Origin of the sequence: Candidatus Nitrohelix vancouverensis, from assembly GCA_015698305.1 — a bacterium.
Lineage (GTDB): Bacteria > Nitrospinota > Nitrospinia > Nitrospinales > VA-1 > Nitrohelix > Nitrohelix vancouverensis.
In genome coordinates, this window is record CP048620.1 from 1333178 (window position 1) to 1390379 (window position 57202).

General features: G+C 51.6%; 59 protein-coding genes and 1 pseudogene (2 of these 60 cut by a window edge). 32 read left to right on the plus strand and 28 right to left on the minus strand.

Annotated elements, in window-relative coordinates; all coding sequences use genetic code 11:
• Window positions 1-861, minus strand: partial view of a glycosyltransferase family 2 protein gene (locus G3M78_06280; GenBank protein ID QPJ65016.1) — the 5' portion only. The gene continues 87 nt to the left of window position 1, outside the view; only the first 861 of its 948 coding nucleotides appear in the window; the start codon lies at window positions 859-861; its stop codon lies beyond the left edge, outside the window.
• Between the two features lie 25 nt (window positions 862-886).
• Entirely contained in the window at window positions 887-2497 is a 1611-nt protein-coding gene (locus G3M78_06285) for a hypothetical protein (GenBank protein ID QPJ65017.1), read from the minus strand.
• A 163-nt stretch (window positions 2498-2660) separates the two neighbouring features.
• Between G3M78_06285 and G3M78_06290 the strand changes: the two genes are divergently transcribed.
• Both G3M78_06290 and G3M78_06295 read left to right on the plus strand, forming a co-directional pair.
• Entirely contained in the window at window positions 2661-3422 is a 762-nt protein-coding gene (locus G3M78_06290; protein QPJ65018.1) for a glycosyltransferase family 2 protein, read from the plus strand.
• On the plus strand, window positions 3419-4294 hold the full coding sequence (locus G3M78_06295) for an NAD-dependent epimerase/dehydratase family protein (protein ID QPJ65019.1): 876 nt from the start codon (window positions 3419-3421) through the stop codon (window positions 4292-4294). The genes G3M78_06290 and G3M78_06295 overlap by 4 nt, the downstream gene beginning before the upstream one ends.
• 59 nt (window positions 4295-4353) lie before the next feature.
• On the opposite strand, the gene G3M78_06300 is transcribed toward G3M78_06295, so the two are convergent.
• The 7 genes from G3M78_06300 to G3M78_06330 form a co-directional block, all read right to left on the minus strand.
• On the minus strand, window positions 4354-5028 hold the full coding sequence (locus G3M78_06300; protein ID QPJ65020.1) for a glycosyltransferase family 4 protein: 675 nt from the start codon (window positions 5026-5028) through the stop codon (window positions 4354-4356).
• A gap of 77 nt (window positions 5029-5105) precedes the next feature.
• On the minus strand, window positions 5106-5432 hold the full coding sequence (locus G3M78_06305) for a hypothetical protein (protein ID QPJ65021.1): 327 nt from the start codon (window positions 5430-5432) through the stop codon (window positions 5106-5108).
• Window positions 5433-5479: 47 nt separating this feature from the next.
• Window positions 5480-5878 (minus strand): DUF2304 domain-containing protein, encoded by a 399-nt coding sequence (locus G3M78_06310; GenBank protein ID QPJ65022.1) that lies wholly within the window; start codon window positions 5876-5878, stop codon window positions 5480-5482.
• 6 nt (window positions 5879-5884) lie between these two features.
• Complete coding sequence (locus tag G3M78_06315; protein QPJ66785.1) at window positions 5885-6607, minus strand: glycosyltransferase family 2 protein; 723 nt, start codon at window positions 6605-6607, stop codon at window positions 5885-5887.
• 437 nt (window positions 6608-7044) lie between these two features.
• Window positions 7045-7395, minus strand: coding sequence for a cyclic nucleotide-binding domain-containing protein (locus tag G3M78_06320; GenBank protein ID QPJ65023.1), 351 nt, complete (start codon window positions 7393-7395; stop codon window positions 7045-7047).
• Window positions 7396-7698: 303 nt separating this feature from the next.
• Complete coding sequence (locus G3M78_06325; protein QPJ65024.1) at window positions 7699-8103, minus strand: cyclic nucleotide-binding domain-containing protein; 405 nt, start codon at window positions 8101-8103, stop codon at window positions 7699-7701.
• A 213-nt stretch (window positions 8104-8316) separates the two neighbouring features.
• On the minus strand, window positions 8317-9354 hold the full coding sequence (locus tag G3M78_06330) for a TIGR00730 family Rossman fold protein (GenBank protein QPJ65025.1): 1038 nt from the start codon (window positions 9352-9354) through the stop codon (window positions 8317-8319).
• Between the two features lie 81 nt (window positions 9355-9435).
• On the opposite strand from G3M78_06330, the gene G3M78_06335 reads away from it, so the two are divergent.
• Window positions 9436-9636 (plus strand): hypothetical protein, encoded by a 201-nt coding sequence (locus tag G3M78_06335; GenBank protein QPJ65026.1) that lies wholly within the window; start codon window positions 9436-9438, stop codon window positions 9634-9636.
• 6 nt (window positions 9637-9642) lie between these two features.
• Here the strand turns inward: G3M78_06335 and G3M78_06340 are convergent, their stop codons facing one another.
• The 8 genes from G3M78_06340 to mobB form a co-directional block, all read right to left on the minus strand.
• Window positions 9643-10434: a carotenoid biosynthesis protein gene (locus G3M78_06340; protein QPJ65027.1), complete on the minus strand. Its 792-nt coding sequence runs from the start codon at window positions 10432-10434 to the stop codon at window positions 9643-9645.
• A 1-nt stretch (window position 10435) separates the two neighbouring features.
• On the minus strand, window positions 10436-11428 hold the full coding sequence (locus tag G3M78_06345) for an NAD-dependent epimerase/dehydratase family protein (GenBank protein ID QPJ65028.1): 993 nt from the start codon (window positions 11426-11428) through the stop codon (window positions 10436-10438).
• A gap of 88 nt (window positions 11429-11516) precedes the next feature.
• A complete protein-coding gene (locus tag G3M78_06350) occupies window positions 11517-12557 on the minus strand; it encodes a hypothetical protein (GenBank protein QPJ65029.1) in 1041 nt (346 codons plus the stop codon).
• Between the two features lie 26 nt (window positions 12558-12583).
• Window positions 12584-13063: a hypothetical protein gene (locus G3M78_06355; GenBank protein ID QPJ65030.1), complete on the minus strand. Its 480-nt coding sequence runs from the start codon at window positions 13061-13063 to the stop codon at window positions 12584-12586.
• Window positions 13064-13241: 178 nt separating this feature from the next.
• Window positions 13242-14639, minus strand: coding sequence for an alginate export family protein (locus G3M78_06360; GenBank protein QPJ65031.1), 1398 nt, complete (start codon window positions 14637-14639; stop codon window positions 13242-13244).
• Between the two features lie 180 nt (window positions 14640-14819).
• Window positions 14820-16631 (minus strand): VCBS repeat-containing protein, encoded by a 1812-nt coding sequence (locus G3M78_06365; protein ID QPJ65032.1) that lies wholly within the window; start codon window positions 16629-16631, stop codon window positions 14820-14822.
• A 58-nt stretch (window positions 16632-16689) separates the two neighbouring features.
• A complete protein-coding gene (locus G3M78_06370; GenBank protein ID QPJ65033.1) occupies window positions 16690-17910 on the minus strand; it encodes a molybdopterin molybdotransferase MoeA in 1221 nt (406 codons plus the stop codon).
• Window positions 17907-19034, minus strand: a complete 1128-nt coding sequence (gene mobB / locus G3M78_06375) for a molybdopterin-guanine dinucleotide biosynthesis protein B (GenBank protein QPJ65034.1) — start codon at window positions 19032-19034, stop codon at window positions 17907-17909. The genes G3M78_06370 and mobB overlap by 4 nt, the downstream gene beginning before the upstream one ends.
• A 351-nt stretch (window positions 19035-19385) precedes the next feature.
• On the opposite strand from mobB, the gene nirK reads away from it, so the two are divergent.
• The gene (gene nirK / locus G3M78_06380; GenBank protein QPJ65035.1) at window positions 19386-20372 is read left to right on the plus strand and encodes a nitrite reductase, copper-containing; all 987 of its coding nucleotides are present in this window, start codon (window positions 19386-19388) and stop codon (window positions 20370-20372) included.
• Between the two features lie 70 nt (window positions 20373-20442).
• On the opposite strand, the gene G3M78_06385 is transcribed toward nirK, so the two are convergent.
• Complete coding sequence (locus G3M78_06385) at window positions 20443-21759, minus strand: PAS domain S-box protein (GenBank protein QPJ65036.1); 1317 nt, start codon at window positions 21757-21759, stop codon at window positions 20443-20445.
• 96 nt (window positions 21760-21855) lie between these two features.
• Window positions 21856-23916, minus strand: coding sequence for a DUF3488 domain-containing transglutaminase family protein (locus G3M78_06390; GenBank protein QPJ65037.1), 2061 nt, complete (start codon window positions 23914-23916; stop codon window positions 21856-21858).
• A 216-nt stretch (window positions 23917-24132) separates the two neighbouring features.
• Here G3M78_06390 and G3M78_06395 point away from each other — a divergent pair, with 216 nt between their 5' ends.
• From G3M78_06395 to G3M78_06405, 3 genes are all read left to right on the plus strand, one after another.
• Window positions 24133-24687 (plus strand): peptidylprolyl isomerase, encoded by a 555-nt coding sequence (locus G3M78_06395; protein ID QPJ65038.1) that lies wholly within the window; start codon window positions 24133-24135, stop codon window positions 24685-24687.
• Window positions 24688-24757: 70 nt separating this feature from the next.
• Complete coding sequence (locus G3M78_06400) at window positions 24758-25252, plus strand: peptidylprolyl isomerase (protein QPJ65039.1); 495 nt, start codon at window positions 24758-24760, stop codon at window positions 25250-25252.
• Window positions 25253-25299: 47 nt separating this feature from the next.
• Window positions 25300-25653 carry an STAS-like domain-containing protein gene (locus tag G3M78_06405; protein QPJ65040.1) on the plus strand — a complete coding sequence of 118 codons (354 nt, stop codon included), beginning with the start codon at window positions 25300-25302 and terminating at the stop codon, window positions 25651-25653.
• A gap of 174 nt (window positions 25654-25827) precedes the next feature.
• Here G3M78_06405 and G3M78_06410 read toward each other — a convergent pair whose 3' ends face one another.
• Both G3M78_06410 and G3M78_06415 read right to left on the minus strand, forming a co-directional pair.
• The gene (locus tag G3M78_06410) at window positions 25828-26433 is read right to left on the minus strand and encodes a hypothetical protein (GenBank protein ID QPJ65041.1); all 606 of its coding nucleotides are present in this window, start codon (window positions 26431-26433) and stop codon (window positions 25828-25830) included.
• 131 nt (window positions 26434-26564) lie between these two features.
• Window positions 26565-28445, minus strand: coding sequence for a hypothetical protein (locus G3M78_06415; GenBank protein QPJ65042.1), 1881 nt, complete (start codon window positions 28443-28445; stop codon window positions 26565-26567).
• A 757-nt stretch (window positions 28446-29202) separates the two neighbouring features.
• On the opposite strand from G3M78_06415, the gene G3M78_06420 reads away from it, so the two are divergent.
• The 8 genes and pseudogenes from G3M78_06420 to G3M78_06455 all read left to right on the plus strand — a co-directional run bounded on the left by G3M78_06420 (window position 29203) and on the right by G3M78_06455 (window position 36633).
• Window positions 29203-29631: a cytochrome c gene (locus tag G3M78_06420; protein QPJ65043.1), complete on the plus strand. Its 429-nt coding sequence runs from the start codon at window positions 29203-29205 to the stop codon at window positions 29629-29631.
• Between the two features lie 133 nt (window positions 29632-29764).
• Entirely contained in the window at window positions 29765-30670 is a 906-nt protein-coding gene (locus G3M78_06425) for a phosphate/phosphite/phosphonate ABC transporter substrate-binding protein (GenBank protein ID QPJ65044.1), read from the plus strand.
• Window positions 30671-30672: 2 nt separating this feature from the next.
• The gene (phnC, locus tag G3M78_06430) at window positions 30673-31389 is read left to right on the plus strand and encodes a phosphonate ABC transporter ATP-binding protein (protein ID QPJ66786.1); all 717 of its coding nucleotides are present in this window, start codon (window positions 30673-30675) and stop codon (window positions 31387-31389) included.
• Window positions 31390-31496: 107 nt separating this feature from the next.
• Window positions 31497-31874 (plus strand): STAS domain-containing protein, encoded by a 378-nt coding sequence (locus G3M78_06435; protein ID QPJ65045.1) that lies wholly within the window; start codon window positions 31497-31499, stop codon window positions 31872-31874.
• 221 nt (window positions 31875-32095) lie between these two features.
• Window positions 32096-32473: pseudogene (locus G3M78_06440) on the plus strand (hypothetical protein).
• Complete coding sequence (locus G3M78_06445) at window positions 32463-33977, plus strand: c-type cytochrome (GenBank protein ID QPJ65046.1); 1515 nt, start codon at window positions 32463-32465, stop codon at window positions 33975-33977. Before G3M78_06440 ends, G3M78_06445 begins: the two are co-directional and overlap by 11 nt.
• 64 nt (window positions 33978-34041) lie before the next feature.
• Entirely contained in the window at window positions 34042-35664 is a 1623-nt protein-coding gene (locus G3M78_06450) for a hypothetical protein (protein QPJ65047.1), read from the plus strand.
• 135 nt (window positions 35665-35799) lie between these two features.
• Window positions 35800-36633 (plus strand): response regulator, encoded by an 834-nt coding sequence (locus G3M78_06455; protein QPJ65048.1) that lies wholly within the window; start codon window positions 35800-35802, stop codon window positions 36631-36633.
• 26 nt (window positions 36634-36659) lie between these two features.
• Here the strand turns inward: G3M78_06455 and G3M78_06460 are convergent, their stop codons facing one another.
• The 4 genes from G3M78_06460 to G3M78_06475 all read right to left on the minus strand — a co-directional run bounded on the left by G3M78_06460 (window position 36660) and on the right by G3M78_06475 (window position 42272).
• The gene (locus G3M78_06460) at window positions 36660-38045 is read right to left on the minus strand and encodes a hypothetical protein (protein QPJ65049.1); all 1386 of its coding nucleotides are present in this window, start codon (window positions 38043-38045) and stop codon (window positions 36660-36662) included.
• A 15-nt stretch (window positions 38046-38060) separates the two neighbouring features.
• Window positions 38061-39170 (minus strand): tetratricopeptide repeat protein, encoded by a 1110-nt coding sequence (locus G3M78_06465; GenBank protein QPJ65050.1) that lies wholly within the window; start codon window positions 39168-39170, stop codon window positions 38061-38063.
• Window positions 39171-39285: 115 nt separating this feature from the next.
• Complete coding sequence (locus G3M78_06470) at window positions 39286-41097, minus strand: radical SAM protein (GenBank protein QPJ65051.1); 1812 nt, start codon at window positions 41095-41097, stop codon at window positions 39286-39288.
• A gap of 161 nt (window positions 41098-41258) precedes the next feature.
• On the minus strand, window positions 41259-42272 hold the full coding sequence (locus G3M78_06475; GenBank protein ID QPJ65052.1) for a hypothetical protein: 1014 nt from the start codon (window positions 42270-42272) through the stop codon (window positions 41259-41261).
• Window positions 42273-43349: 1077 nt separating this feature from the next.
• On the opposite strand from G3M78_06475, the gene G3M78_06480 reads away from it, so the two are divergent.
• Entirely contained in the window at window positions 43350-44060 is a 711-nt protein-coding gene (locus tag G3M78_06480) for a hypothetical protein (protein QPJ65053.1), read from the plus strand.
• Window positions 44061-44608: 548 nt separating this feature from the next.
• Here the strand turns inward: G3M78_06480 and G3M78_06485 are convergent.
• Together G3M78_06485 and G3M78_06490 are read right to left on the minus strand one after the other, a co-directional pair.
• Window positions 44609-44908: a HigA family addiction module antidote protein gene (locus G3M78_06485; GenBank protein QPJ65054.1), complete on the minus strand. Its 300-nt coding sequence runs from the start codon at window positions 44906-44908 to the stop codon at window positions 44609-44611.
• Window positions 44909-44919: 11 nt separating this feature from the next.
• Window positions 44920-45198 carry a plasmid maintenance system killer protein gene (locus G3M78_06490; GenBank protein ID QPJ65055.1) on the minus strand — a complete coding sequence of 93 codons (279 nt, stop codon included), beginning with the start codon at window positions 45196-45198 and terminating at the stop codon, window positions 44920-44922.
• A gap of 407 nt (window positions 45199-45605) precedes the next feature.
• On the opposite strand from G3M78_06490, the gene G3M78_06495 reads away from it, so the two are divergent.
• The 16 genes from G3M78_06495 to G3M78_06570 all read left to right on the plus strand — a co-directional run bounded on the left by G3M78_06495 (window position 45606) and on the right by G3M78_06570 (window position 56310).
• Window positions 45606-46223, plus strand: coding sequence for a hypothetical protein (locus tag G3M78_06495; protein QPJ65056.1), 618 nt, complete (start codon window positions 45606-45608; stop codon window positions 46221-46223).
• 143 nt (window positions 46224-46366) lie between these two features.
• Window positions 46367-47377 (plus strand): hypothetical protein, encoded by a 1011-nt coding sequence (locus G3M78_06500; GenBank protein QPJ65057.1) that lies wholly within the window; start codon window positions 46367-46369, stop codon window positions 47375-47377.
• A 6-nt stretch (window positions 47378-47383) separates the two neighbouring features.
• Complete coding sequence (locus G3M78_06505) at window positions 47384-48025, plus strand: DUF1566 domain-containing protein (GenBank protein QPJ65058.1); 642 nt, start codon at window positions 47384-47386, stop codon at window positions 48023-48025.
• Window positions 48022-48861, plus strand: a complete 840-nt coding sequence (locus tag G3M78_06510; GenBank protein QPJ65059.1) for a hypothetical protein — start codon at window positions 48022-48024, stop codon at window positions 48859-48861. Before G3M78_06505 ends, G3M78_06510 begins: the two co-directional genes overlap by 4 nt.
• Window positions 48862-48885: 24 nt before the next feature.
• A complete protein-coding gene (locus tag G3M78_06515) occupies window positions 48886-49281 on the plus strand; it encodes a hypothetical protein (protein ID QPJ65060.1) in 396 nt (131 codons plus the stop codon).
• Window positions 49282-49590: 309 nt separating this feature from the next.
• The gene (locus G3M78_06520) at window positions 49591-50079 is read left to right on the plus strand and encodes a hypothetical protein (protein QPJ65061.1); all 489 of its coding nucleotides are present in this window, start codon (window positions 49591-49593) and stop codon (window positions 50077-50079) included.
• Between the two features lie 172 nt (window positions 50080-50251).
• Entirely contained in the window at window positions 50252-50746 is a 495-nt protein-coding gene (locus tag G3M78_06525; GenBank protein QPJ65062.1) for a DUF1566 domain-containing protein, read from the plus strand.
• A gap of 368 nt (window positions 50747-51114) precedes the next feature.
• A complete protein-coding gene (locus tag G3M78_06530; protein ID QPJ65063.1) occupies window positions 51115-51552 on the plus strand; it encodes a DUF1566 domain-containing protein in 438 nt (145 codons plus the stop codon).
• 65 nt (window positions 51553-51617) lie between these two features.
• Complete coding sequence (locus G3M78_06535; GenBank protein ID QPJ65064.1) at window positions 51618-52253, plus strand: DUF1566 domain-containing protein; 636 nt, start codon at window positions 51618-51620, stop codon at window positions 52251-52253.
• 53 nt (window positions 52254-52306) lie between these two features.
• The gene (locus G3M78_06540; GenBank protein ID QPJ66787.1) at window positions 52307-52513 is read left to right on the plus strand and encodes a hypothetical protein; all 207 of its coding nucleotides are present in this window, start codon (window positions 52307-52309) and stop codon (window positions 52511-52513) included.
• A gap of 27 nt (window positions 52514-52540) precedes the next feature.
• Entirely contained in the window at window positions 52541-53053 is a 513-nt protein-coding gene (locus G3M78_06545) for a DUF1566 domain-containing protein (GenBank protein QPJ65065.1), read from the plus strand.
• Window positions 53054-53074: 21 nt separating this feature from the next.
• On the plus strand, window positions 53075-53959 hold the full coding sequence (locus tag G3M78_06550; GenBank protein QPJ65066.1) for a DUF1566 domain-containing protein: 885 nt from the start codon (window positions 53075-53077) through the stop codon (window positions 53957-53959).
• 21 nt (window positions 53960-53980) lie between these two features.
• Window positions 53981-54421: a DUF1566 domain-containing protein gene (locus G3M78_06555; GenBank protein QPJ65067.1), complete on the plus strand. Its 441-nt coding sequence runs from the start codon at window positions 53981-53983 to the stop codon at window positions 54419-54421.
• Between the two features lie 87 nt (window positions 54422-54508).
• Window positions 54509-54871, plus strand: coding sequence for a DUF1566 domain-containing protein (locus G3M78_06560; protein ID QPJ66788.1), 363 nt, complete (start codon window positions 54509-54511; stop codon window positions 54869-54871).
• An 88-nt stretch (window positions 54872-54959) separates the two neighbouring features.
• A complete protein-coding gene (locus G3M78_06565; protein ID QPJ65068.1) occupies window positions 54960-55703 on the plus strand; it encodes a hypothetical protein in 744 nt (247 codons plus the stop codon).
• 37 nt (window positions 55704-55740) lie between these two features.
• Complete coding sequence (locus G3M78_06570; GenBank protein ID QPJ66789.1) at window positions 55741-56310, plus strand: peptidylprolyl isomerase; 570 nt, start codon at window positions 55741-55743, stop codon at window positions 56308-56310.
• Window positions 56311-56406: 96 nt separating this feature from the next.
• On the opposite strand, the gene G3M78_06575 is transcribed toward G3M78_06570, so the two are convergent.
• Window positions 56407-57202, minus strand: the 3' portion of a protein-coding gene (locus tag G3M78_06575) for a phosphoglycerate dehydrogenase (protein QPJ65069.1). 785 nt of this gene lie beyond the right edge of the window; the window shows 796 of its 1581 coding nt (coding positions 786-1581); the start codon falls outside the window, past its right edge — the gene reads right to left on this strand; its stop codon occupies window positions 56407-56409.

The window sequence follows — 57202 nt, forward strand, 5'->3', positions numbered from 1 at the left end:
GATGCCCATCATGAGAATCTGGAAACCAACGATCAGAAGGATGGCGGATAGAATGAGCGATTGCACATGGCCTTCCGTCATGCCCTGGAAGAAAAAGAAAAGGTAGCGACAGCCGATGGCGAAGCCCAGAAAAAACACGATGCCGCCTGCGATGGTGAAGACCTTGAGCGGACGGTACATGGAATAAATTTTAATGACCGTGACCATCGTTTGCTTCAAATAAGAAGCGATGCTGGGAAAGAGTCGCGATTCACGCAGTTTTTCGTTCGTGCGGATGTCGACGTATTCCAGCGCGAGGTTGTTGTTGCCGGCGCTGATGAGGGTTTCGACCGTGTAAGTGAAATCGGACACGACGTTGATCTGCATCGCGCCTTCGCGGCTGTAGGCGCGAAAGCCGCAGGTAGCATCGGGCGCCTGCGTTCCTGAAATCTGCCGGACGAACCAACTGCCCAGTTTCTGCAGGAAAATTTTCCAGGGAGAAAAATGCCGGATGGTTTCGACGCGGCGATTGCCGACCACCATGTCGGCGCGGCCTTTCAAAATCGGTTCGATCAGTTTGGCGATGTCCGCGCCGACGTACTGGTTGTCGGCGTCGGTGTTGACGATGATGTCGGCGCCGAGTTCCAGCGATTTGTGAATCCCAAACAGGAAGGCTTTCGCCAGCCCCTTGTTCGAACCGAGGCGCAGGACATGGTCGACGCCGCAGTCTTTGGCGATCTGCGCGGTGCCGTCGCTACTGCCGTCGTCGATGACCAGCGTTTCGATGCAATCGACGCCGTCAATTTGACGCGGCAGGTCTTTCAGCGTCAAGGGGAGCGTGGTCGCTTCATTGAGACAGGGAATCTGGATGATGAGTTTCATGGTCTGCGCCAGGGCGATGACGGGTTCATGGGATGCGTTGGTAGATGCGTATCTTGTCGGCTCCGGTTGGCGAGAGCGTGCGTCGGAGTTGAATATCGTAAGAGTTGTTGATGCGTTTGACAGGCGCGTTCAAAACATATTTCCGATAGGAGCCTGATTGAATGATTCGTTCGGGCAAATGTATGTTGCGGTCGGATTCGCGGTCGGCGTTTTCAGGGAACCAATGGTCGCCGCGTAACACGATCCAGTCGGGTCGCGAATCGGGAGTCAGATCTTCGGGGCCGATCAGGTTCAATTCCGTGTGAAAGGCCAGCGACTCGGATTCGTTGTCAATATAACATGTTTCGCCGGGTTTTCCATGCAGGCGAAAAAAATCAATGACCTCGTCGAGCGGTCCCCGGTAAGGGTGCGCCAGTTCCTGCCAGTGGTGGTAATAGGCGGACCTCAATTGCGTTTCCCTCAAAAACGTATTGTAGGACGAGCGCTTGCGCAGTGTGTCGAATCGACTCTCAAGCGATTGCACGACAGGGCGCAGAGGCAGGAGCGGCGCGACGTGGAGCGCGTTGCTGGAGATCAGTATGAGAACGAGTCCCGATTGCAGGAGCGCCTTGTTGGGGAAGGCGTGGACGCAGACCAGAGCCAGGGCGATGCACAGGAAGGGCGTTCCGGCGGCGATGTACTGATAGAGCGGAATCGAATGCAACAGGCTGACGCCGATCAGACCCGCCATGCAAACTCCCAGGGTTTGAAGCAGGGGACGATGCGGGCGCAGTCCCTGCATCCACAAGCAGGGCAGTAGGAGCAAAGGAAAAATGGTATTATTGATCTGAAACAGATAGCCTGCGAACCGCATGGGTATCGCTCTGGGCGACGGGTCTACCAGAGCGCTGGCGTTTTGGTAAAATTGTGAAATATTGGAGAACACGGGAAGGATGACAATCAGCCAGGGGAGGGTGAGCAGGGCGATGATTCCTCCGGAGATCATGGCGCGTCGAAAATTTCCGGGTTGTAATTCGTTGCGGTGCAGGAACAGATGAAGCAACATTCCCGCGAGCAGTCCGGCGAACTCAACATACATGGTCTGAAAAAAAACGAAACAAACGATAATGAACGGAAGCGGACGCCAGCTTTTGTTTTCAAAAATTTTGAGATAAAAATACAGCATCAGAATGGATAGCAGGATCGGTAGCCCGACGTATCGCGCGGCGCGGAAGTACATGAGCGCAGGCGGCGATGAAGCGAGTAGCAGACCGGCAATCAACGCGGTGAGCCGGGAGCGAGTGTGTCGATAGGTCAGGGCGTAGAGCGCGAGGATCGATAAGAGACCGCAAAGCGCAAAGGGCAGTCGGGCCGCCAACTCGTTTTTTCCAAATAGCCAGAGCGACGCGGCTTGCAGGTAGTAGGGAAACCAGGTGCGATAGACGAACAGACCGTCGTACACATTGGCGTAGGGCATGGAGGTGAGGGAACCGTCCGAGTGAACCGGGACGCCATGTTCCAGAATCGTCGCGCTGACGAAAGTGTCGCCGCCCTCGTCGACCTGAAGCGCCGAATCGGATAGCCCCGGGAAAATCAGGAGCGAGGCGTAGAGTAGTAAAAGCAGTCGAGGAAAATGAAATTTGAGGGCAGATTTCAAAATGATTGAAATTCAGGGCTTTGTGAATAACAGGGAAAGTTTTTCCTCCCCGATGTCGTTAGGGAATAGTGAGCGCTGAATCTACGGGCGCAGGCGCGAATCCCATCGCGACTCATAATGGCATATCGGTAGAGTTGGCCGCAACATTAACCGATGGATCGGAATGAACGGTAAACAACCCAGATTATCGGTGGTGGTTCTCGCCTATCGCTCGGCAGATTCGATAGCGGCGTTTGTCGATGAACTGATCCCTGCGATTGAATCGGCGGAGCCTGACTGGGAAATGATCCTCGTCGGCAACTACCTCAAAGACAGCGCAGACCGAACGCCTGAGGTGGTGAGATGCATCGCGGAAAGCAACCCGCGCATTCGCTTTCTGGCCAAGGTCAAGCAAGGCATGATGGGCTGGGACATGCGGAGCGGGCTGGAAACGGCTTTGGGCGAGACCCTGGCGGTGATCGACGGCGATGGTCAGAACCCTGCGGAAGACATTGCGCGGGCCTATCGTATGCTGAAAGAAAGTTCGCTGGACATGGCGAAAACCTATCGGGTTCAACGCGACGACGGTTGGTATCGCCTCGTCATGTCGCGCGTTTACAATCTTGTATTCAGCGCCTTGTTTCCCGGAATGAATTGCCGGGATATCAATTCCAAACCCAAGCTGATGACGCGCGAGGCCTACGCCGCCCTGGATTTGCATTCGGACGGCTGGTTCGTCGATGCGGAGATCATGATTCAGGCGCGCCGACTGGGCATGTCGATTGGCGAATTGCCGACCGAGTTCAAGAGTCTGGAGTCGCGTCCTTCATTTGTAAAACCGATGACGACGCTCGCCTTCATCGCAAATTTGATCGGCTATCGATTGCTGGAATTTCGTTATTGCTTCAACAAGCCGGAAGCCTTTCGCTCAAAGCGCAAGCCATGAAGATTCTTTTGACCGGCGCCTCTGGCGGACTCGGCTCCGCCTTGTTGAGCCGCTTGCTGGAGGTCCCTGACCTGAAAGTGCGGGCCTTGATTCACAAGACTCCGGTCAACGATACGAGGGTAGAGACGGCGCATGGAGATATGGAGGACGAAGCCTCCTTGCGAGAGGCGACGCAGGGCATTGACACGGTCGTTCATCTCGCGGCGCTCACGCATTCGCCGAATCGCAGCGCTTATTTCAAAATCAACGAATACGGGACGGAACGCTTGATAGAAGCCTGCCGCGCATCCGGCGTGAGGCGTTTTATTTATATTAGCAGTCGGGCCGTCAATCCGAACGGCGGCGCGTATTCCGAAAGCAAGAGCAAGGCCGAGGCCTTGACGATGCGTTCCGGTCTGCGCTGGTTGATCCTGCGTCCGGGCGAAGTGTTTGGCGAAGGCGATGATCCGGTGCGCAAGCTGGCTCTGTGGGTCAAGCGGAGCTGTTGCGTTCCTGTGATCCGGCGCCCCTCGCCTCGATTGTCGCCGGTCTATATCGACGATGTGGTCGACGCGATGTTTGAGGCTGTCCTGCGCGACGATGTGGAGAATCTTTGTCTGACGCTGGCGGGTCGGGAAGCGATGGATTGGGAAAGCCTTGTGGATCGCTTGAGCGCGTTTTTCGGAAAGCGACCCGTCAAGGTTCCGGTCACGAAGACGATGTTGCGTTTCGCCGCCAGCCTGTTCACTCTGGCCGGTCGCCCCGGTCTGGTCCCGGATCAAATCCCCCGATTGTTCAGCGAGAAGGAAGAAGACGTTGCTCTCGCGCAGGAACATCTGAATTATAAGCCGCGTTCTCTGGAAGAAGGACTCCGCATCCTATTCCCCGCCTGAAGCCGTTCAGAGCCGCCCTGATTCGCGCGGGCATTTCCTTTTTCAATTCAAAATTTAATTCATAACGATTGGTAGAGCGTTCGGTATTGCTGGAGAATCGTTTCCCATGAGAAACCTGCGCGCACCGCGTCTTGAGCGGCGGCGCCCATTTCCTGTCGCGCCTTGCGGTCTGCGAGAGTTTCGATGCCGCGTTGCAAGGACTCCGGTTCGCCTTCGCAAAGAATCGCGCCGCTTTGTTCGGCGATGTCCGGGGCGATGCCGACGCGGGTGGCGACCAGCGGCAGTCCCGCGGCGGCGGCTTCGAGCAGGGGTTGAGAAAAATTTTCATAGAGGGAAGGGTAGAGGAACAGGTCGGCTGTCTTGTAATACTCTTTGAGTTCGGCTTTCGATTTGGGGCCGATGAAATGGACCTGATTCTCGATGCCCAGCGTGCGCGCCAGGCGTTTCAGTTCCTGAACATAGCCGCCCCGGGTGACGCTGGAGGTTTGCGCCTCTCCGCCGACGAGGGTCAATTCCCAGGGAATTGTGAGTTTGTGAACGGCGAGTAGAGCCAGTTCGAGTCTGCGCACGAGGGCGATGCGTCCGGCGAATAACAGTTTCAGGTGCGGCGATTCGGGGCGATGCGCCGTCGCGTCTGCGGCAACATCGATACCCATCGGGATGATGTGAATGTTTTGTTTTTCGATGCCAAACTCGACGGCGTCGTCGTATTCAAAGCGAGACGAAACGATCACGGCGTTTGCCTTGAGTGCGGCCCGTCTGGACGTGATGCGGTCGTAGAGTTGATAGGGGAATTGCTGAGCCGGAGAGCTCAGGTATTTCTTGTAGCCGAGCAGGGAGCCATGCGCGCTGAGGACGAAGGGGCGCTTATGTTTGCGGGCAAAAAAAAACCGGCGTCGGTCAGGAAGTTTCGGTAGTTGTGCGCGTGAAGAATATCAAAATCTTTCATGTCCCTAATGACGCCCGGGGCGAAGCTGTAGCGCATGAGCGGTAACAGGATGCGATGGCGCGAGACCTGAACGCGTTCCAGCGTTTCCGTCGAGGGCAGACGCGAGTCGACGTCGGCGTAGGTTGTGGATACGGGCGAGTGAACGCCTATGGCTTCAAGGCGGTTGGATATTTCAAATGCCTGATTCACGGGGCCGCAAACGAAAGGTAAAAAAGATTCGATCGTTCTTAAAATAGTCAAAGCGGTTCGATCCGGGGAGGCGGCGACTGGGCATTTTCTGCAGTCACTTGTTTTTCCAGATTTTCCTTTTCGTGGTACAGGATTCCAATGTGTTGGCTGAGGGTGCGCACCTGATTGGTCAGAACGGAGATGCGGATCGAAAAATGCAGACAGATGATGACAAGAAAGGTCAGCCCAAAGAAAAACAGCGTCGAGGTGAACAGCGTCGAGCCGACGGTTTTGGAAACCCACATCAGCAAGTCTTCGGAGACGGACAGCAGGAGCATCAGAGAACCGGTGACCAGCCAACCGATGGAATATTCTTCGTTCAGACGTTTTCTGCGCACCAGCTCAAAAACATAAGCGACGATGAAGATGCAGATCAGTATGGAAATGATTCGTATTCGAGGAGGCATGGGATTCTAGACCGATGGTTTCTGGCGCAATACCGTGACAAAAATCGATAAAAACATTTTCAAGACGTAGTACAGAGGCTTGTGTCCGTGGTGCATGGATTTGTTATTCGGCATCGGGTTCATACGAACCGGAATTTCTTTCATCTTGATTCCAGAACGATGGATCAGGATCAGAAAATCCGCGTCCGGGTAATCCGGCGGATAATAGCCGCTGGCCACCAGTCGGATGGCTTTTCCCTTCAAGGCCTGAAAACCGGAGGTCGGGTCGGTGACCTTTTGTCCGCAGAACAGGGACGCCAGCATCCTGAAAATCGTGATGCCAATTTTTCTGAAAAAAGGACTTTGATAGGTTCCGCCGTTTAAAAAACGCGAACCGATAATGACCTCTGCGTCTCCGGTTTGTAATTCATTATAGAGTTTCATGATCTCAGCCGGGTCGTGTTGACCGTCCGCGTCGATCTGGATGATCTGCGTGTAACCGTTTTGCAGGGCATAGATGAAACCGGTTTGCAGGGCGACGCCGTAGCCAAGATTGTAAGGCAGACTGACGACGAGAACTCCAAGTTCTTTTGCCACTTTATCCGTTCCATCGGAGGAACCGTCGTTGACGACTAGAATGGAAAACTGTGGCGCGTGTTGGCGAATGCCCTGGATGACTGGACCGATGTTATCTTTCTCGTTGAAGGCGGGAATGATTACGATTGTTTTCGGCTCGTCCGTCTTGGGCATGAATGGTTTGTCGTTGAAAGCGCAGGGTTCGGTAGAGGTTTCGACCGATTTTAAAGGGAGACCTTGCCGTTTCTTCTTTGGTTCCTGTTCTATCACGACAGGTGATTCCATAGCGGAATGATCTTTAAAGTGAAATAAAAGGAAACTATCGGCAGTTTTTTTTAGCTTCAAAAAAACACGCCGGATTCAATATGGAAGAATGTAAACTCTGCCATAGTTAAATTTACGGAAAGGCGAGCAATAAACTTAATTGCTAAATTTTATTCTACGTCAACGGAGCGGCGTTGTACATAGGAAGAAGGAGAATTGAGGATTGAAAATTCGGCTTTTCCAAAGAAAACAGGGCTTGAATAAAAACGAAAATATTTTGGAGGGTAGGCGTGGATGGAAGTCGTTTTGTTTAAAAACAAGGGGGCGAAGCGCCCCCTTTTTATATTTTATGCGGCGACCGTTTTCTGAATCGTATTCCGCAAACGGGTCGTAAGCACTTTAAGGAGAGGGATCAACGCTTGAGGATTGCGTTCGGCCAGTCCCTCAAAACTTTCCCGGCTCAGAACGCTGATGGCCCCGTCTTCCAATGCTTTGACGGTTGCAGACCGCGCTCCGCCATCAATCAGTCCCATTTCTCCAAAAATATCCCCGGTTTTCAAGACGCCGAGCACGGAGCTTGTACCATCCGGGTTCTTGCGCGAGACCTCAAAGCGTCCCCTTTCAATAATGAATGCGCAATCGCTGTAGGTTCCCTCATTAAAAATGATATCGTCTTTTTTTACCCTAAGGATAGACATTGCATTCTCCTACGGTTTTAGATGAATCTTGGATCGCGCCCCTTACTACTATAATTATATAAGCAAAAATGGTGCCAAAATTTAATATTGAGGGGTCGGGCTTACATTCCCTTGAAAAATAAGGGGAGGAGGAGTGCATATTGGGAGCTGGATTCCGGGGATCGGATAAAAATGGATAAATGTTTATCCTTTTTTGTCCGTCGGGCGCTCCAAAGAGCCGTTTTGAGATAAGAAAAGAATAATTAATTCAATTGGCTAGCCCTGGAGTTCCAACTTTGCGGCTTTTTTATACGAATTATGTCTTCAATTGAGTTGAACCTCTACTTTTCTGCGATCATTGCCCGGTAATTTGTATCCCGACTTTAACAAAGCCAGTGTTTCTCTGAGGCGATTGGACAATATTTTGATAATAGGTATCAGCGCTTCCGGGTTGATAGTTTTCAATTCATCGAAGGATTCCCTTGAAATCATGAAGATTTCGCTGTCCTCGATGGCGACGGCGGTGGCGGCTCGGGGCATGCTGTCAATGAGACCCATTTCCCCAAAAATGTCATTTTCTTCAAGAACTCCAAGGCTGACCTTGCAGTCTTCTGACACCTGCTCGAGAATTTCCACGCGACCGGAATGGATGATATAAGCGCAATCTGCATAGTTCCCTTGATTGAAAATGACAGCCCCCTTTTTGACAGCAATTTTTTTACTGGTCATAGCATTTTGCCTCCACAAGGATGAACTTCGATACATCGAACTATGCAATTCGAAGACCAAAAATAAGCGGTTTTTAGAGGGAGGCTGAAAACTCGCTAAAATTCAGGGCTATTGAAAGTATAAAAAATTTCAGGCTTTAGCAATCTTAGGATAATCAGGAAAGGAGCGTGTAGGAAATATCAAAATATCAGACGGGGTGTGAAATATAATGGGTCATTTCATTTTCGCGTTGATGTCCCATATCATCTCTACCAGACGCCCAAAACTTATTTTGTCGAAATGAAAAACAAGACGAAACAGCTCCGTGTCCTCGTCATTTTCGATTTCTTCAGGGAAGGGGTCGGCGGATGCAATGGAGCCTGAAGACAGCAAATCCGAATAAGTGTCGTTCAAATACTGGATCAGGTTCTGCGGCAGGGGGGCGGTGAATTTCAGCAGGGTCTGCTTATGAAGATAGCGCAGAGAATGATAGACATGGTAGAAATCGCAAATCATTTGCGCCGCTTCGTCGGCGGAATGGGTCACGCGGATCAATTTTGAATCGTTCGTGGAGATGAATCCCGTTGCGCTCAGGCTAAGTTCAATCGCGTTCAGCCAGTGGCTCCAGTAACTTCCGCCCTCGGGCTCGACGAGGATGATGGGGCGGGGCAGACATTTCCCCGTTTGCAGAAGAGTCAGGCTTTCGAAACCTTCGTCGAGAGTGCCGAAGCCTCCGGGAAAGACGACGGTTGCGCTGGACTCTTTGATGAAAAAAAGTTTTCGGGTGAAAAAATATTTGAAGTGGATGGATTTAACGTCGTCGCAAATGAATCGGTTGGCGCTTTGTTCAAATGGAAGTTTGATATTGATGCCGAAACTGCGCTCCCGGCCCGCGCCTTCATTGGCGGCGGCCATGATGCCAGGGCCTCCGCCGGAAACGACCATGTAGCCCTGGCTTGTGATTTTTTGCGCAAACGCTTTGGCGAGATGGTAAGCCGGATCGGTTTCTGGCGTTCGGCTGGAGCCGAAGACGGAGACTTTTCGCGTCTCGCGATAGGGAATGAAGATGCGGAAGGCGCGGCGCAGTTCTTTGACCGTCGTGTTCATTAATTTATAGTCGCCGCGATCATCATGCTCCGCTCCCATTTTGACCACGGTAGATATAATTTGTCGTAGCCATTCCTTGCATCGATGGTTGCCGACCAGCGCAACGAGTTCATCAATCAGTTGATTGGCTTTTTCCGGGTCGAATTTATCGTTAATTGGAGGCATGGAGTCGTTAAAATTATGTTTTCTGCATCAAACTATTGGTACAATCCCTGAATATTTTATCCCTCTCACTCAGATGATTGTATGAATGAAAAAATAATGATCTTTTCCATACTGGCCATTTTGGTAGTAGGTTTTGTTGGCGTCTTGTTCATGGCGATTCCGTGGTTGAACTATTACGATGGGGCAAGCTGGGATGTGATTCTCATCGATAATTTTCTGGTTCTTCTGGGCGCCTCCGTTATCGGTTTTGGGCTGTACATCTTCGTCAATCATCTGCAGTGATCCTTCTCAGGCAGGGCGCTTTGTTTTGTTTATTTTATAAAACAGGGTTCCCAGGATCGCCGCAGTCCAGCCCAGACCGCACAGACCCATGACCATTTCGCCGATATAAAACGTGACGGCCAGATTGAAGGCGAGAACGCAAAGATAAAGAGCCGGCCCCCACAGCGCCTGAAACGGGTATTCTTTGTCGGGAAGCGGCCAGCGTTCACTCAGGCGCCGATTGACTCGCGTGAAGCAAAACAGGATGGCGCTGCCGACGATGAACCAGCCGGCAAAATTGGTCAATGGAATATTGAAATACTCCCCCTCCTCCTGATAGGTATAGATCTTCCCGAGAAACCAGCGGTCTCCCTGAAACGCGACGGGGTCGATCACGACGTCCATCAGCATGAAAAACAGCGCGCCGAGAAAAACGGTGGGTAGGGAATTTTCAATGACCGGATCGCGCTTGATGCGCAGGTCCCATCCCTCGCCCTTCAGTTGTGATCGCATGAATAAAGCCATGCTGTAACCAATGAAAGCCAGGAACGAGTAGGATAGCGAGTCCATGAAGGGCACATTGGAAATCCATAATTCCTGATCGCGCGTCGTGTCGATATAGCTGTAAAAGCCATAGGGAAAGCCGTTGCGCGTGGAGGAATACTCAGATAAAAACGCGATGCAATATGCCATCACGGTGAACAGGAGCGAACGCCTCCAACCCATATGACAAACGGCGATGATCAGGTAGGTGGCGAGAAAGGCGAAGACATAGGGGCGTAGCAATACGGTGCCCCAGAGCAGGGAGAGGATTTCCATTTCAGTTTTTGCTGTAGTTGTTTTGGCGAAACCATTCGATGGCGCGCATCAGGGCCTGTTCCACCGGTTGTTGAGGCAAGCCGAGTTCGCGCACGGCTTTGGACGGATCAAAATACATATGGTATTTGGCCATTTTGACGCCCGCCAGCGGAACGGCTGGAGGCGCGTGTGTGAGGTAATTCGAAATCCATTCGCAGGCCATTCCCGTCGCATGAGCGACCCAGTAGGGCATTTTAACCGATGGCGCGGACAGTCCGGTCAGCGCTTCAAGAGCGAGCAGGATCTCCCGCAGGCTCATGTTGCGGTTGCCGAGGATATAACGTTCCCCTGGGGTTCCGCGCGTTTCTGCGAGGAGGTGGCCGCGCGCGCAATCGTCCACGTCGATCAGGTTCAGTCCTGTGTCGACATAAGCGGGCATTTTTCGATTGAGGAAATCCAGAATGATTTTACCCGTAGGGGTCGGTTTGAGATCGCGAGGGCCGACAGGGGCGCTGGGATTGACGATCACCACGGGTAGCGAGTCCGAATTGAACTCCAGAGCGATTTGCTCGGCCTGGTATTTTGAAATTTTATAATCGTTGCTCAGCGTCGCCGGATCAAAGGGAGCGTCTTCGTTCGCCGGGGTTTTGTCAGCATGCAGACCGATGCAACCCACCGTGCTGGTGTAGACCACTTTGCCGACTCCCGCCTGTCGCGCGGCTTCCAAAATATTGCGCGTTCCCTGAACGTTGATTTCGTAAATCAGGTCTTTGTTCTTGTCCCACAAGCTGTAATAAGCGGCGACATGATACAGCGTTTCGCATCCCGCAAGCGCGGACCGCAAGGATGCAGGGTCGCGCAAATCGCCCTCCACACGTTCCACTTCCAGACCCTGCAGATTGGCAAGGTCGGCGTCGCGGCGCGCCAACACGCGCACGTCCCGGCCCTCCTGCAACAAGGCGCGAGCAACGGCAGAACCGAGAAAGCCTGTGGCTCCGGTCACCAGCGTTTTCATGTGAGAGGAGCCGTCAATAGCTTGGGGAGTTGTGATGAATCAGTCGCATCAATCCAGATCAGGGGATGTTTCGAAGGCATTCAATCGTTTAAAGAAAGATTTTGATATCGGCGGACTTCCTCCACTCCGCGAGGTTGTCTTCGATCTGCTTCTGGGTTTCCATCTTGAGCAGGTGGTTGAGAATCGTGGACTCGACTTCCTTGAAAGGCACAGGGCGACTGGGGATTTTCTCGGTCAATTTGAAAATATGATAGCCGGATGGGGACAGTACCGGCGAGCTGACTTCATTCGGCTTCAACTTGGAGATCGCCATGGCGATCTCAGGCTGGACCTGATCGAGCGGCAGATTTCCCAAATCGCCTCCCTTGGAGCGACTGGCCTCGTCTTCTGAATAGGTCTTGGCCAGCTCTTCAAAATTCCCGCCGGCTTTCAGTTTTTTTTGAACGGTCTCAATGGTTTTCTTCGCTTCTGAGTTGACGCGGGCAATCATTCTCTTCGCTTTGCCCGCATCTTCAGGGCTATCGTATGCGTCCTTGGGCGCCTCGACGGTCGCGGTGAAAATATGGCTGACGCGATATTGCTCCGGTTCCATAAACGAGGCGGTGTTCTCGTTATAAAATTTCAAAGGCGCCGCATCGTCGAGCTTGACCTTGGGGACGATCACTTCGCGGATGTATTCCTCATTCGTCAATTGCCGGTCAATTTTCTGTTCCAGAGTATCCAGAGTGAGGCGCTGGACTCCGAGAGCGTGCATGAACAATTCTTCGCTGGGGAACTGGCTTTTAATATGCTCGATTTCCGTCTGAATTTTTTCCCTGGAAATCGAGATATTCATTTCTTTGCCTTTTTGGCGAAGCAATTCCTGATCAATGGCCTTCATTAAAACGCCGCGCAGAATCTCTTCCTCATCCGCATCGGGAATGTTGTGGCCCTGCTGAGAGGCAATCAGTTTGAATGCGGTCATTTCCCGTTCCAGCAACTGGGCGGAAAGGGGAGCGCCGTTCACGGAAGCGACAATGTCAGGAAGCGGTTTGCCTTTGATCAAATATGGCTCCGCGCCAAAGGCCTGGGCAGTGAATGAGAAGAGACAAAATATTGAAATTATAAACTTGCTCGATACGTTCATCATTTTCTTTCAGTCTGGAAAGCCCGCAGTCAGTTGGCGCTTTGTTCCCATGCAAGGGAAGCTACATTACGGGCAAATTGTGGAAAGGGTTGGTAATAGGCGCGAAAGGCCCCGGATTTTTCAGTTGCCGGGCGCTCGCTCCAGGTATTAGCAGTGAAAGATTCGAGGTCCTGAATTGAAACCAATCGATCGTCTTTCTTTACGATCACAAGGAGGCCTCTGTCCTTGGCGAAATTCCGGTCTCCATAAAGGGTGACCGTAGCGCCCTCAGGGCCGGTCAAGTCTGCTGTGTAATAGCCATCTAGAAAGTAATGTGAGAATTCGGTGAAATCAGGCGTGTCGAATGCGGGGCTGAACGTGATGAATTCAGAGCAATGCCCGCAAGAGCCGTAGTAGTGTTCGCTTTTTTTCCAGAGTTTCAGTTGGGCTTCTGGAGCGGCCCAGGCGGATCCATTAAAAAGGACCATGAGAGAGATCAAAAATCCCAAGCTTCTAATTGTAATATTCATCGGGGAAGCCTCCAAAGAGGTAAGCTGGACGACAATTATGCGGCAACATTGCCTGAGTTATTTTTTTATTATACTTAGTTTGAGAGAGGCAAACAAATTTTTGAAGGGGATTTGCGGGAGGGGAAGGCAAAAAAAAACCCGGCGGTTGCCCGCCGGGTTTTCGTAAAACTTAAGGCAATTAGAACTTTACATCCATCATTACGTAAGCCCAGCTGGCTTCGTCACGATCTTTGAAGTTCGCAGCCGTACCGCCGCCGAGGAGCTCGCCGCCGAGGTCATCTGCCCAGAAGTGGGAGTAACCGAGGGTGAATCGAGTGCTGGAGCTGTACTGATGAGCTACCGTGATATCAAGCTCTTCACCGATGTGGGATTCGCCGTTGTTAGCCGCTACAGCAGTTCCGCGGGTTGCATATGCATCTTCTGCCGTCCAGAACATATGGAGGTCAGCGTTAACAGTGAGGTCTTTCATCGGGCTAGCCGCCGCTTTAATTGCGAAGTCTTGCAGACCCAAGCCTTTAACAGCGTCCGCTTGAACAGAAGTTGCGCCGTTTCGAGACGTGGTACCAATGTTCAAGAAGCGATCCATGAAACCGTAGAACTTATGGCCGGTGTCAAACAGCGTGTCGAAAGAAGCAACGGTGTCTTCAGCAACGTCGGTTGCATCCGTACCAGAGAGGTAGTCATACCACAAGGTTACTTTTACCGGACCGAGGTCTCGGCCAACTCGCAGACCGAACATATAAGCCTGACGCTCAGCATCTCCGCCCATCAGGGTGCGGTTACCAGCGTTGGTGCCGTCGCCGAACTGATAGTAGAACTCACCGCGGTAGTCAAAGCCTGCGATGTTGCCAGCTTGACGCGCGCCGATCGTTTGCATGTAGCCGCCATCGTTTTGAACTGCGGTTGCAGAACCTTCGGTGATTACATAGTACAGGGAAAGAGCGCCGCCGCCGATGCCGCGGAAGTTACCCCACAAAATGTGAGCCGCTTGATCGTTGGCGTCGTTGTTTGCTTCCGTACCATCATCCTGAACTTGGCTGTAGATATAAGCCAGGGTGTGGTCGCCATGGGTGTGGGTCAGGCGAACTGCGTCATGCGATTGCGCGCCTGCGGTCCAACCCGTGTTGCCGAGCAGTCGATGACCGTCGAGAACAACTTCCTGACGACCGACTTGTACGTCAACCGGCATGTCGTAGAAATTTTTCAGCGTGAAATAAGCCTGATGCACACCAACATCCGAGAGGGTGTCGTTAGCAACGTTGGCATTACGAGAGCCGCCGTTAGCGTTGTCCTGTGCGCCAGCAGTTGCCGCCGCCGCCGTGTCGCCAAATCGACCGACGCTTTGGAGCTGGATGAATGCGCTGGTTTTGTCGTCAATGTTTGCTTTTGCATTCAAGCGAATTCGAGTGTTGATGCTCGAGTCAGCTTTGGTTGCATCATTGAAGTCTCGATCTTGATACTCATATCGAGGACGCAGTTGACCGCTAAACTCAACCCCTGCCGCCGCCGCGATTTCAGCGCCAACAAAGGTTCCGGCCAACATCATAGCCCCAACCATTAAAAAAGATTTTTTCATGCTTGTCTCCTCCAAGAAGATGTGTCTGCAAAGTTACTGCTGTTTATATTTAATGCCTTGATTTGTTTGGGCAAAAATAAACTCAATTTGGTTGAAAATTATACCGTTAGATGCAAGCAAAAGCAATATTTTTTTTGCATGCAATGGCATATTTTTGCCCTGCCGGTAGGATTGAGCTTTTCAATCATTCCAGCGGTACTTAAATAACGTACTGCGTTTTGTTTCTCCGGGAGCGGTTCCTGTTACAGTGGCCACTACCAAATGCTTCCCTGACTCGCCGTTATCAATCACTTGATAGCCAGCCAGGTACCCTTTTTGCTTTTTGGTTTCGTAAACTTTTTCGAAACCTTCTCTGGTGGCCTGTAACAGTACCAGACTGCTGTTATTGATAATCACCATGCGGGACAGCAACGCGCCTCCCAAACGGTGATTCTTCGGTAACAGCAGATACCGAGACCCTTTATGCCGGATCAACTCCAGCCTGCTACGGTATTGAACCGGCTCGCCTTCGCGGACTATGCCAGAAACATCTTCTCTGACGCCAACGCTGATCTGCCGTGGATCATGACCATAGTATTCGTCTGATTTTACAATTAATCTTCCGTCGGAGGAATATACCCTCAGGTGGAAATCATTGTCAAGAAATAATGTGTCCTTTTCCTTTTTGTTGGTCAGGTGCCCTTGCGTCAATCCATAGAGAATGAATTCGAATCCGTACTTTTCAGGTAGGCGCAACGCTCCTGCGGGAGCATAGCCGCTCCCGTTGAATTCTAAAATTTCTACGGGTCCGTTGAAGGGGTCGTGAAACCCTGAAGTCTGCGATACCAGTTGCGTGGGAGCGTCGAGGGGGCGGAGGACGCGATAATAGCGCTTCTCATCCTGCGCCAGCGCGCGGAAGCGGTTGCCGTCCACTTCGAGAATGAAGGAAGCGAGTTTGTTGTCGGCTTCGGCGCTGACAAAGATTTCGTCGCGTCCGTTCTTGTTGAAATCACCCACGTCCACGCTGATGAAATTCAGCGATGCGTCCGGGGCGTTGAACATCGCCAGCTTTTTAAACTTGTCTCCTGACGGGTCGAGAATGATCACGCGCTTGTCGGTGATGACAACGAGATCTTTTTTTCCGTCTCCATTCACGTCGCCGACATCCAAGTCGAGGATTTCAAGATTGAAGGATTGGCGCGTTTCGTATTCCAGCATTTCTTTGGGCGCGATTTGGCGCTGGGCGGCGACAGGCGGGGCCTGAACGCGTGGTCTATCGCCTTGCTCGGGCAGTTCGCGCGCAAGGATGCGGGCCTGTTTTTTCACGCTTCCGTCTCTGGCGGAATGCAACTGGTAGTTGAGCACGGTTTGTTCTTTAACCTGATTCACCTCGGGGACGAGGATGAAGTCGACATCCACTGAAGCTCTCAGCTTTTCCAGATTCCCGGCTTCCAGCAGACGGGGCAGATCGAGATTGTTTTCCAGCATCCAGAGACCCAGCTCGAAGGTGGAGGTCTCAAAGCGCGGACGTTGCGCAAGGCTTTGTTGCAGGTTGACTTGCAATTGTTGACTGTCGATTTTTTTCGAACTTCGGTTGCTCGGCGGGGCGATCAGCAGTTTGATTTGCTGGAAGGGCAGTCGGACGCCGTCGCCCGCCAGCGCCTTCGTCGCCGGGTCCAGCGTGTGGGCCGTGCTGAAGTCGGCGCGCACGTCGAGCAGAACCACTTCTCCGAGATCGGTTTCCTTGCGTCCAATTTTCTTTTTGGTGACGGGGTGGATGATGTCGTCGCCGTAGCGTATCAACTTCAATCGATCGCCGGGTTTGATGTCCTGCCCGAGTTTGAGATCGAGGATGAGTTGGTCGCCTTCGACGGAGACGACGTAGCCTTCGCGTTCCGGGAACAGGGCTTCGATCTGCGTCGCCAGTTTGTCCACCGCCGCCCGGTCCTGGGCATGGCTCAGCGCGGGCAACAAGATCGAGATGAGAATGAAGCAACGCGTTAAAATTTTCATGATCGCGGAGGGCGTCATCATCGTTCTGATAAATGGGGTCGGATTCATACGGCGTCGTTCAGGATTGTTCCAGCAGTTGAACGGACACGGTTTCTCCTGCTTCGATGCGGGTCGATTCCAATGGGAAGATCATCAGGCTGTTGGCTTGCGAGGCGGACTTCAGAATCCCCGATCCCTGCTCGCCCGCAGGCGTCACGGTGTAGCCGTCTTTTTCCCAAGTGGTGATCGAACTGAGAAAATGCTGGCGTCCGGCTTTTTTGCTGACGGCCTGGCTGAGGCGCGCTTGCACGACGGTTGCCTTCAGATTGGGGTTGCCTGCCATTTTCTTGATCGAGGGGCGCACGAATTGTTCGAAAGAAACAAATGAAGAGACCGGGTTGCCGGGCAGGCCGAAGACCGGGGTTTCTCCAATGCGTCCGAAGGCCAGCGGTTTGCCGGGCTTCATGGCGACTTTCCAGAACAACATTTCCTGCCCCATTTTTTTGAGACTGGCTTTCACGAGGTCGTAGTCGCCCACCGACACGCCGCCGGATGAAACGACGAGGTCGCATTGCAGAGCGGTTTGGAATTTTTCCATCAGATCGGCTTCGGTATCGCGGGCAATGCCGAGGTAATGCGGTACGCCGCCTGCGGATCGAATCTGCGCGGACAGCATGTAGCCGTTGCTGTTGTAGATGCAGGGGCCTTCGGGCTGATCGTCGAGGTCGAGAATTTCGTCTCCGGTGGATAGAATGGCGACGGTGGGTTTTCTGCCGACATAGATTTGCGAGCGTCCGACCGTCGCCATCATGCCGATGTGCGCGGGTTGGATGCGCGCGCCTTTGGGGATCACCACCTCTCCGGCCTTGACGTCTTCTCCTGCGTCGCGAATATTTTCATGAAGATCGGCGCGATCCTTCACCAGCAATTGATCTCCGTTGCGATCGGTGTCTTCCTGCATGATTACGGCGTCGGCCCCGGCGGGAATGGGCGCGCCGGTCATGATGCGCATGGCCTGCCCCGATTTTATGGCGTCGCCCTGCGCGGTGTAGCCGGCGGCGACTTCTCCAACGACAGTCAAGGGGACCGGGGCCTCCGGCGTCGCCGACTCGATATCGGCGGCGATGAGAGCGTATCCGTCCATCGCCGAATTGTCCATCGGCGGGTTGTCGCGTCGCGCAACGATATCTTCCATCAGCGTTCTGCCCAGCGCTTCGGTGATGGATATTTTTTCCAGGCCTTTGAATTCGATTCTTGAAAGGATGATTTCAAGCGCCTCTTCTACTTTGATCGTGCTCATTCTTTGGGGTTCTCCTGTTCCCGCCGGACGCGGGCGAATTCATACTCTTCGGGAGTATTGGCGTTCATGAACTGAGGCCGGGACTCCGGCGCGATTTTGACTTCTTTAAACGGAAACTGGTGAATGATGCGTTTGAGCGACAACTCGCGCCGCGACATGGCTCCATATAAAGGAGAAATGAATTTGGGTTCGTAGATGGCGCACATCGGTTCGTAACTCAGGTTGCCTTTCTGCACGAAGCAGGTGCCGTAGCGCAGGGGGTCGCGCGCGTTGACGATGCTGACGAAATTGTCTTCGGTCAGGAAAGGCATGTCGCAGGCCACCACCATCCAGGCTTTGCCGGGGTGACGTCCCATCAGGGTCGCCAGGCCGCCGACGGGGCCGAGGTCGATATGCTCGTCGTCGATACGCTCGATGTGATTGAGGTGCGAGAGCGTTTCGGTTTCCTGCGAGGCGCGCGATGAGAAATAAACTTTTTCGCAATGACGCGACAAGATGTCCGCCATGCGCTCCGCTTCTGATTTTCCATTATAAGTGAGAGAAAATTTGGGCCGTCCCATGCGCTTGCTCTGTCCGCCGATGAAGACGGCGCCATAAAGCGGCGCGGAGCGCGCTCTGAAATGATCGCGCACAAACTGGTAGATGCCGTCGATGTCGTCGCGGTGAAAATGCGGTCGGTTCGCCGCGTCTTTTTCGGGAGCGGTTCCCTGGTGGATCAACGCCTTGATGTTCGGGCTGTCGCTGGGGATCGGCATCTTGCCGTCGGCGTCGACAAAAACGATTTTATCGTAGGGCGATTTTTTATAGCCTTCGATCAGGATGCAGTCGCATTGCTCCAGCGCGTGCGTGACCGTTTGCTGTTTGAATTCGTCGTGCGCGACGACGGCGAAGTGGCGCGGATCGTTGATGGCGATGATCCCGGCGCCTGCGTGAAAGCAACGATGGGTGTCTTTGCCTTCCTTGTCCATGCTGAAGCGATGGGCGTCGTGCTTGTAATAGCCGACCCGCGTTTGATCCGCGTGGAAACGCTGAATCAGTTTTTCAAGCAGGGTGGTTTTTCCCACTCCTGAAAAACCGGCAAAGCAAAGAAAGGGAGTTTTGAATTGAACCCAGTAATGATCCATTAACAGACTCAGAAAGACGCGCCAAGAGGGGTCTTGTTAACTTCTTAAAAAATAAATGATTAGCTTATTATTTACGAAGCGGGGGCGCCTGTCAACCATTGGTTTCATTTTTAGGCGTTGAGCGGATTTTGGGTCTGGAGGAAAGGGGGTCGGGTGTTGCCCTGTTGTCTGAAACTGTTACATTGCTCCAGCTTGCAACGTTTATTTGATTCGGAGTTATTCTGATGTTCTGCGTTTGAGCCTTTAAGCTGGCGGGTTTTATGGCATTGGAGCGAATTGGTATGGCTTTTGCTTTATGTGAGGGCAGGCATCGTTTTTTTTGAATCATCTATTTTTATCTGGAGGTAAGTAATGAGAGGTTTGTTTAATAAAGTGACTTTGACCTTAGGCGCGTTTGCGGTTGCTTTTTCAGCTCCGGCTTTGACGCATGCTGGCGACGTGGCGAAATTGACTCATGCTCCGAATGTTCCGGCGCCGATCACGCGATCGGCTCCGACGACGGTGATCGCGCATCTGGAAGCGAAGGAAGTTGTGGGCGATTTGTCGGACAAGGTCAAATACAGCTTCTGGACTTTTGGCGGCACGGTTCCCGGCCCCATGTTACGCGCTCGAGTGGGTGACACGATTGAGTTTCACCTGCATAATCATAAAGACAACAGTCAGGATCATAATATCGACATTCATGCGGTCAACGGTCCGGGCGGCGGCGCGGCGGTGAATACCGTGAAGCCGGGCGGAGAGAGCGTGTTCACGTTCAAGGCCAAGGCGGCGGGTCTGTTCATCTATCATTGCGCGGCGGGTCAGATCGTCGATCATATCTCCAACGGCATGTACGGTCTGGTGCTGATCGAGCCGGAGGGCGGTCTGCCTCCTGCGGATAAAGAATATTATGTGTTTGAGAGCGAGTTCTACACGAACGGCGCGGAAGGCGTGCAAGGCTTCGATATCAACAAGGGTCTGGCCGAGCATCCTGATTTCGTGGTGTTCAACGGACGAGTGGGCGGTTTGATGGGCGACAATGTCCTGACCGCCAAGGTTGGCGAAAAGGTTCGATTGTATTTCGGAAACATTGGTCCGAACGGGATTTCTTCCTTCCACATCATCGGCGAGATTTTCGACACGGTTTATGTCGAAGGCGCGTTGGGCGGATTGAAGAATCACGGCGTTCAGACTACGCTCATTCCTTCCGCAGGGGCGACGATCGTCGAGTTTGTGGTGGATGCGCCGGGCGATTACACGCTGGTGGATCACAGCATTTTCCGCGTCGCTAAAGGAGCGATTGGAGTTCTGGAAGTGGAAGGCGAAGAAAATCCGGAAGTATTCCGAGCCGGTAAGTAAACGCCGTTGTCTGGTATTGAAGCGCGGGGGCCTTTGGCTCCCGCGTTTTTTTTTTGCGCGATGCGCGACGTCAGCAGAGGTCCATGCTTTTCATTTTTCGCCAGAGGGTGACGCGGTGCAATCCCAGTTCCTGCGCGGCGCGGGTCTGATTGTTGCGGTGTTTTTCCAGGGTCTGGCGGATCAGTTCGCCGGTCAGTTTGGGGCGCGCTGTGGCTTGCCGCGGATATTTCTCGGCGGCGGCGGGCAGGTGAAAATCCTCCGGTCCGAGGCGTTTGGCCTCGCTGACCACGCAGGCGCGTTCGACGGCGTTTTCCAGTTCGCGCACGTTGCCCGGCCAGTCGTGTTCCATGAGCCGTCGCAGGGCGGCGCTGGTGACGCCTTTGACGCTCTTCTGGCTGGAGCCTTTCCAGTGGCTGATAAAATGCTGAACGAGGTAGGGGATGTCTTCCTTGCGCGTTCGCAAAGGCGGTAGCTGGATCGGGATGACGTTGAGTCGGTAGAACAGGTCTTCCCGAAAACGTCCGTTGCGCACTTCTTCCATCAAATCCTTGTTGGTCGCGGCGATGATGCGAATGTCCACCTTGCGCGTGCGGTTGTCGCCGACGCGCTCGACCTCCCGTTCCTGCAAGACGCGAAGCAGGCTGACCTGCACCTGCGGACTCATGTCGCCGATCTCATCGAGAAATATGGTGCCGCCGTCGCCTTCCTCGAAGCGTCCCACGCGGTCGCGCAGGGCGCCGGTGAAAGCGCCTTTGACATGCCCGAACAATTCGCTCTCCAGCAGGTTTTCAGAGAAGGCGGAGCAGTTGACTTTGATGATGCGGTTCGCCGCTCGCGGGCTTTCAAAATGGATGGCGTTGGCGACCAGTTCTTTGCCGGTCCCGCTTTCCCCCTGCAGCAGAACGGTGGAATCGTAGGCGGCGATATTTTTAATGGCCTTGAACAATTCGACCATCATCGGGCTTTTGCCGATGATGCTTCGGAAGGAATGCGATTCCTTGAGATCTTCGCGCAATTGATTGACTTCGGTGGCGTCGGTCATGGCCACCAGCACTTCGCGCTGGTTCTTCGGGCCTTTGTTGATCAGTCCGACATGGAACTCGCCGTCTCTGGTGACGCCGTCCTTGCGCGTGAAGGGCGAGGAGAACTGGATGGTCTCTGCGGTGTCTCCCGTCTTGGCGGTCATGCAAAGGGCGCAATTGTTCTGGCAGATGCTGTCGCGAAACAGCGTGATGCATTTCTTGCCGAGCACGTCGTCGCGCTTGAACTGGGTGATCTCTTCTGCGCGTTTGTTGAAATAACGTATGGTCATGTCCTGATCGTAGACAAAAACGGCTTCGTTCAGAACTTCAAAAATATTATTGATGTAACGGTCTTGTTGGGCCATTTGATGCGATTCGGTCTGAAAGTGAGTGTTGCAATGACTGTTGCATTTAGTGTTGCGCTTAGTATTGCATCAATCCTTGCGATTGTTAAGACTTTTTTATATTTTTTTCAGCAGTTCGATCATTTCCCTTTTTTCTCGGGGGTTGGGAGTGAAGGGGCTGAAGCGGGCGCGTTCATAGAAAAGCGTGATCTGTTGAATGATGTCGAAAGTTTCTTGCGGCATGGCGCTCAAACGCAATCTCAATTCTCTCGCCGTTTCGCCGGGCCGCTTCTGGATGTTTTGCTGGCGCAATTTTTCAAGTAAATCCAGATAAATCTGCGTGGCGAATTCGGGGCTTTTCAAATGCGTCGAGCGAAGCATGCGTTTGCAGGCCCACACAAGGGCAACCAGCAGGAGGATCAGGGCGATTCCGTAGCTCCGCATCGCTGTGGCGGCTTTGGATAAAAATTCTTCGGTCCCTAGTTGTTTGAACTGGCTGGACAGGCTTTGCCCGCTGGTCTGAAAAAAGTTGAGAATCCGAATCTGGTCGCGGAAGGAATATTTGACGACATAGCGTTGCCAGTACAGGCGCATCAAATCCAGCGCGCGAAATGAAAACTCGGCGCCGGTCTGGTTGGCGAGAGCGGGATCGGGCGGCGTGGGATCGTAGAGAACCCAGCCTTCTCCGGGGATAAATGCCTCGACCCAGGAATGAGCGTGTTTTTCTTGCAGGATCAGATAGCCTCCCATGTCGTTCCACTCGCCGACGGCGAAGCCGTTGACGAGTCGGGCGGCGACTCCGGCCTGCCTCAATAGAAGCGTCATGGCGGAAGCGAAATATTCGCAATGGCCCTGCTTCCATTTGAAGAGAAATTCATCAATGGGCGAGACGCCGGACGCCGGTTCGTTCATGTTCAGGGTGTAGCCGAATCCGTCTCCCAGATGCGCGAGGATGGCCTTGGCTTTTGCAGACGGGTTCTGGAGTGTGTCGGTCAATTCATGGGACAGTCGTTTGAACGCGGGGCTGACCGGCGGCAATTGAAAATAACTGGAGAAACGTTTGATGGCGTCGGCGTTGGGCGCCTGCAATTGATAAGCGATGCCGGGGTAGCCGATCTCGGAATGCAGGGTGAAACGACGCGGCCCGCCGTGGGCTTCGGTTTTGAGAACGAAGTTGGAGTCCATGCGCAGTCGTCTGAAATTTCCGTTGATGCTTTTGGGGATGCCCTGCGTGAAGACGATATCCGTATCGAAGGATTCGCGGTAAATTTCCTGACGGACCAGTTCCTTTTGCGGTTCGACGCGGAACAGGCTGACGTCGCTTTCGCGCGGTCTGCCGATCTCCCATTCGTCGGGCAGGGTGGATATCCAGTTGCGACCGTCGTAATGATCGAGCACGATGCCGCGCCAGTAGACGGGTTGTTGCGGTCGGTAGCGCGCGTCGCCCTTGAAATACTCGACGCGCATGACGACCGACTCGTTGAGCTTGATCTTGCCGACGTCGCCGAGGGACACTTTGTCTGAAAACCCGCTGATCGGCGCGGCCTTGACGTTGAGCGACATGAAGCCCAGCCCAAAGCGCGGGAAGCTGACAAATATCAGCGCGGTGAGAGCCAGACTCATCACGGAGAAAAGGGCGGAACTTTTGAACAGGGCGGCGCGTATGATTTCACGTTCGCCGGCGTATTTAAAAATATGCGGCGGACTTCTGCTCCCGGATTTCTCGACGGTCAAATTGTAAAAGATAAGGCACCAGCTCAGCGTCAGATAGAAAGCCAGAAAAGCGACGCCGAAGCTCAGGTCCTGGGCGTACAGGGCGCCGACGAGCAGACAGACGATGGCGAGGAGGTAGCCGAACAGATAGTCGTTCAACTCCGATTTGAGCAGGAAGCGGGTGAACATGAGATAGGCGATGAACCAGACGACCAGATCGAGCAAAGGCAGATCAAAACTGAAATATAAAACCGGCAGGGCGAGCAGGTTCCATTTCGAGATCAGGTGCAGGGTCGGCGGCGCGATGGGGATGGCGTTTTTAATCTCCAGCCAGTACATCAGGGTGAGCAGGGTGAGCAGGGCGACTCCGGCGTTGAGGGATACCACCTGACTCAGGATCAGACAAAACAGTCCCAATCCGGATAGCAAATAGCTGAAGAAGACCAGTCCGCTACGCAAAGTCATGAGCTGTGTTCCCGGTTTGACATTCGATACGCCATCTCCTAAAATCCAATCCAAATGAAAAGCTACGCTTTATTGTATTATAAAGTGATGCGATTCATCCGGGACTGTTTTATTCTAAAGCTGACAGGTTTCCGGAATCAGAAGTTTTGAACCCGGTTTCAAAATTTATTTTACCAATCAAGCGGGTCTGTGAACGAGAAAGGCTCTGGAGGAACGATGAAACGATTGTTATATGTAGGGATTTCTTTTTTTCTCTTTGTGGCGGCGTCGGCAAATTCAGCGTTTGCGGCGGAGACGGCCGTGATCGAAACGACGATGGGAACGATTGAACTGGAATTTTTCCCGGACAAGGCGCCGGGGCATGTGAAGAATTTCAAGGATCTGGCGGCAAAAGGTTTTTATGATGGAACCACGTTCCACCGCGTTATTCCCGGATTCATGATCCAGGGCGGCGACCCGAATACGAAAGACGCCGATCGACGCAACGACGGCATGGGCGGCCCGGGTTATTCAATCAAGGCAGAGTTCAATTCCACGCCGCACGACCGGGGTATTCTTTCGATGGCGCGTTCCGCCAGCCCGGACAGCGGCGGATCGCAGTTTTTTATCGTCGTCAAGGACGCGCATTTTCTCGACGGCAAGTACACGGTCTTTGGAAAAGTCACCCAGGGCATGGACGTGGCGGACGCTATTGTCGCGACCCAGCGGGATGCGAACGATAATCCCCTGACGCCGGTCATTATGAAAAAGGTACGAGTCGTAGAAAAATAAATCAAAACGCTTCATCTTTAACTTTTAACTTACAACAAGAGCGACCGAAGGGTCGATCTGGGAGTCGCATATGTCTAACGATACAGCAATCATTGAAACCACACTCGGCTCCATCGAACTGGAATTTTTTTCAGACGAAGCGCCGGGTCATGTTGAAAATTTTACGAAACTGGCGCGCGACGGTTTTTATGATGGGACCGCGTTCCATCGCGTCATTCCGGGATTCATGATCCAGGGCGGCGACCCGAATTCCAAGAGCGACGACCGTTCCCGGCACGGGACTGGCGGGCCGGGTTATTCGATCAAAGCGGAATTCAACGACATTCCGCATGAGCGCGGCATTCTTTCAATGGCGCGCTCGCAGGATCCGGACAGCGCAGGTTCGCAATTTTTTATCGTGGTGAAGGATTCCAATTTTCTCGACGGCCAGTACACGGCTTTCGGTCGCGTGACCAAGGGCATGGACGTTGCGGATAAAATAGTGAACTCGCCTCGCGACAGTCGCGACAATCCAAATGAGCGGATTGAAATGAAAAGCGTTCGCATCGTGTCGAGCGAGGGATAACATCAGGCGCGCGTGCGCGACTGCAACCTCATTATTGAGTAGAGCTTATGGAAAGTGAATTCAAGATAGACATCTATAAAATCATGAACACCTCAACCCCGTCGGGTAGAATGTCGGAGGATGGAGAACCGGCTGGCGATACGATTCGTAATTTGATCTCTGAAAATTGGGACAAATACGAAAAGATCATCGTTTATTTCGAGGGCATTCTGCAAATGACGCGTCCTTTCGTGGATGAAGGGTTCGCCAAGTTGCTTGAAACGCATACGCTGGATGAATTCAATCAGAAGCTGTTTTTCCCGGATGCAAATGACCGTATCGTTAAGGAATTGAATTCGGCGCTCAAACTGCGTATGAAGATCATCAAGGCGGCGGAAGAAAGAGCGGCGGAGGGGCGGTAACTTTTTTTATTGCGGGGTAACGACTGCGTGAGCGGTCGTTACCCCTTTTTTTTTATTTGATCGGGTTTTTCAATACTCTCGATACCGTTTTTTATTTGATCGGGTTTTTCAAACAGCTATCGAATCAATTCAAGTATTTGATCGGGTTTTCAAACAGCTATCGAATCTGTTTTGCTATTTGAGCGGAGTTTTGAGAACTTCTTCTTCCACTGCGTCGACCAGCTCCCCTGCCTGCTCGGCGTTGGCGGCGGTGATGATGCGGTCGCTGTGTACGAAGGGGGAATCCGAAATATGAGCCTTGGTTCTTTCGATTTCTTTGCGGGTTTTTGGGGCGTCCTCGACGGCGAGTTCCACGTTGTCCGCGAGACCGGCATTACTGATTACCGGCACGGCGGAACCGATGGCTCCCAAAACAAATCCGGATCGATATCGGTCGTTGATGAGCAGGCGCAGGATATCGTCTTTCCATAAATAATTGCGCGCGCCGCTTCCGCCGATCAGAACCACTCCGTGAAAGATGCCTTTGATCTGGCGCACGCCGCGTCCCCCGGCGACGTAGCTGTCTCCGGTGATTCCTTCCATCGCGTCGACAATCAACACATCCGGCATCTGCCGCCCGGTTTTCATGCCAACGGCTTCCTTCCATTTTGACGATGCGATCACACAGTTGGCGCCGCGTTCCTTGAGAGGCAAGTAAGTGTTTTCAAACTGGGCTTCGTCGTAATAGTCTTTGGGGATAACGAAGAGGATATTCTTTTTTTCTTCGGCTAATCGGGACATGTCAAACTTCTCCTTGAAACAAAAATCACAAAGACTGTTCTGCGTTTCTGAAATCAGCGTTTACGCGTCGCCAAATGCCGGGCTTGTGTCGTTATCGCCGCGTCCAAGGCTTCGCCTTTTTCAGAAAAAAATCAGTTTAGCATAAAGCGATAGAGGTGGAATCGGTTTTTTTCCAACAGGGGAAGCGCTCTGGTCTTGAGAAAACGCTGGAAATTGATTTGCTCGTGTTCGGACAAGGCGGCTCCGGCGCCAAAGATATAACGCGAGTCAAACAGAATACCGTCGAGGTTCCTGCGTCGCATTTCTTGAGAGATCTCTTCGACGCTGGAATGGGTTTTGAGAATTTTTTGAAGGGTATAGGCTTCGAAAAAGCTGTCGCTCGTAAAAGGGATTTCCAGCAGGTAGCCGAGGTTGCGCATATAGGCCAGCATGATTTTATCCTCGGGGCCAAAGTTTGCGTTGGCGCTCTGGTAGGCGGGCCATTGCGGGATGTGACGGTTTAGAAACGCGCTCCGTTTTTCCTGTCCGGTCAGATAGGCGATGGTCTGCGTGTCCCTCCAGTTCTGGACATCGAGGCTCAGGTTATACAGCAGGCCGAGTGCGAGCGTCGTCGGGAGGAGAAGTCTCAGCGTTTTTTTCAATCCAGGGCGAAGGGATTCAATCGATTGGCTGATCGTTTGCAAGCCAAGGGCGGAAGCGACGGCGAAGAGCGCCAGCGCTGGCGCGAGAAAGCGCAGGAACTGGAAATTGTAAAACCAGAACAAGACCAGAACGCAGACGACGAAAATGAGCGGACGCTGTTTGCGAGGCAGGGCGAATAGCGCCGGTAACAGGAGCAGTATAAGAATGCCTGCGGAGCCGTCAAATTGTACGCTTGACGACTTGGCGTGGACGCTCAGGTTGTAGGGGAGCAGGAGCAGGTCGAGAATTCCGGTTCCCATGCCCATCATTGCGTAATACTCGCTTTTTAACATCGAGCGCGCGACATCCCAGTTCAAACCCGGCTCGCCGCCCAGCCATTCCATGAGAAAGGGAGCGAAGGGGTTGCCGGAGTAATAAAAATTTTTGGCCCACCAGGGACTCATGATGAACAGAACGGATAAAACGAGAAGCCCGATTCTCTGAAAAATTTTTCCGATGCTTTCCTTGTGCGCGGCGCTGTAAAGGAGGATTCCCAGAAAGGCCAGCGGAAGCGCCATGCCTGCAGTGAGCTTTGTCGCCGTGGCGGTGGACGCGAACAGGCAGAGAAGAAGCGCCCAGCCGTTTTGCCTGCGTTCTCTCCACAGCTCCCAGGCAAAGAAAGCGGCGAGGGCGTAAAGAGCGGAAGGCAAGTCCACATAGGTTGCGGAACTGTATTGGAAAAAGGTCGGCGTCGACAGGAATCCCGCCGCGGCGAACCCGGCCCAGGCTCCCGCGCCTTTGGCGCGGCAATAGACGTAAATCAAACAAACGAGTTGCAGGCTGGTTGCCCATGCGACCAGTTGCGCCAGAACCTCTCCGCCAAGCCCATAGGCGAGCAGGTAGAGCATTTCAAAATGCAGAGGGAAAAACGAGTAAACGTTATCCGGAAGATTCACAAAGCGCCCGGCTTCGAGATAGGTTTTGGGAATCGCCAGATGGTAGACGAGCGCGTCGGTATGAAAGGCCGGACCCAGAGCTTGGATCAGGGAAAGCAGAGCCAGTAGAGACAGGCAGGCGATGGATATTTTTTCCAGCGGCGATTTGAGGCGAAACGAGTTGGATTCGGTTGATGGCGGGCTGGCGATGCTTTTGTGGAGTCGGGGCAATCCCGTCGACAGCGCCAGAATCAGTAGCGTAGAAAAAGCGATGGGATGAAACAAACCGAGAAAGCCGAGCAGGCAGGTCGCCTGGCTCAACAAAAGCATGCCCAGAGGCGGGCAAAAGGCCAGCGATTCGCTACGGGATTCGAATCGGATGCCGACTCTGGACGCCGCAAAACGGCCGACAAGGTAAAAACTCAGGAAAAGAATGGGGAAGAGGATGGCGTTCATTCCCGGCAGGCGTCATTTAATGGAGGTTTCTTCATTCGCAATGGGGTTGCCGGGAGGGGGCCGGCATGTTTGTATTTGTTGGCTACCCGTTCACTTCTGATTTTCCGCAGTTGCGCCACATCTCAGGTCGAACTCTGCTGACGAGACCGGAGCATTGAAAGTCTGTCCAAATATATCAAATGCTTGCTCAATTGGAAGTGGATAAGGATTCCTGCCAGCGGTGGGGCGAAATGCGACGATATAATAAGGAAGGATTTCTCATAAAAGACATAAAATTGAAAAGCCCTGAGCGAGAGGGGCCAGCCCCAATTCGAGCGATTATCAGCGTTAGCTTTACTGCAATATTTCGTGGCAGGTCCTTTCTACTTTGCTGAAAGCTTGACGCAAGCCAGAGCTGATTAAATTATTGAAATTAAAGGGTGTTTTTGTGTTTCTCCTGCGCCGGTTGCATCAGCGCGCGCATTAATTTTTGGCTAAAATGGTCATTAGAAGTGAATATATTGGGCGCTTCCACCCCCCCGGTGTCAGTTTTAATTTTTTATTGACAGCAGGGCTTGATTGATTATAATGCGTTTTTCTTTTTTGCCGGATTATATAAATAGTCGATTCTGCAATACCTTTTGAGCGTCGAACGACTTACGGGGATGCATTTTTGAATTTATTGAGGCTGATGTGATTTCGGCTTCTCTACTCGGGAATTTAGTATTTTTTAGGTGAGAGGGTTTTACAACCATTTTCAATTAAGGAGAAACAACTGATGAAAAAAGTTCTGGTTGTGGTAATGATTACTTTGTTTACTTGGGTTATGGCCGGTAGCGCGTATGCGGCTACTAAATGCCCCCAACCGCGTAAGACGAAATCTGCGCCGGGCGGTGATGCTGGTAAAGATATGACGGCTAAAGCGAATAAGGCTAACGGCGAAAAGCTGTATCAGAAATCTGCTAAGCCGATGGCTTGTATGCAATGTCATGGTAAAAATGGCGACGGTAATGGCAAATTGGGCGCAGGCTTGAAGCCGAAACCTCGTAACTTTACCTGTGCGGAAACGATGAAAGATATTTCCCCTGGCCAAATGTACTGGATCATCAAAAACGGTTCTCCTGGAACCCCGATGATCAAGCAGATGCTGAAAGATAACGAAATCTGGGATGTTATTAAATACATTCAAGAAGATTTCATGAAATAAGAGTAGTAAGTTTTTTAAAAGGCGGGGCGCCGTAAGGCGTTCCGCCTTTTTTTTATGCTTTTTTCAGGTCGCAACGCTACAATGAACGGATTGTATACAAACAGCCTTTAAATACCTTTCCCCTGATTGTGTCATGAAGATTCGTCAGCAAATTTTGATGATCGCCCTGCTCGTCTGGACGGCAATTGCAGGCTGGGCGGATGGCCTTGGCGCCAAAGAAAGTCGCGGTTCGGCGGACAATCCCGTGCGCATGATGTTTGTGCCTTCCGGCGACAGTCAGGTGATTTTGAAAGGCGGCGAAGAAATAGCGCGTCTGCTTCATGCTTCGACGGGGCTTCATTTTAAAACCTCCGTCGCGACCAGTTACGCTGCGGTGGTGGAGGCGATGGGGGCGGGTCAGGTGGACATCGGCTGGCTGGCCAGCTTCAGTTATGTCATGGCCAGGGAAAAATTCGACGTGGACTTACTGCTCATTGTGATGCGCTTTGGCAGCCCCTTCTATCGCGGTCAGATCATGGTGCGTAGCGACCGGGGCATCCGCCAGCTATCCGACCTGAAAGGCAAGACCTTTGCCTATGGAGACCCAGCCTCGACCTCGGGGCATTTGTACCCCAAGGCTCTGCTCCGGTCAAAAGGTCTGGACCCGGACACCTTGTTTGGCAAAACCCTGTTTGCCGGATCGCACAACGCGGTGATCCTGTCTCTGCTCAAAGGTCAGGTCGATGCCGGGGCGGCTTACGATGATGCGCGCGCGGCGGTGGCAAAAAATTTCCCGGAAGTTTTCAAAGATATTCAAATATTAGCTTATACGAGCGATATTCCCAACGACACGGTTTCTGCGCGTAAAGGATTGGACCCCAAAATCAAGCAAAGCATCAAGGATGGCCTGATGCAATTATCGAAAACGCCTGAAGGCGGAAAAGTTTTGAAGCAGATCTATGGCATCAGTGGTCTGGCCGATCTGGATGCCTTGTTTGATCCGGTGCGCGACGCCAGAAAGTATATGGGCCTGGAGTTCGACGCGGCGGGGAATCCCTGAGAATCATGACGCTTCAAATCGAACATCTTTGCAAAACCTACCCCGGCGGCTCCACCGCTTTGAACGATGTTTCGTTAACTATTGAAAAAGGCCAGTTTGTCGTTATTCTGGGGAAAAGCGGAGCGGGAAAATCCACCTTGCTGAGATGCATCAATCGTCTGGTGGAGCCAAGTTCAGGAGAGGTGGTCCTGGGCGGCGAATCCATTACCTCGGCGCGACCGAAACAATTGCGTCGCTTGCGTCGCAAAATCGCGATGGTGTTTCAGAATTACAATCTCGTCAAGACCCGGTCGGTATTGGTCAACGCCCTTTCGGGCTGTTTGGGCGCGGCGCCCTGGCTCGCCAGCCTGTTCGGACGATTCCCTCAAGAGCGGGTGGACGAAGCGGTTGCCTTGTTGAACGATCTGGGGCTGGGCGACAAACTGGATCAGGCGGCGGGGACCTTGAGCGGCGGACAACAACAGCGCGTTGGCATTGCGCGCTCGCTCATGCAGAAGCCGGATATCATTTTGGCGGATGAACCGGTCGCCAGTCTGGACCCGGAGACTGCGCATTCGATCATGCGGCTTTTGAGCGAGATCAATCAGAAATATCAGGTGACGGTTTTATGTAATTTGCATCAGCCGGAACTGGCCCGATCTTATGGTCATCGAGCCTTGGCCCTGGCGAATGGAAGTCTTGTTTACGATGGTTTGCCAGCGGGTACGACCGGTCTGTGATATTGCATGGCTTCCGGTTCTGTGCGGCGATCAATCGCGCGGGAAATTTGCTATAATAAATAATGGAAACAACTCGCTTTATTCACCCATAATCTGACGTTAAAATCATGGAAAAAATCCACAAGGAAATTTTGGGCCTGATGGGCAAGATAGATATCAATTGCCGCGACGAGGGAGACGTCATCGTCATTGAATTGAGCGGGCAGTTGGATATCTATAATTCCGGTGATCTGAACCGTTTGATAGACGCTTACATACAACGCGGTTTTCAAAAATTTGTCGTCAATTTGGAAAAAGTATCTTATTGGGACAGTTCCACTTTAAGCGTTTTCATCAACTGCATGCGCAGTCTGGAAGAGTTGAACGGAAAATTCCTGCTGGCCGGTCTGCAAGGCTCGCCAAGAGAGGTTTTTGAAATGGCAAAACTCGATCAGGTATTTTCCGTGTTCCCGAATGTAGGGCAGGCTCTGGAAGCGGCTGGATGAGCCGGGCTGAAAAGTTTTTTTTGCGTTGGGTGCGTTATCATCTAAAATATATTGAAAAATCCTTAACAATCTCAGAGCGAGGTAAGGATATGATGAAGATGGGACGATATCTGGGTTTCTTCTTTCTGGCGCTGACATGGTCGGCGTTCAACGCGGTTCCCGCTTCGTCAGATGATATGAGCGGCGCCTCTCCCCAAACGCCGAACAGCGTTCTGGAAGCGATCCCCAAGGAACCGGGGTGGAAAGCGCCGTCCTATCGCGGCTGGGAACTGCTAAGCGTCCCCGGCCTCATCTCCACCTATTACGATCTGGATCAGGATGGAACGCTTGACTATATGGTGATACGAAAGATCATGCGCAAGGTTTTTACCAGCGACACCACGATGGAGGAAGCGATCGAGATGGCCCGGTATGATAAAATGGCTGTTTATTTTTCAAATCCCGCAATCTATTTCACCAATAAACATCCCTTGTTTTACTGTAAGGGCGTTGATTTTAGAAAGAACTGTCGCGATATCTGGGTTGATATTGCAGAGGATGGTTTGAACGGCAACGAAGAACTCTATACCCTGTCCACTCCCCGCGCCCATGTTCGTTAAAAAATTCATTACCTTTATGATGGCGGTCGGCATTGTCGCGGCCGCTGGTTCCTTTGAGGGCAAGGCCCAGGCGGAGACGTCCGTGAAAGAAAACGCTCTGGGGGCGACTGTCTACAAGCATATGTGCATTTATTGTCATGGCGAAGACGGCAACGGCGGCGGTAAGGTAACGTCCTACCTTTACCCCTGGCCGAGAGATTTTCGAAACGGCGTGTTCAAGCGTCGTTCCACGCCTTCCGGCTCGCTTCCTCTCGATGAGGATATTTACAAAACCATCGTTCGCGGTATCCCCGGCACGGGCATGCCGGCCTGGAAAGATTCTCTTTCCGAAGCCGAAGTCTGGGGGGTGATTGAATACATCAAGGGATTTTCAGACCGCTTCAAAACGGAAGAGATGAAAGAGCCGATTCCAGTCGGCAAGGCTCCCGCCCCAACGCCTGAGTCGCTTGCAACGGGCGCCGAATTATATAAAGAATTGCGTTGCGCGCGGTGTCATGGTTCGGACCTGAAAGGCTCCGGCGAATTGTCCTCGAATCTGTTCGATATCTGGGATCACCGGGTATTTATCTATGATTTAACGAATCCGAACACTTATAAATTTGGCTTCCAACCTGAAGATATTTACCTGACATTGACCGCGGGACTGGACGGCACGCCGATGAAGGCCTATTCGGATCTTAGCGATGAAGAGCGTTGGAGCCTGACTCATTTTGTCGACTCAAAAATCAATGGCGAACGCTATGAGCCAGCGGGATTTGAGGTCGATCTGGAAGTGAGCCTGACCGATCAGGAGATCGATCTGGACCCGAACCACGAACGATGGAATACAGTTCCCATTCAGGCCGTTCATATGTTACCGTTAAGCGCACGAAACAACCCAGTGAACCGGATCAAGGTGCAGACCCTGAAAAACGACGAAGCCATCGCGTTTCGTTTGCAGTGGGAAGACCCCAAGCCGGATAAGTCCTCGTCGCGGCATCAGGATTTTAAAGACGCCGTGGCTCTGGAATTTGCATTGGGAGATGCGGTCCTGCACAAACACGGGCACAATGAGCCGTTTTTCGGGATGGGCAATCGCGGCAAAGTCGTCAACATCTGGCAGTGGCGCGCCGATTGGCAAACGGAGATCGAAACTAAGAAAAAACTGGAGTACGCGACGGACGGTATCGACCTGGACGTGATGGTGTTTGGCGGGGAAGTGAATCCTGTGGATTCATTAAATCCCTTCCGCGATGTTCCCGTCGAAGAACTGAACGCCGAGGGCTTTGGGACCTTGACGCCTCAACCGCAGACCAAGCAGAATATTCTGGGGCAGGGCGAGTGGAAGGATGGGGTCTGGAGCGTGGTATTCTATCGCACTTTGGAAACCCTGAATAAATGGGATATATTTTTTCAGAATGAAAAACCGGTTCTCATGTCGTTCGCCATTTGGGACGGCGCGAACCACGACCGCAACGGTCGTAAGGTGATTTCAATGTGGCAAAAGTTGAATTTGCCAAAATAAGCAAGCTACATCTTGGGGACAGATAAGGATCAAGTAATCGTATCTTAATTCATATGGGGGAAACATGTCGGAAGATGAAGTAAAGGACGGCGAAGCTGAAAATGAGAATGAAGACAAGGATTTTTTACCGTCTCAGAAAATTGACGATCTGGACGAAGTCCTTGAAGAAGACGAACTGGATGAAATCGACGAAGTCGACGAGCAGGCCAAACCTGAACGAGGCGCCTACATGGTCCTTGGGCAGGGCGACTTTTCCGTCACCCAGGCCAATCGCGGCGCCGACGATCCAGGGGATAATACGCTTTGCGAACCCCAATACATTACCAAGTATGGCGAAATGCTCTTTGCATCGGATCGCGGCAACCATCGCGTCTTGATTTGGGATCAGTTCCCTGAGGAAGATGGCGAGCCTGCCAGCGTTGTTCTGGGGCAGGAAGATTTCGCCGACTGTCTGGAAAATCGAGGTATGACAACCACTCTGGATGAAATGACTTCGGGCCTCGGCGACGAAAGCCTCGACGGTTTCACCATCAGCAAGTGTGAAGAAGACACCTTGTCGCAACCCGCCGATCTGGCTGTTATCGACGGCAAGTTGTATGTGGTGGATAGCGGCAACCACCGCGTTCTCAGGTGGTCGGGTCTGCCCAGCGACGACGGCGAGCCGCCAAGCATGGTGCTGGGGCAGGACAATATGGATTGTAACGAAGCCAACCGCCGTAGCGTCATTGGTTCTGGATCGTTATTTTTTCCAATGGGCATCTGCTCTGGCGACGACCAGCATGTTTTCGTTGCGGATAAAGACAACCATCGCGTTTTGATGTGGAAGAAAATCCCTTTTGGCGACGGCTGGAACGCCGACATCTGTCTGGGGCAACTCGGCATGGACGAACGCGAACCCAACCGCGGCGATTTCGACAACGTCGAATCGGATACGATGAGCTTCCCGACAGGCGTTCATTATGACGCTGAAGAGGACAAGCTGTTCGTTGTCGATCAGGGCAACAACCGCGTTTTGATCTGGAACAAGTTGCCGCGTGAAAACGGTCAGCCTGCAGATCTGGTGCTGGGTCAGAAAGATTTTCAGAGCCGCGACGTGAATATGGGCGCCGGTTCCAACCGCGCTAACGCGGGCGGAATGTACTTCCCGACCGATGTCGTTTATGGACGCAACGGATTGTTCGTTTCCGATACCAGCAACAACCGGGTGCTTTACTGGAAAGAGTTGCCGACGGAAAATGGTCAGCCTGCGGACCGCGTGTTCGGGCAGACCAATTTTTACGATAACAAACCCAACCGTTTTGGCGAAGCCTCGTCTTCGACTCTGAACGACCCTTACGGCCTGCATCTCGAGGAAGGATTGAGTCGGGAAGAAGCCGGTCTGGCCGACCTGGATGATGAGCCGATTGCGGAGCTGGAAGGTTCGGATGATTTTGACGATGACGAAGTTCGATTGGAACGTCGGGATGACGACGAGGACGATGAGGATAATTGTTTTCGTCTGTATATCAGCGACCGGGGAAATTGCCGGATCGTCGTTTGGCGAGAACTTCCGCTCACTGGGCTGGAAGTGAAGGAGGAGGAAGCGGAAATGGTGATCGACGCTCCCGACACCCTCATTGGCGAAGACGACGAGGACGACGATTATTTTTCTGAAGAGTCGGAAGAAGAGGAAGTGCCGGCTGTTTAGTCCTGTGCTCGATTAATAATGAACCGGCGGACGCATTGCGTTCCGCCGGTTTTTTTCCCCGAAAGGCGGATGCGGTTATAATTATTTTGCTTTTCCAGATAGCGCCAGCTGACGCGATCAAAACTTGAGACATTTATGGATACCGCAGAAAAAGAATTTAAGGGCATGAGAATTGTGCTGGTGGATGACATGCCCCAGAACCTTGACGTGTTGATTGGGACCCTCAAGGAATTGGGTTGCAATCTCTTCGTCGCAAAATCCGGCGAGCAAGCGCTTGAGCTTTTGACGCGAGAAGTTCCAGATCTCATCCTCATGGATATCAAGATGCCGGGAATGAGCGGTCTGGAAGTGTGTAAAAAGATCAAAGCCGATCCAGAGCTTCAACAGGTTCCTGTTATTTTCATCACTGCCGTGTCCGGCGTTGAAGATACATTGGAAGCGTTTCGGATCGGCGGCGCGGATTATGTGACCAAGCCTTTCAACCGCGAGGAAGTGGTGGCGCGTGTCAGTAATTTGTTGCGTCTTCAAAAAGCTTTGGCCGAGAAAGAAGCGCTTCTTGAAAAATTTGCAGGAACGGCCAATCTCTACAAGACGATCGTAGAGAAGGCATCCGAGTTGATATTTGAACTGAACCCGGAGAGGCAGTTTATCTTTGCGAATTCATCGTTCAAGTTTTTGGGTTACGATCCGGTGGAACTGGTGGGGCGGTCGGTGAATATGTTGTTTCCAAAACCGCCCAGCGAGGATGAAATGGAACGGCTGGCGACAAAAGGAGTCGGGCCGTTGACTACGGTTGGTTTGGAGTTGACGGTGAAGGTTAACGAAGACTCGACTATCTCGGGGGAACTGAAAGAGATGCGGTTTTCTTTCGATACTTATGGTTTGTGGAGCGTTCCCGACGAGCTGGTTTTTAAAGATGACGTGAAGAAAAAGTTTTTAGGCACCTTGTGCATTGGCCGTCAAATCTGACGCCATCTCCGGCGAGGGCCAACGTTTCAGCAGAAGTTGGCGCGGATGAATGCGATCGGTAGCGGCGCCTGGGTGAATGCGCGATCCAGGTCTTTTTCCCGGTATCCCAGTTTACGTAATCGAGCAAACGCGCCCTGCGTTTCCTCCAGAGTGATGTATGCGACGGTGTCGGGCACGCCCCTAACGCTCAACGCCGCCGCCAGTTTGGCGATCAGTTTCTTCTGTTTTTTCGGCGTGCCGGGCATCGGCGGGTAACTCATTTTGTTTTTGTAGGGACTTTTGTAAGCGTGGTTGAGCGCATGCAAGGTTTCCAGCATGAGCAGGTCCCGATCCCAGGCTTCCATTTCCATGGCGCGCGGATGTTCCTGAACCAGATCGACAACGCTGATCAAGGCGTCGCCGACATTCCGAGCCACCCAGTCTTTTTGCAATTCTGTTCCGACCCTTGCAAACCCGACGGCCTTGCCCACCTCGGCGAGCAATTCAAAATTGACCATATTGGTGTACTGCCCGCCATAGAGATTGAAGTAGGGGCGACCTTCCAGATTGACTTCCTTCATGGACAACATGCCGTAATCCATGCCGGTATAGCCTTGCCCGTCGGGTTTGAGTGTGGCGCGCGCTTTTTCCAGCGCGGCGTAGGCTCCGATGTTGACGGGAACGGGGATCTCGTCGACGACCTTTTCAAAATGCGCTTCGATGATTTCTGCATAGGGCCAGTCTGAAATATCGACTCTCTGAAAACTGCGTTCCCAGTGAATCGCAGGCAATACCTCAGGTTGTTGCGCGAGGGACGCAAGATCCTTGTCGTTGAACTGGCGGCGGAGCGCTTCCCAGTCGTCTTGAGATCGGTTGGGGATCATCAGGGGCTGAAGGTATTCTTCGTAAAAGACGCCTTGATGTTTCAGAAGAACCTTGGCCGCGAGGTCGTCCCAGATTTCGTTTGAGATGATTTTGTCCGCGGATGCGGGTTTGAAATTGTCCGATTTTCCGGCGTCGATCTGGATCGTTGTGAAACGGTCTTTGTGTTCGAGCAGGAGGGGATGAGCGCGCGCGCCTTTGAGAATTTCCTCAGAGTAATCGCAGAGCAGATAATGCGTGCGCGCATAGACCTGCCCTTCGGCGTCCTGTTCTTTCAAGCGGGAGAGAAAACAGGCGGCGAGGTTGCCGTTGCCCACGCCCCATTCGTGTACATACCAGGGGGATTCCTGATCCGCTCGCGTCAGCGCCTTGGCGAGAAAATCGTCCGCCAAAGCATGCGCCAGTCGGTAGTCCCGACTGACGAAAGTTTGGAAGTGATCGTGGATCGCCGGACCCTGAATGCCGTAGAAGATCGCGTTGACATGCGTTTGCCAGTAGTCCGCGGGCTGAAAATCGCCCAAAGGTTCCAGCGGGTTTGAAGATTCCGTCATGTAATGGAAACCGGTCTAGTTCTCTGGCATGGCGCCTTCGGTGCCAGGCTGGGCCTGATCCAAAGTGCCGCCGCCGGCCAGTTGTCCGGTTTGCGAAACGCCGCCGGGGATGTTGTTGTGGTCCACCGTTCCGGCGTCTTCCGTGCTCTTTTTCATGATCTCTTCATAACGTCGATAGGCGTCGTTGGCGTCTTCGGCGCGGCCCACTTCCTTGTAGCAGTTGTAGAGGTTGAACCAGGCCAGACTGTCGTACTGGTTGAGCGACGCCGCCTGCTTGAATTCCTTGATCGCCGCTTCAACGCGCCCGATGGTCGCGTAGAGACTGCCCAGATTGGTGTGCGGCAGAGAATAATCCGGCGAAATGGCGATAGCTTTTTTGAAGGCGTCGACCGCTTCGTCGGTCATGTCCATGCTGGAGTAACAGCTTCCCAGGTTACAAAAGGCCTGCGGGTCCTTGTCGTCGAGTTCAATAACGCAGAGCGCGCTGTTGAGCGCCTCTTCATAGTTGCCGGTGTGGTAATAGGCCGTGGACAACGCCGATCGCAGTTCCTTGTCTTCGGGATTGAACATCAGCACTTTTTTGAGGACCTGAATTTCTTCGTCGTACATGCCCTGCATGTCGTAGGCCGCGGCGAGATTGGCGTAGCCCATCGCGTCCATGGGATCGAGTTCGACCACGCGTTTGAACGATTGCGTCGCATTTTGAAAATAATCCTTCAACATGTAAACGCCGCCGAGATTGAAATGGGTTTCCGGATCGTCCGGCGCCAGCTCCGTCGCCTTGTTCAAAGTGATGATGGCTTCGTCCTCATGCTGGTGCAGAGCGTAGGCGGTGCCCAGCAGTTTGTAGGCGTTGGCGTGTTTTTTATCCCGGCTGACGACGGTTTTGAGTTCCTTGATGGCGTCTTCGTAGTTGCCGCCGTCGATATAAAGGGAACCCAGCTCGGTGAGCAAATCCAGATCGTCGGGAGTCTTGTTGAGTTCTTTTTTTACCTGACGGAATCGCTTGGAAATGGCCATCTCCCGTTTGGTTTCTTCAGGATCTTTAACGCCGAGTTCTTCGAAGATCTCGGGGTGAATTTTCATTGTGACCCAGTCGGTGGGTTTGGTTGGCTTGTCCGACATATGGCGTAAAACTCCTTATCAGGTGATTTGAGAATGCTTGGGTTAAAAAAATTTTAGGTGATCGGGAGCATCCTGTCAAGATGGCGAACGCGCTTGCGTTCGCGTCTGTTCCCGGCTAATTCACCGTTTGTTGTTCGGCGGCTCCGTCCATCGCCATTTTTTGAATGCCTTCTTTTCCGTACCTGTCCAGGTAGAGAAGAAAATGTTCTCTCGATAAAAATTTCCAGACCCGGCGCGATTCGAAATTTTCTTCGATGGTTGCATCGAAGGATTCGTAAACGTCCATGACTTCGTCGCGGGCCATGCCTTCGTTGATCTCATAATCAAATATGATGGCGAGATCGCGATTGGGATCGTGAATGATGCGGTCGATCTTGAACTTGGCCGGGTTGTGATAAATGGCGGAATCTTTCTCCAGCGTGAAGATGGACTGCCCGACGGAATGAATGGTGCCCGCTCCCGACTCGCTGTTCTGCACAGTGAACTGGATGGTGTCCTCGGCTTCCTCCCGCGTTTCCGTCGGGAAGCCAAAGAACAGATACAGATGGTTCCAGATGCCCGCGTCGGAACTGTGTTTCAAGACCCGCTTTTCCGTCGCCTGATCGCAACCCTTGTCGATGATCGACAGGATGCGGTCGTTGGCGCTCTCCAGGCCGAAGAAGAGCATGATGAAACCGGCGTCGAACATCTCTTTGAACAGGCCCGGCGTTTCCACCTCTCCCGATTCGAACTTCAACATGCCGAGGGCGCGCATCGGCGTTTTCTGCGCCAAGAGGGCCTTGGACATGCGGCTGAAAGCGTTGGGAGAAATCGCCTCGTCCGAGAAAGTGAAGAAGCGCGTGTTGTATCGCTTGCCGAGATAGTCGATATCCTCTGCCACCTGCGTTTCGTTTTCCTTGCGGTAATGCGAATCGTAAATGAAGCTATGCGTGCAGAAAGTGCATTTCCCCCAGTAACAGCCCCGGCTCGCCATGTAGGGAAGCACCGGATACGGCATCAGGTATTTGTCGAGGGGAAGCGCGTCGAAGGTCGGGCGGGCCAGTCGCTCGTAGGGCAAAGCCTTCTCGCGGCTATTGTGCACCACCTTGTCGTCTTTCAGGTGAATCAGATTGGGCACCGTGTCGACGCTCTCTCCCGCTTCGAGACGTCGAATGAGGGTTTCCAGCGGCAGTTCGCCTTCGAACAGCACGACGCTGTCGAAAAATTCCTTGAACAGGACTTGCTTGTCCCCCAGCAAATCCTGATGCCGGGCGAACACGCTACCGCCGATCACGATATGCAGGTCCGGGCGCAGTCGCTTGAGCTGACGCGCCAGCGTGAGGCCGGGGATGACCTGTCCGGCGTGAATGATGGAAATGCCCGCAAGCCCGTAGTCGTCCCAGGAAACCTGCTTGAGCAGACGCTCTTCGTATAGTTTGATAAAAGGATTGCGCAGTCTGTCCTGCGTCGCCGTCATGATCCCGCTGAGATTCTCTTCCGGGTTGCCCTGCATGAAAAAGGAATCGAGATCGATACGGCTCGGATGATGCGCGAAGGAGATGAGCTTCATCGCGATCTTCAGCGTCGTGTAGGCGTCCTTGTATAAAGGAAACTGAAAGAACAAATCCTCCGAGCGCAAGACCTTCTTGGCGTCCTCCACTTCAGAGAACACCGACTCCAGATAAGCCTCGTCGCCCAGAATCTGCCGATACACCGGACGCACTTCCCGGTCTTCCTCAGACATCGCCGGGGCGGATAGCCGGGCGCGAATCTGCTCGACGCATTCCTCCAGATAAGGCCGACTCAGGAGGATGTCGTAGCTTTCAATATTGAAGTCAAATTGATCCGCTTCGAAGCCCTGCTTCTGCAAATACGCGGTCAGCGTCGGCAGAGACAGGTAAGGCTGGCTCGGGTACCATTGCGGCGGAAATATCAGGGCTGTTTTCATAAGACGCCTGCGCACATGAAACATTCTCCAGTCTCCATTGAGGAGACAAAAACTTCAATCGCTTGCAGATCTTGAATCTGGATCCATATCTATTCAGATGCGTTCAGAATATACTCTGCTCCGGCCACTGTCAACGCGGCAATCCACTTGAATTTACCGCGTTAAAGTTTGACGACGAAGGCGGCGCGGTCGTATCCAAAGAGAACCGCTTCCGGCTTGTCGCGAAAAAAGGCGTCCACCGCCACCCGCTCGCCATAAGCCGCGCCATAAGCGTAATTCTGAAACATCATGATCCCGCCGGACGCCATCAAAGGATAGAGCGATTCGCAGAGAAAACGCGTTGTCGCGTACTGGTCGCAGTCGATATGAGCCAGCGACAAACGCTTCAATCCCGCGCCCGCGAAAGTCTCGAAAATATCTCCCGGAACGATGTTGACGCCATCGAACTCGCTCATCAAAGCGCGCACCCCCTCCGACCCGCCGGATGCGAAGGAATTCGGCGTCGCCTGATCCAGCGGCGACTGCTCCTGAATCCCCGAAAAACTGTCGAACAAATGCAAACGCTTGTTCATCCCCAATTCCTTCATCACCGTCGCCATGAAATAGGCGCTGCCGCCCTGATAGACGCCAAACTCCGCCACGTCGCCCTCCAGCGAGGCCGTCTGTTGAAGGTACTGGTAACAACAACGCCAGTTCTCCGGCGAGGTGTACCAGAGAACGCCCTTGCGCGTCAGCGTTTGATGGCAAGCGTCCGACAAGCGCGCGAATTCCGTTTCTGTCACAGGGTCGGCGTCGCGATGCACGCACAAGATCGCCTTGCCGCTCAATTTCGATTCCGCGATCTGCTCCAGTATGGAATAAATGGATGCCGAATCGACCATGATAGCGATCAGGTCGATGGAATCGCTCAAATCCAGCGCCTGCTCGAAAGACACAATGGGCGCATCCGCAACCGGAGCCGAACCGCATTTGAAATTGTCGATGACGCAGACCGGCTTAAATTTGTCGCCCAGAATCTGATGAAACTCGACCAGCGTTTTGCAAGCCGGATACGTTTTGCCCCAGAAGGCGACGCGTGTCTCCGGCTTCATTTGCAGATGATCGAACAAACGACGAACCAACTCGTCCAGGCCGCCCACGCAATCTTTTAAAATGAGAGAGCCTTCTGAAATCATATCCGCCCGATACCTTTGTGCAATTAGGAACAACTCGATTTGCCGAAGGGGATTATAACCCGATCCGCGCCACAGCGCGCCGCTAATAATGTTCCACTGGCCGTGGAGGCCTAATGCCGGAATGTTTTGGTTGAGTTTTAGCAGTACAAGTCGAGTCTTGTGGGTCCAGCGTCACGCTGGGCGGGCAACGCCCGCAGGATAAGCACCGTAACGCTTCGATTGCGTTTGAACAGTTTGAATAGCAGTACAGGCTGAACTTTGAGAGTCGAGCGTCACGCTAGAATGGAGAAACATCCCCCAAAATACGTCTTTGCGAGGAGCGTTAGCGACGAAGCAATCCAGAGTCTTTTATGAAACGCTTAAAGGCTCTGGATCGCCGCGCTCCCTGACAGTCGCTCGCGATGACGTTTCTTCGGGACATCACTCGTCGTTGTGAGGAGCGTCAGCGACGAAGCAATCCAGGAAAATCCAAAACACTAAAGCCACCCTCACCTGTATCCTCTCCCTGAGGGAGAGGACGGGCTTTGCCCGCTGGGTAAGTCCATAAGGTTTCAGTTGCGTTCAGAGATATTGCTAGCAATACGAGTTGAGCGTTAGAAAACCCTCTCCCCTCGGGGAGAGGGCTGGGTGAGGGGGTGGACATCTTCCGCATCATCGATCCATGAAAATATCGTCACGCTTCAGAACTATTACTTCCCTGGGAGTTGGAACAGGAACTCTCACGGTTCGTGGATTATTACAACAACGACCGATACCACGAATCTTTAAACAACGTGACTCAAGTTGATGTTTACTTTGGTCGTCACCGAGAAATCCTAACAAAAAGGGATCAGATAAAAAGAAAAACCCTGGCACTGAGGAGAAAACAAAATCTCAAAACCAGGGTCGCTTAATTTGAACTTGATAAATATTTTTCGAAGGACTATAAACCAAATGCGCCTCTAGTTAAATACTACTCTTGGTACACATTCGTTTGAAGACCTACAGCAATATAAAAAGATGTGTCTCACTAGAGAGATTTAAAAAATAGTACTACTACGATTAATCCAAGCAATTTAATTCCCTGGAATGTGGTAAATGGCAAGTGAAATAGAAAACCTAGATTTAATTCGAAACTCAATGTTTGATTCAGGCAAAGAGGTAATTAAAAATAACCCCTCTATAGATAATAGGCGAGATATAAGAGTATTGACATTTTTTAAGATGAGCGAGGTAGTAACAACAGCTAGGTTAGGCTTAGTCTTCATTCAGACCTTCAAGAAAAACCCAGAACTTTTGAAAGACAACCCCGCCTTGCAAAATAGTTTTGACCAACACCCTATGCGATTTGAGGAGTTTGAACGTTTTATTAAAGCCACTTACATTCAGAATATATTTATTATCCTAGAAGCATCATTAAGAAACTTTTTAAGAGAATTGTCCCCCCATTCTTGTAGCAAAGGAACATCTTCATTCAAAAATATTTACGAAAAGCTTTTTAAAGAGCTCCAACTCAACAATCCTTTAAGGGAAAAGTTTTTTACCGTTCTGGATTTTTGGCGGGAAATAAGAAATTCAGTTCATAATAATTTTGTATATTTTTCGTCGAAAGAAGAAAGTATAACCATTTCTTACAAGGGGTTACCTTTTTTATTCGAAAATGGCAAACCAGTTTCCTTTTTAAAATGGGAACTTCTTTATTTGTTAACATGTGACCTAGAAGAAATTTTCATTGAAATTATAAATCAAGAAGCCATCAAGAAAATTCATCTGATGATTGATCCGGCCAACATCTACACGGCAAGTTAAGACATTATTTATTTAGTTCTCCTTCTTTTCCTCCCAAATTCTATTCATAAATATTACTTTTGCATGCATAAGAAAATATCAGCAAATAAAGGGGCAAATCTTGATTTAACATTTATGTGATAATTTCATGCCATGTCGTGACCTTTAAGAATAGAGTGTGCAGTGATAGCATTTGGCGAACAGTGCTCCCAGTTGGGTGTTTTTTAGAAAAACGCATCTGCTTTCGTTAGCCTGCAAATCTCCCCTCCCCTCCACCCCCTTTCGCAACAAGTCGGATTCTGTTCTCATCAGAATAATCTCCACACCTCTTACATCCCGACCGGGCTGTGCAACACCCGCAGGATAAGGCCCGTAAGTTTCGATTGCGTTTGAACAGTTCGATTAGCATTACAGGCGGGGCCTTGCGGGGCCTTGCGGGGCCAGCGTCACGCTGGCTCTCTCTGGGGAAGGGGAAGGGCTTTTTTCCGCTGGGTAAGCTCTGTGATGAAAAATAATTTCGCAAACTCAAAGATTCTGACGCGGACAGTTATTTGCGTATTTATTCGGCGTTATGCATTGGAAGGCGTCGCTTCTGGGAAACGCTTCACCTTGATGCTCGCAATCTTGTCCTGCATTTGCGACATATCATAGGCCATTTGCATTCGAAGCCAATGCTCCGGCGTACTCCCAAAAGCCTTGGATACGCGAATCGCCATCTCAGGCGACAGGGAAGTTTTGGCGTTTATCACCCGAGACAAGGTTTGCCGGGTCACTCCAAGTCCTTCCGCCGCTTCCGTGACGTTCAAGCCGGAAGATTCTACGCAATGTTTTATTAATTTCCCCGGATGATCCGGGTGTTTCATCGTCATGTTGCCACCTCTTAATGGTAATCCACCAGATCAATATCAAAAGCCTTTCCATCTTCAAATCTGAAGATGATTCTATGATTCCGCGAAACGGAGACGCTGTGAAAATCGCGCATATTGCCTTTGAGGGGATGAAAACCGAAGCCCGAAATTTTCAGTTCATCCAGCGTTTCTGCGGTGTCCAGAACCGATAGAAAAAGCTCTGCCTTTTCCGCCATATCCGACCGTAACTTGGATTTATCGCCCTTTTCATAAAGTCTTTTCAAGCCGCGGTGGCGGAAACTTTCAATCATAGCCCAGTGTAATGCGCAACATGACGCGCGTCAATATCTCAGGGCGAAGGCAGATCGTTAAACTCAGGCAAGTTCCATGTTATGTGGAGCGAGCTACTACATCCCGGGGGAGCCGCTTCCCCATCGAAGACCCGCTGGGCCTGGCGGGAGGACAAAAAATACTTATGATTCCCTTAGACTTTATGCCCTAAATGGCAGGTCATAGTGTCGAATGGTTTTAATTGCAGCTAATATGAAAAGATTAGATTCTGGAGGGAGTGGTAAGGGTGGAATAGGGGCTGGGGCATATTCCTTGACAGTCCGTTTGAAATTACCTTATACTCTGTTCTTTCCACGAGAATCGGTAAAAATATTGATTTGGCGTTAAAAATTTTTGTGCTAATTCAGTCTGGAGAGGAGAGTTCCCTTTGAGCGATCAGGAAACAGAACAAGAAAAGGATGGACAGGCGACGCCTGAAGAAGGTGCGGACGCGGCTAAAGAAGCGGATGTAGATTCCCTTTCGGATCTGGCGGAACTTGAGAAAATCAAGGCCGAGCTGCAAAAAGAAAAAGAAAAGGCCGCCAAGGAGTTGGAGGAAGGCGAAGAGGATGAGGAAGATTTACGCGAGGTCGATTATCTTCAAAAGCTCCTCGGTTTGTCTATCAAGTTTGAACACCATGTGGGCATGTGGTTGATGACGGCATATATTGACTGTGGAATCAAATACGACCATCGTTTGGCTGAAAGCTATATGACACAGTTGTCGACGATCCAGTCTTTTTTGAGACTGCTTGAAAAGGTCGACGGCGTGACGCGCGAACTGGTCACTAAAGACTGTGTGTTGAAGCTCCGCAACGTGGTTCAGATGATCTACAAAAACCAAGTGAAGCCGTTGTACAAAGAAGTGTCTTTAATGAAGAAAAAACCGAAGTCCGAGAGTCTGGAGCATTTCAAGGAGAATTGGAACGAACGCCTGGAAGACTTGCAGAAGGCTTGTGATTTTGAGTATCAGGTTTTGGACGTTAAAGGCTTCATCTTAAAATAGAATTGTTTGCGATTGAATGAGCAGGGCCTCCCTTTGGGGAGGCCGCGCCTATGCGGCGTCTGCCGGGTTTCATTTTTTCGCAAGTGATTGCGAAAAATTACAGGCCCCTCATTTGGGGCCTTTTTATTTTAGATTGGGGGATCATGTCGGATAAGGATGAAGAACTAGAGGCTACGGAAGTTGAGCCGGGCGCCGCGCTGGAAACGGCTTCCGGGGAGACTTTGCCGGAAGCGGCTCCTGAAGAGATCAAGGTCGACCACTCCAAACTTTACGTCTGGGTGACGGATACGGGCAACGACCGTATTCAGAAATTCGACGGCAACGGAAAATTCCTGATGCAGTTCGGTCGCTCCGGCGGCACGCGCGCTCCTTATAATGAGGGCGAATTCAAAACGCCTTCGGCGATCACGGTCGACTCGGAGGGCAATATCTGGGTTGCGGATACGGGCTGTCATCGTATTCAGAAATTCGATCCAGACGGCGATTTCATTCTTGAGTTTGGTTCCGAGGGCTGGGGGCAGGAAAAATTTTATTGGCCGGAGGGCATCATTGCCGAGGCGATGGGCACCATTCTGGTGGTAGACACGAACAATCATGTCATCAAACGATACGACGACGAGGGCGAGTTCCTGCTCGGTTTCGGTTGTGCCGGGAATTTCGACGGATTCATGAAGATGCCATATGGCGTCGCTCTCGACAAGGAAGGCAATATCTACGTTGCGGATCGGGAAAATCAGCGCATTCAGATTTTCAACGAGGATGGGCAGTTCCTGAGCAAGTTTGGCGAGTACGGTTTCGAGCCGGGACGTTTGAATTTTCCGACGGGCATTGCGGTGCGCAAGGACGGTTCCATTCTGGTATCCGAAAAGAGCCAGAATCGGCTACAATTGTTTGATCGCGACGGAAATTCTTTACTCACCGTGGGCGAGGCGGGAAAACGCGACGGTCAGTTCAATTGTCCGATGGGCATTGCCGAAGACCCTTATGGTTTTGTCTTCGTCATGGACACTTTGAACAACCGTGTGCAAAAATTTGATCCCGATCTGAATTTTGTTTCCAAATGGGGCGTGGTGGGCAAGGAGCCTGGCCAGTTCAAAAACGCCGCCGGCTTGTGCCTCTCCTGGGAGCCGGACTGGGCGCCACAGGACGATTAAGGACTTATGCAACTTGTGATAAAACCATCCAATACGATGCGGCGCTTCATTCTGATATCGGCGCTGATAGTCTGCGTCAGTCAGGCCGGGCAAGGATTTGCCGAGGAGCCGAAGAAGGGCGGAGATCCTTTGTTCGAAGGGCAGATACTTTCCCTGACCAAGCCGGTGCAAGAGCTTGCGCCATCCGGCGACACGCGTTTCACCGACAACAAGGACGGGACGGTGACGGACCAGAAAACCGGTTTGATCTGGAAGCAGACAGATTCGTATCAGGAGCACAAGAAGTGGATCAATTGGGAAATGGCTCAAGACTTTGTTAAGGACCTCAACGACGCCCGCTTTGCGGGACATAGCGATTGGCGTTTGCCGGATCGCAGTGAGTTGGAGTCCTTGTACGAGAAGGATAAGAATATTGCCTGGAATTATTATTGGACTGAGAACCAGATCCACATGGACCCTGTTTTCGGCAACACCAGTTGTTGTTTCTGGTCCAGTGAAACGCAGAAAGAAGACTATGCCTGGGGCTTCAACTACATTCGCGGCAAAGCCTATTTGAGTATGAAAAGCGGACCGGGGCTTTCCCTGTCGGTGATTCGTCCGGTACGCGGCGAAAAGGCGGTCAATTCCATGGCGGAGGCGAAAAAATGAGCGAAAAGGATAAAGAAGAATCCGAGGAGAGCGAACTTCACCCCGAGCCGGGAGACGAGTCTTCAGAATCAGAAGAGGAAACGTCTCTGGACGCGACCGAATCGGAGGAAGAGGAGGGAGACGGCGATGACGGCGATGAGGATGATGACGGCGAAGAAGGGGAAGAGGAAGATTTCGACCTGGAAGCGCAGATCATGGTCTTCCGTCATCAGATCGAAGAAGAGCCGGAAAACTGCGTTCACTACTACAACCTTGGCGAAGCCCTCATGGAGCTGGGCGACGCAGAAGGGGCGCAACAGGAATTCGAGCTGGCTCTGCAATTCGACGTCAATGATGAATTCGGTTCCATTATCCATTATGCTCTTGGTGAATTGTATTACAGCCAACTCATGTCCGGCATTCAGTCCAAGGTGGTCATCAGTTCCGTAGGTCTGCATTCCGCGCACAAGGCCGGAGCGACCATCACCGACGTCAACGACGCCGACTACGGCGGGCCGATATCCGAGTTTGAGAAAGCCGTCGAATTGCTCGATAAATTAAAGGCGGACGATGAAATTGTCGAATACGTATCTAAAAACGCTCCGGAAAAAATCGCCGATCTCTACTACAAGTGGGCGTCTGACCTGATCGATAAATCGCGCCAGATCGAACTGTATGGCGGCGAGGTCAAAGACGTGAAGCACGCGCTCAAGTTGTTAAAGAAAACGGTGGTGATCAGCCCCAACCATTCGCAGGCGCAATTGATGATAAAGTATGGTAAAAAAATGTTGCAGGAAGGTTGGCAGGCCTACGACGAATATGGTTTCCTGGCAAAAGAGATTCCCGGGAACGGATAACAGCCTTCAAACAAGAGATTATTCATGTCCAGAATTGACGAATTATTACGAGACCGTTTGAGCAAGGACGGCCAGGTGTTGAACCTCAAGGCCCAGTACATACGCGAAGTCGGCGCGCGTGAGTTGTCGCAGAGGGAAGAGTTGACCAAGCTCCGCGCCCTGGATTTGTCGCAGAACGATATTGGCGACGACGGTTTGAAAGCCATTGTCGACTCGCCGATCTTTTCCAACCTGCGGACCTTGAATCTGGCCGCCAACAAGATTGGCGATACAGGGGCGCGTTATCTGGCCGAATCGACGGAGCTGAAAAATTTGCGTAGTGTGCAGTTGGTCATCAACGAAATCTCCGAAGAAGGAGAAAAATTGTTGCGAAACTCGATGAATCTGATTAATTTGACCTCATTGAAATTTCGCGTGTAGTGGTTCCATCCGTGTCTTTGAATGTGCTTTTCGAGGCGCGGCGTGTTGATTGTGCCTTTGTAGAATAAGGCCTTGACGGCGCTTAGGGTACGCCGGATTTAGACCTTGACTTCTGTTGATAGATTTGATATTTTCAACGAAATTCCAGATAGCCCGTGCTGGGTCCGTTAAATTCTGGCTACAAAGCGAGTTCAACAGTTAGATTCAGTTCTAATTTTGATTTAGTAACCATCAGGAATTGAAGAGTACGATTGATTTGAACCTCTTATAGTTCCAAATTTTAACTTTCCGTCAAAGGGGGAGCAACACATGAAAAAGATGGTAAGCATTTTCACTGTATTTGCTGTGCTGGCGCTTGTTGCAGTTGCTAACGCAAACGTCAATGTTATTCAGCCTGGCGGCCAATCAGTATGCGAAAACGCATCCTGGAAGGTCGATAACCTGAGCGAAACTGAAGAAACCGTTATTACTTTTAACATTGGTCCGTATGGTTACGGCTGGGGTAAAGACGAAGAGCGCACTTTGGCTCCTGGTGATTTCCTGACGAACGCAATGGCTAAAGCGTCTGTTATCACGAACAAAGGTCCCGGTCCGGTTGCTGTGAACTGTCAACGACAACGTTTCGATCGCCATGACTGGAAGATCGATGCGGGTTCCTCCAAGACTTATCAGAGCGACTATCACATGGATCACGTAAAACCGCAATTGTACATTGAGCCTGGCATGGGTCAGCCTGAAGGTACGGAGCGTGGTTTGTTCTCGCAGGTGGCTGGTAGCGAGCGAGAAGCGAATCGTTAAGAATTGAATGTTTGAAAACCGGAAGGCCTTTTGGGCCTTCCGGTTTTTTTTTGCCCATTTTTTTTCCGACGGATTTATGGGATAATGGTCTATCAATCGGCGTCCCGGTTTTTTTGCGGAGGCCTTTTTTTAATTATGGATTCCTTGTGATCTGAACGTTATGGAGGTTTGAATGGCCGAGGAAAGATTCATTGATAATGGCGACGGAACCATAACGGATACGTTGACGACTCTGATGTGGATGAAGGAAGACTCCTTTCAGATGCTTAAGAAGTTTTCGAGCTATTATCATTGTGAAAAAGTACTGGCAAAACTCAATGGAGAGGCATTTGCCGGATATTCAGACTGGAGGTTTCCAGACAAACACGAAGCCTTTAGTTTGTTTGAAGAAGCCAAGGTAGTGAAAGACAAATACGATATGGATATTCATATCGATCCCATATTCCCGCCCGGTGGTGGATTCAGCACCTGGACCAGCCATAAGCGAGGTAAATTCACGGCGTATAACCTCTCATACAGTAGCGGCACCGGCGGGCATAAAGAGACCGATGAAAATATCAACGACTGCGTACGCTTTGTGCGAGGCGAACTCGATGCCAAGCGCTATAAGAAACGACCCATACCACAACCAAAAGACGTGGTCACTCGCGGCGGCGGCTGGCGTTAAGACAGGGGCGTCTGAACGGATGGAAATACAAGGTCTTTGGAAACCAAAGAGACGTTCGACGCATCTTATACAAACGAATGTGAATGAAATCAGGCAAGGCGTTTAAGAATTATCGACAGGTCGCGGCAGGGATGAGCAAGGGATTCTGTCGAGTGTTTTGTTTCGCTGGTTTAGGGCTTGAAAATGCTCTTCCATAGTGGTAGGTTTGCAGTACAATCCCTTATATTATCAGCGTCAACTAAGTTTTTCGCCTTTCCTTGGATATCCGTGAAGTCAGGCAAACGAATTATTAAACGATCAATTACAGAAAACCCGCAGGAACCCTACGGCGAGATTTCTGTTTTTTCAATTCGGAATGGGAAAGACATATGCCCGAAGTAATTTTTGAAGTTAACGAAGACGGCACCGTTACCGACTCTGAAAACGACGTGATTTGGAGTTTGAGAGATTCCCGGCAACTACTGGGAAAGTGGTTGAATTGGGACGAGGCGAACAGTTTTGTGGAAGCCTGTAACGAACAAAGTTATCTGGGTTTTACGGATTGGCGGCTCCCCACCAAAAGTGAATTGCGAGTTTTCTTTAAGTACAAGGACCAGTACTCACAGTATTTTTTGAACATCATGCCCGAGAAGAAAAAACGTTCGGTCTCCAATTATCAGTCCGGCGGCGAAACCAGCGTTTGGACTTCGGAGACCCGCTACGACTCTTATGCATGGAAATGTTATTTTCCGTCTGGGAAAGAAATTTGCGTTGATCAGTCCGTGTCTACGACCGGCACTTCGGCGCGTCTGGTCAGAGATGCTTGATTGACCGTAATTGCAAACAGGCGCGCGCCCTTTATTAGCCCAATAGCTGGCCGCAGGAGGTAGGAATGAGCGAAGAGATTGAAAACGAAGATACCACCGAAGAAATAGTAGACGACGCCGCAGAGCTGGAAGAAGGCGAAGAAGAATTTCTCGAAGAAGAGTTCATTGGCGGCGACGAGTGGGGCGAAGAGGAAGAGGACGAAGAAGGAAGCGCGCTCGCTGAAGAAGAGATTCCGAACTATATAGACAACGGCGACGGCACCATTGGCGATACGCGCAACAAGTTGATCTGGAAAAAAGACGACTCCTATCGCGAATTCGGTTACGGCATCACCTGGTACGAAGCGCACGATTATTGCGAAAAGATCAACGAGGATAAATTTGCCGGCTACGACGACTGGCGCCTGTGCGGGCCGGATGAGGCGAAGTCGCTATTTTCCTTCACCAAGTCAAATTATGACAAAGATGGCGCGGAGATTCACATCGATCCCAGCTTTGCGGAAGACGGCGGGCACAACACCTGGACCTATGACGAGAAACCGGAGTACCCGCAATATGCCATGAAGTTCAGCTATGTCACCGGCAACACGGTTTGGGAAAATAAAGATAACGAATACTCACATTGTCGCCTGGTGCGGGATGTGGTGAGCGACGAGTGGGAGCCGGAATGGCGTTCCGAAACCCGCAAATTCGAGCGCTGATCATTATCGCGCTGAGCAAACAACGAGGTCATTGACGAGTTATGGCAAATTACATGATATTTGGAAAAGACGATTGCCCGCACACGCAACAAGCAATTGCAGATTTCAAGAAGCAACACCGCGCATTCATGTACGTCAATGTCGCGAACAATCCCCACGGGATGGAGAGGCTCCTTGAATACACCGACGGCAAGTACATGGTGCCCGTCATCGTTAACGTAGATGAAGGCAACGTCGAAATCGGTTACACGGGCGACTAGCGCGCCAATTTCAAATAAGGATTGCGCATGACGGAAGAACAAAAGCTACCAGAAAAAAGAGAAGGTCAAGTTACAAAACCCGGAACGCCGGAGGCTCCCAAACGATGGATCGAGAAAGGCCCGCATGTCATTTTCGACACGGTGACCAAAATCTACTGGATGAAAAAAGATTCCTGGCAGGACAAGGGAAAGTTTTTCAATTGGCACGAAGCTCGCGATTATACCGACAATAAAAACATGAGAAAGATCGGCGGCTTCAACGACTGGCGCCTGCCCAATAGCGACGAGGCCGCAACGCTTTATGATGAAAGCTTGAAAAACGTGGCAAAAGGCGGCGGCGTGGTCCATATTGATGGAGTATTCCCTGAAGAATCTTTCCGTGTGCAATGGCTCACGGGAGACACCTCGACGCGGCGCCCGCGTTTCGATTACGCCGAAGGCAAAGTGTTGACGGCGGATGAATACAGTTTTGGTTCCGTGCGGATTTGCCGCAAGGATCCGGTCGGAAAGATCAACAGTCAAAATCAACGACGACGTTAATCAACGGGGTAATAATAGCTTATGCAAGATCCTGTAGTAGGTAAAGACGCCGATTTCATAGACAACGGGGATGGAACCATCTCAGATCCAGATAGCGGATTGATGTGGATGAAGCAAGACACCTGGCTGGAAAAGGGACGTCTCCTCACCTGGCACGAAAGTCAGGACTACGCCCGCGAAATAAACGAACAAAAGTTTGCCGGCTACAGCAATTGGAGAGTTCCGACTCGAACCGAAGCGAAAACTCTGTTCGATATCAACGCCAGCAATACCGATATTGAAGGATGCGAAATTCATCTCGATCCCCTGTTCCCTTCGGGATGCGGTTTCAGCACCTGGACCAGCGAGACCCGCGGCGCCAAAGCGGCGATGGGTTACGATCTGAGATCCGACTACGAATTCTGGCTGGCAAAAGAGAACAGCGGCTTTCCCAGCGCCGTGCGTCTGGTGCGTCGCATCTCAAAAACCACCGCCGAAGATCAGGAACAGCGCTTTGTGAACAACAAGGACGGCACCGTGACCGATAACGAACTCGGTCTCATGTGGAAAGCCGACGACTCGTATCTGGATCTGGATAAATGGGTGTCCTGGGAAGAGGGTAAAACCTGGGTCAAGGTGCTCAACCAGAACCTGTTCGCCAAGTACACCGACTGGCGCCTGCCGACGCGCAAAGAAGCGCAATCCATTTACGATCCGGACAGCCCGATCACCGATAAATACGGCGACGTGGTTTATCTGCCCAAGGCCTTTCCTCCCGGTTCCGGTCAAACCACCTGGACCAAGACCTTGCACCGCACCGACAGAACGCTGGCCATTCGCTTTCAGTTTTATAACGGCGATTTCAAATGGCATAAAATGGGATTGCGCAGTCATGGCGTGCGCGCCGTGCGAGACATCAAAAACTGATATGGTCAAAGGAACGCGGCAATGACGACAGACAACAAACGATTTGAAGAATTGGAAGACGGCGTCATTCTGGATCGACCCCAGAGCTTGATGTGGATGAAGCAAGACACCTGGCAGATGACGGGCAAATGGATGAATCATGTGCAAATTCGCACTTATGTGGAGCAGTTGAACAAAACTCGTCATGCGGGCTTTGGCAACTGGCGCATCCCTTCGCCTGCGGAAGCTAAAAGTCTTTACAATAAAGAAGAAAGCAACACGGATTTCCAGGGGAAAGACGTGAACGTGTACAACGTTTTCGAACCAGGCTTTGGTTTTCTTTGCTGGACCAGCGAGATACGAAACAAGTTGCAGGCCCTGCGCTTTGGCTACCGTAAAGGCCTGACGACCTACGACGATGTGTACCGCACATCTCGCGGCGCAAGTCGGCTGGTGCGCGATCTGGACGAAGACGTAAATTAGAACCGATTTTTACAGAGGATTCCCTTGGCAGAAAAAAGATTTGTCGACAACGGCGACGGCACCGTTACCGACAACGAAACTCAATTGATGTGGAAACAGACCGACTCATTTCAGGACACCAGCAACTGGTGCACTTGGTTTACGGCTCAAGATTACGCTAGAAGTCTCAACCTGAAGAAATTCGCCGGACACACGAACTGGCGCATTCCAACCTTGGAAGAGGCTGAAAGTTTGTACGACGAGGATCACAGCATCCGCGATATGGATCGCTTTGATATTTTTATTCCGAAAGAGTTTTCGCCGGGTGGAGGTTTCACGACCTGGACTTCAGATGAACGCCCCCAGGGCAGCGCCGTTGTTTTCTACTATCGCTACGGTCACGCCAATCTGAATTTCAAGGAACTGGACGTCACCAAAGACTCGGTGAGAGCGGTTCGCAATATAGAATAGATTCATAAAGATTAAACTCAATTAGACAAGGAGGTTCGTCATCGAAGCGTATCGGAAAATCAACCCTCAGGAAGCCGCTAAATCCCTGATGACCTTTCGCTTTGAAGAAGAGGATTACCGAACGACCTACGTTCTGGAAGATTTTTATTTCACCAATCCCTTCAGCGAAGAAGAATTTCTTGTGATCTCATTTCGGGATCAGGACGACGCCGAACGCAGGTTCTCGTTCATTCTCAATTTTGACAGAACCCAGCGTTCGCTTCCAAACACTCCCAAGTTGTCAAAGGTCGAAAGCGCCATCATTAAAAATTTCGTGAAGGACATGCCGGATGAGTTGCTGGTGCTGTTCAAGCAACGCGCCGCAGAAGCGAAGGCCTACGGCGAAAAGAACCCGATGTCCTATCTGGAGTTCACTCCGGATCGTTATGTGAATTATATTGAGATGCACCCCAGCAACAAGGAGACGATCAAATTCACTTACGCCGAGGATAAATATTTTGCGGAGGATTCTTATAACACCGATCCCCGCGAAAAGAACCGGGATTTGAAGCTGGCATTTTATCGAATGGATCTCAACGACAGCGGCGAGCCGCCCGTTTTCGAATACACTTATTATTTTGAAGAAAAGTTGCGCGCGGAAGAAGATGCAAGGCTGGACCCGGTGCACAATGACATGATAATGGCCATGAACGCGGCCTTGCCAGACTTGTATGATATTTTGAAAAAACGTTACCGCACCGCGAAAGATGTTGGAGAGAAGTTAATGCAGTCGTCCCCCTCCAAAATTGTTCACGTTGATGAGAAAGCGGAGTCGGGACAGGTATTGAATTGAAAGATATTTAACCAAACATGCAACCCATAGGATAATTATAATGGCCAAAGAAAGAAAGACAAAGAAAGTACAGGCCCGTCACATCCTTGTCAGCTCCAAGGAGCAAGCCGAAGAGTTGAAGAAAAAAATCGACGACGGCGAGGAATTTTCCAAATTGGCCGAGGAATTTAGCGAATGTCCCTCCAAGAAACGCGGAGGCGATTTAGGCTGGTTTGGCAAAGGCGCCATGGTTCGCCCGTTTGAAGTTGCGGCGTTCACGGCAGACGAGGGGCAAGTGGTCGGTCCGATCAAAACCGAGTTTGGCTGGCACCTCATCTACGTTTACGAAATTCAGGAAGACGTCTCGATGGACGCAGGCCCTCCAACGGGGGATGAAGATGCGAACGACGATACCTTGCGAACGGTGGCGGAGAATTACGCTCATGAGTTCATGATGCTGGGTTATTCGAGCAAAAAAGTTCTCAGTCTTTTCACCAGCGCGCATTTCAAATCCGCCAACGCGGTGTATCAGATTCTCGGGCACGATGAGATCAACAAAATCATCGCCAATGTGTTCGGGCAAGATATAGAAAGTTCGGATCCGGCGGAAAAAGAAGAAGCCAAGTGATTTAACGAAAACGAAACGCCCCATTATAGCGGGCGCAGGAAATAAAAAAAAGGCCAACCGTTCGCGAGAACGGTTGGCCTTTTCGTTTGGAACGCTTTACAGCTTGACGCTGTGTACGGATAGAATGCTTGGCGTCTCGCGCAGTTCGCGAACCGCTTCGCTGGTGGGGGCCGAGTCGATATTGATAACAGCCACCGCCTTGTCGGTTTCCTTGAGTCGCCCCAGGTGGAAACCTGCGATATTGATCTGATTCTTGCCCAGCACATTGCCCAGGTTGCCGATCACGCCCGGCACATCGTGGTTGGTCAGGACCAGCATGTATTTGGAGAGCAGGGCCTCAAAATAGTATTCGTCGATCTTGATGATTCGCGAATCGCCTTTTCCAAAGATGCTTCCCATCACGCTACGATCCCCGTTCTGGGTCGTCACCGTCACGGAAACGGAACTGGTGTAGTCCTGCTCCTCGTTGCTTTTAGATTCCTGAACTTCAATGCCGCGCTCTTTCGCGATGAAAGGAGCGTTGACCATGTTCAAACCTTCGATGGCGTTCGTCAAAGCGCCCTTGATCACGGAGGTGGTGATCGGGTCCACGTTCAAATTAGCGACGTCGCCTTTGTACTGAACGCAGATTTTCTTGACCGCTCCCTCGGCCAGTTGGGAAATGAACAGTCCCAATTCTTCGCCAAGAGCCAGATAGGGGCGGATGCGATTGAGAGTTTCCGCATCAATGGAAGGCATGTTGACCGCGTTGCGCACATTGCCGTATTTCAGAAAATCGATGAGCTGATCGCTGATCGCGACGGCGACTTTTTCCTGCGCTTCTTCGGTCGACGCTCCCAGATGCGGGGTCAGAATGATTTCGTCAACCCCGCGCAAAGGGCTGTCCTCCGCC

Coding starts and splice junctions, on each gene's coding strand:
- G3M78_06290 (QPJ65018.1), top strand. CDS start 2,661: ATGAACGGTAAACAACCCAGATTATCGGTGGTGGTTCTCGCCTATCGC.
- G3M78_06295 (QPJ65019.1), top strand. CDS start 3,419: ATGAAGATTCTTTTGACCGGCGCCTCTGGCGGACTCGGCTCCGCCTTG.
- G3M78_06310 (QPJ65022.1), bottom strand. CDS start 5,878: ATGCCTCCTCGAATACGAATCATTTCCATACTGATCTGCATCTTCATC.
- G3M78_06315 (QPJ66785.1), bottom strand. CDS start 6,607: ATGCCCAAGACGGACGAGCCGAAAACAATCGTAATCATTCCCGCCTTC.
- G3M78_06320 (QPJ65023.1), bottom strand. CDS start 7,395: ATGTCTATCCTTAGGGTAAAAAAAGACGATATCATTTTTAATGAGGGA.
- G3M78_06325 (QPJ65024.1), bottom strand. CDS start 8,103: ATGACCAGTAAAAAAATTGCTGTCAAAAAGGGGGCTGTCATTTTCAAT.
- G3M78_06330 (QPJ65025.1), bottom strand. CDS start 9,354: ATGCCTCCAATTAACGATAAATTCGACCCGGAAAAAGCCAATCAACTG.
- G3M78_06335 (QPJ65026.1), top strand. CDS start 9,436: ATGAATGAAAAAATAATGATCTTTTCCATACTGGCCATTTTGGTAGTA.
- G3M78_06340 (QPJ65027.1), bottom strand. CDS start 10,434: ATGGAAATCCTCTCCCTGCTCTGGGGCACCGTATTGCTACGCCCCTAT.
- G3M78_06345 (QPJ65028.1), bottom strand. CDS start 11,428: ATGAAAACGCTGGTGACCGGAGCCACAGGCTTTCTCGGTTCTGCCGTT.
- G3M78_06350 (QPJ65029.1), bottom strand. CDS start 12,557: ATGATGAACGTATCGAGCAAGTTTATAATTTCAATATTTTGTCTCTTC.
- G3M78_06355 (QPJ65030.1), bottom strand. CDS start 13,063: ATGAATATTACAATTAGAAGCTTGGGATTTTTGATCTCTCTCATGGTC.
- G3M78_06360 (QPJ65031.1), bottom strand. CDS start 14,639: ATGAAAAAATCTTTTTTAATGGTTGGGGCTATGATGTTGGCCGGAACC.
- G3M78_06365 (QPJ65032.1), bottom strand. CDS start 16,631: ATGAAAATTTTAACGCGTTGCTTCATTCTCATCTCGATCTTGTTGCCC.
- G3M78_06370 (QPJ65033.1), bottom strand. CDS start 17,910: ATGAGCACGATCAAAGTAGAAGAGGCGCTTGAAATCATCCTTTCAAGA.
- mobB (QPJ65034.1), bottom strand. CDS start 19,034: ATGGATCATTACTGGGTTCAATTCAAAACTCCCTTTCTTTGCTTTGCC.
- nirK (QPJ65035.1), top strand. CDS start 19,386: ATGAGAGGTTTGTTTAATAAAGTGACTTTGACCTTAGGCGCGTTTGCG.
- G3M78_06385 (QPJ65036.1), bottom strand. CDS start 21,759: ATGGCCCAACAAGACCGTTACATCAATAATATTTTTGAAGTTCTGAAC.
- G3M78_06390 (QPJ65037.1), bottom strand. CDS start 23,916: ATGACTTTGCGTAGCGGACTGGTCTTCTTCAGCTATTTGCTATCCGGA.
- G3M78_06395 (QPJ65038.1), top strand. CDS start 24,133: ATGAAACGATTGTTATATGTAGGGATTTCTTTTTTTCTCTTTGTGGCG.
- G3M78_06400 (QPJ65039.1), top strand. CDS start 24,758: ATGTCTAACGATACAGCAATCATTGAAACCACACTCGGCTCCATCGAA.
- G3M78_06405 (QPJ65040.1), top strand. CDS start 25,300: ATGGAAAGTGAATTCAAGATAGACATCTATAAAATCATGAACACCTCA.
- G3M78_06410 (QPJ65041.1), bottom strand. CDS start 26,433: ATGTCCCGATTAGCCGAAGAAAAAAAGAATATCCTCTTCGTTATCCCC.
- G3M78_06415 (QPJ65042.1), bottom strand. CDS start 28,445: ATGAACGCCATCCTCTTCCCCATTCTTTTCCTGAGTTTTTACCTTGTC.
- G3M78_06420 (QPJ65043.1), top strand. CDS start 29,203: ATGAAAAAAGTTCTGGTTGTGGTAATGATTACTTTGTTTACTTGGGTT.
- G3M78_06425 (QPJ65044.1), top strand. CDS start 29,765: ATGAAGATTCGTCAGCAAATTTTGATGATCGCCCTGCTCGTCTGGACG.
- G3M78_06435 (QPJ65045.1), top strand. CDS start 31,497: ATGGAAAAAATCCACAAGGAAATTTTGGGCCTGATGGGCAAGATAGAT.
- G3M78_06445 (QPJ65046.1), top strand. CDS start 32,463: ATGTTCGTTAAAAAATTCATTACCTTTATGATGGCGGTCGGCATTGTC.
- G3M78_06450 (QPJ65047.1), top strand. CDS start 34,042: ATGTCGGAAGATGAAGTAAAGGACGGCGAAGCTGAAAATGAGAATGAA.
- G3M78_06455 (QPJ65048.1), top strand. CDS start 35,800: ATGGATACCGCAGAAAAAGAATTTAAGGGCATGAGAATTGTGCTGGTG.
- G3M78_06460 (QPJ65049.1), bottom strand. CDS start 38,045: ATGACGGAATCTTCAAACCCGCTGGAACCTTTGGGCGATTTTCAGCCC.
- G3M78_06465 (QPJ65050.1), bottom strand. CDS start 39,170: ATGTCGGACAAGCCAACCAAACCCACCGACTGGGTCACAATGAAAATT.
- G3M78_06470 (QPJ65051.1), bottom strand. CDS start 41,097: ATGAAAACAGCCCTGATATTTCCGCCGCAATGGTACCCGAGCCAGCCT.
- G3M78_06475 (QPJ65052.1), bottom strand. CDS start 42,272: ATGATTTCAGAAGGCTCTCTCATTTTAAAAGATTGCGTGGGCGGCCTG.
- G3M78_06480 (QPJ65053.1), top strand. CDS start 43,350: ATGGCAAGTGAAATAGAAAACCTAGATTTAATTCGAAACTCAATGTTT.
- G3M78_06485 (QPJ65054.1), bottom strand. CDS start 44,908: ATGACGATGAAACACCCGGATCATCCGGGGAAATTAATAAAACATTGC.
- G3M78_06490 (QPJ65055.1), bottom strand. CDS start 45,198: ATGATTGAAAGTTTCCGCCACCGCGGCTTGAAAAGACTTTATGAAAAG.
- G3M78_06500 (QPJ65057.1), top strand. CDS start 46,367: ATGTCGGATAAGGATGAAGAACTAGAGGCTACGGAAGTTGAGCCGGGC.
- G3M78_06505 (QPJ65058.1), top strand. CDS start 47,384: ATGCAACTTGTGATAAAACCATCCAATACGATGCGGCGCTTCATTCTG.
- G3M78_06510 (QPJ65059.1), top strand. CDS start 48,022: ATGAGCGAAAAGGATAAAGAAGAATCCGAGGAGAGCGAACTTCACCCC.
- G3M78_06515 (QPJ65060.1), top strand. CDS start 48,886: ATGTCCAGAATTGACGAATTATTACGAGACCGTTTGAGCAAGGACGGC.
- G3M78_06520 (QPJ65061.1), top strand. CDS start 49,591: ATGAAAAAGATGGTAAGCATTTTCACTGTATTTGCTGTGCTGGCGCTT.
- G3M78_06525 (QPJ65062.1), top strand. CDS start 50,252: ATGGCCGAGGAAAGATTCATTGATAATGGCGACGGAACCATAACGGAT.
- G3M78_06530 (QPJ65063.1), top strand. CDS start 51,115: ATGCCCGAAGTAATTTTTGAAGTTAACGAAGACGGCACCGTTACCGAC.
- G3M78_06535 (QPJ65064.1), top strand. CDS start 51,618: ATGAGCGAAGAGATTGAAAACGAAGATACCACCGAAGAAATAGTAGAC.
- G3M78_06540 (QPJ66787.1), top strand. CDS start 52,307: ATGATATTTGGAAAAGACGATTGCCCGCACACGCAACAAGCAATTGCA.
- G3M78_06545 (QPJ65065.1), top strand. CDS start 52,541: ATGACGGAAGAACAAAAGCTACCAGAAAAAAGAGAAGGTCAAGTTACA.
- G3M78_06550 (QPJ65066.1), top strand. CDS start 53,075: ATGCAAGATCCTGTAGTAGGTAAAGACGCCGATTTCATAGACAACGGG.
- G3M78_06555 (QPJ65067.1), top strand. CDS start 53,981: ATGACGACAGACAACAAACGATTTGAAGAATTGGAAGACGGCGTCATT.
- G3M78_06560 (QPJ66788.1), top strand. CDS start 54,509: ATGTGGAAACAGACCGACTCATTTCAGGACACCAGCAACTGGTGCACT.
- G3M78_06565 (QPJ65068.1), top strand. CDS start 54,960: ATGACCTTTCGCTTTGAAGAAGAGGATTACCGAACGACCTACGTTCTG.